Annotated in this window: 59 protein-coding genes (2 of these 59 cut by a window edge); 36 read left to right on the forward strand and 23 right to left on the reverse strand. The window is 69.6% G+C overall.

What is annotated here, in order from left to right; translation table 11 throughout:
• The 3 genes in view from GNX95_RS41620 to GNX95_RS41630 are tightly spaced (each overlapping or abutting the next) and all read left to right on the forward strand, a layout consistent with a single transcriptional unit that may run on beyond the window.
• A protein-coding gene (locus GNX95_RS41620) for a YhfC family glutamic-type intramembrane protease (RefSeq protein ID WP_163513654.1) crosses the window boundary here: on the forward strand, positions 1–29 show its 3' portion. It extends 724 nt beyond the left edge of the window; the window shows 29 of its 753 coding nt (coding positions 725–753); the start codon falls outside the window, past its left edge; its stop codon occupies positions 27–29.
• Positions 26–400: a hypothetical protein gene (locus tag GNX95_RS41625; RefSeq protein WP_163513655.1), complete on the forward strand. Its 375-nt coding sequence runs from the start codon at positions 26–28 to the stop codon at positions 398–400. Before GNX95_RS41620 ends, GNX95_RS41625 begins: the two co-directional genes overlap by 4 nt.
• The gene (locus GNX95_RS41630; RefSeq protein ID WP_163513656.1) at positions 397–585 is read left to right on the forward strand and encodes a helix-turn-helix transcriptional regulator; all 189 of its coding nucleotides are present in this window, start codon (positions 397–399) and stop codon (positions 583–585) included. Before GNX95_RS41625 ends, GNX95_RS41630 begins: the two co-directional genes overlap by 4 nt.
• Positions 586–599: 14 nt before the next feature.
• Here GNX95_RS41630 and GNX95_RS41635 read toward each other — a convergent pair whose 3' ends face one another.
• Positions 600–2,243 (reverse strand): serine/threonine-protein kinase, encoded by a 1,644-nt coding sequence (locus tag GNX95_RS41635; protein WP_163513657.1) that lies wholly within the window; start codon positions 2,241–2,243, stop codon positions 600–602.
• Between the two features lie 244 nt (positions 2,244–2,487).
• Here GNX95_RS41635 and GNX95_RS41640 point away from each other — a divergent pair, with 244 nt between their 5' ends.
• Both GNX95_RS41640 and lysA read left to right on the forward strand, forming a co-directional pair.
• Positions 2,488–2,805, forward strand: a complete 318-nt coding sequence (locus GNX95_RS41640; RefSeq protein ID WP_163513658.1) for an Lrp/AsnC ligand binding domain-containing protein — start codon at positions 2,488–2,490, stop codon at positions 2,803–2,805.
• A complete protein-coding gene (lysA, locus tag GNX95_RS41645) occupies positions 2,802–4,142 on the forward strand; it encodes a diaminopimelate decarboxylase (protein ID WP_163513659.1) in 1,341 nt (446 codons plus the stop codon). Before GNX95_RS41640 ends, lysA begins: the two co-directional genes overlap by 4 nt.
• Before the next feature lie 58 nt (positions 4,143–4,200).
• On the opposite strand, the gene GNX95_RS41650 is transcribed toward lysA, so the two are convergent.
• Entirely contained in the window at positions 4,201–4,965 is a 765-nt protein-coding gene (locus tag GNX95_RS41650; protein WP_163513660.1) for an IclR family transcriptional regulator, read from the reverse strand.
• Positions 4,966–5,060: 95 nt separating this feature from the next.
• Between GNX95_RS41650 and GNX95_RS41655 the strand changes: the two genes are divergently transcribed.
• The 6 genes from GNX95_RS41655 (at position 5,061) to GNX95_RS41680 (ending at position 12,140) form a co-directional block, all read left to right on the forward strand.
• Positions 5,061–5,420, forward strand: a complete 360-nt coding sequence (locus GNX95_RS41655; RefSeq protein WP_222854322.1) for a nuclear transport factor 2 family protein — start codon at positions 5,061–5,063, stop codon at positions 5,418–5,420.
• A 20-nt stretch (positions 5,421–5,440) separates the two neighbouring features.
• Entirely contained in the window at positions 5,441–6,127 is a 687-nt protein-coding gene (locus GNX95_RS41660; protein ID WP_163513661.1) for an alpha/beta fold hydrolase, read from the forward strand.
• Positions 6,128–6,371: 244 nt separating this feature from the next.
• A complete protein-coding gene (gene hutH / locus GNX95_RS41665; protein ID WP_163513662.1) occupies positions 6,372–7,910 on the forward strand; it encodes a histidine ammonia-lyase in 1,539 nt (512 codons plus the stop codon).
• A 9-nt stretch (positions 7,911–7,919) separates the two neighbouring features.
• Positions 7,920–9,575, forward strand: coding sequence for a urocanate hydratase (hutU, locus tag GNX95_RS41670; protein WP_163513663.1), 1,656 nt, complete (start codon positions 7,920–7,922; stop codon positions 9,573–9,575).
• Positions 9,572–10,762 (forward strand): imidazolonepropionase, encoded by a 1,191-nt coding sequence (gene hutI / locus GNX95_RS41675; RefSeq protein WP_163513664.1) that lies wholly within the window; start codon positions 9,572–9,574, stop codon positions 10,760–10,762. Before hutU ends, hutI begins: the two co-directional genes overlap by 4 nt.
• 49 nt (positions 10,763–10,811) lie before the next feature.
• Positions 10,812–12,140 carry a hypothetical protein gene (locus GNX95_RS41680; protein ID WP_163513665.1) on the forward strand — a complete coding sequence of 443 codons (1,329 nt, stop codon included), beginning with the start codon at positions 10,812–10,814 and terminating at the stop codon, positions 12,138–12,140.
• A 24-nt stretch (positions 12,141–12,164) separates the two neighbouring features.
• On the opposite strand, the gene GNX95_RS41685 is transcribed toward GNX95_RS41680, so the two are convergent.
• The 3 genes from GNX95_RS41685 to GNX95_RS41695 are packed head-to-tail and all read right to left on the reverse strand — an operon-like array spanning position 12,165 to position 15,173.
• Positions 12,165–13,019 (reverse strand): ABC transporter permease, encoded by an 855-nt coding sequence (locus GNX95_RS41685; protein WP_163513666.1) that lies wholly within the window; start codon positions 13,017–13,019, stop codon positions 12,165–12,167.
• Positions 13,006–13,995, reverse strand: coding sequence for an ABC transporter ATP-binding protein (locus GNX95_RS41690; RefSeq protein ID WP_163513667.1), 990 nt, complete (start codon positions 13,993–13,995; stop codon positions 13,006–13,008). The genes GNX95_RS41685 and GNX95_RS41690 overlap by 14 nt, the downstream gene beginning before the upstream one ends.
• Positions 13,992–15,173: a LolA family protein gene (locus GNX95_RS41695; RefSeq protein ID WP_222854323.1), complete on the reverse strand. Its 1,182-nt coding sequence runs from the start codon at positions 15,171–15,173 to the stop codon at positions 13,992–13,994. The genes GNX95_RS41690 and GNX95_RS41695 overlap by 4 nt, the downstream gene beginning before the upstream one ends.
• 97 nt (positions 15,174–15,270) lie before the next feature.
• Between GNX95_RS41695 and GNX95_RS41700 the strand changes: the two genes are divergently transcribed.
• Both GNX95_RS41700 and GNX95_RS41705 read left to right on the forward strand, forming a co-directional pair.
• Complete coding sequence (locus GNX95_RS41700) at positions 15,271–15,948, forward strand: response regulator transcription factor (protein WP_163513870.1); 678 nt, start codon at positions 15,271–15,273, stop codon at positions 15,946–15,948.
• The gene (locus GNX95_RS41705; protein ID WP_163513668.1) at positions 15,941–17,293 is read left to right on the forward strand and encodes a sensor histidine kinase; all 1,353 of its coding nucleotides are present in this window, start codon (positions 15,941–15,943) and stop codon (positions 17,291–17,293) included. Before GNX95_RS41700 ends, GNX95_RS41705 begins: the two co-directional genes overlap by 8 nt.
• Here the strand turns inward: GNX95_RS41705 and GNX95_RS41710 are convergent.
• From GNX95_RS41710 to GNX95_RS42305, 3 genes are all read right to left on the reverse strand, one after another.
• The gene (locus GNX95_RS41710) at positions 17,290–17,655 is read right to left on the reverse strand and encodes a hypothetical protein (protein WP_163513669.1); all 366 of its coding nucleotides are present in this window, start codon (positions 17,653–17,655) and stop codon (positions 17,290–17,292) included. The two genes, GNX95_RS41705 and GNX95_RS41710, sit on opposite strands and share 4 nt — an antisense overlap.
• 60 nt (positions 17,656–17,715) lie before the next feature.
• Positions 17,716–18,126, reverse strand: coding sequence for a hypothetical protein (locus tag GNX95_RS41715; RefSeq protein WP_163513670.1), 411 nt, complete (start codon positions 18,124–18,126; stop codon positions 17,716–17,718).
• A gap of 695 nt (positions 18,127–18,821) precedes the next feature.
• Positions 18,822–19,073 (reverse strand): hypothetical protein, encoded by a 252-nt coding sequence (locus GNX95_RS42305; protein WP_187369769.1) that lies wholly within the window; start codon positions 19,071–19,073, stop codon positions 18,822–18,824.
• 152 nt (positions 19,074–19,225) lie between these two features.
• Between GNX95_RS42305 and GNX95_RS41725 the strand changes: the two genes are divergently transcribed.
• The 3 genes from GNX95_RS41725 to GNX95_RS41735 are packed head-to-tail and all read left to right on the forward strand — an operon-like array spanning position 19,226 to position 21,762.
• On the forward strand, positions 19,226–20,131 hold the full coding sequence (locus GNX95_RS41725) for a Rossmann-like and DUF2520 domain-containing protein (RefSeq protein WP_163513671.1): 906 nt from the start codon (positions 19,226–19,228) through the stop codon (positions 20,129–20,131).
• Positions 20,128–20,997, forward strand: coding sequence for a pantoate--beta-alanine ligase (gene panC / locus GNX95_RS41730; RefSeq protein ID WP_246281939.1), 870 nt, complete (start codon positions 20,128–20,130; stop codon positions 20,995–20,997). Before GNX95_RS41725 ends, panC begins: the two co-directional genes overlap by 4 nt.
• Positions 20,998–21,762 (forward strand): type III pantothenate kinase, encoded by a 765-nt coding sequence (locus GNX95_RS41735; protein WP_163513672.1) that lies wholly within the window; start codon positions 20,998–21,000, stop codon positions 21,760–21,762.
• Between the two features lie 12 nt (positions 21,763–21,774).
• Here the strand turns inward: GNX95_RS41735 and GNX95_RS41740 are convergent, their stop codons facing one another.
• Positions 21,775–22,530, reverse strand: coding sequence for a class I SAM-dependent methyltransferase (locus GNX95_RS41740; protein WP_163513673.1), 756 nt, complete (start codon positions 22,528–22,530; stop codon positions 21,775–21,777).
• Between the two features lie 58 nt (positions 22,531–22,588).
• Here GNX95_RS41740 and lysS point away from each other — a divergent pair, with 58 nt between their 5' ends.
• From lysS to GNX95_RS41765, 5 genes are all read left to right on the forward strand, one after another.
• Positions 22,589–24,088 carry a lysine--tRNA ligase gene (gene lysS, locus GNX95_RS41745; protein WP_425483951.1) on the forward strand — a complete coding sequence of 500 codons (1,500 nt, stop codon included), beginning with the start codon at positions 22,589–22,591 and terminating at the stop codon, positions 24,086–24,088.
• A gap of 185 nt (positions 24,089–24,273) precedes the next feature.
• A complete protein-coding gene (locus GNX95_RS41750) occupies positions 24,274–24,813 on the forward strand; it encodes a hypothetical protein (protein WP_163513674.1) in 540 nt (179 codons plus the stop codon).
• Between the two features lie 274 nt (positions 24,814–25,087).
• Complete coding sequence (locus tag GNX95_RS41755) at positions 25,088–25,432, forward strand: histone-like nucleoid-structuring protein Lsr2 (protein WP_163513675.1); 345 nt, start codon at positions 25,088–25,090, stop codon at positions 25,430–25,432.
• 4 nt (positions 25,433–25,436) lie between these two features.
• Positions 25,437–26,633 carry a hypothetical protein gene (locus GNX95_RS41760; protein ID WP_163513676.1) on the forward strand — a complete coding sequence of 399 codons (1,197 nt, stop codon included), beginning with the start codon at positions 25,437–25,439 and terminating at the stop codon, positions 26,631–26,633.
• 270 nt (positions 26,634–26,903) lie between these two features.
• Positions 26,904–29,435 carry an ATP-dependent Clp protease ATP-binding subunit gene (locus GNX95_RS41765; protein WP_163513677.1) on the forward strand — a complete coding sequence of 844 codons (2,532 nt, stop codon included), beginning with the start codon at positions 26,904–26,906 and terminating at the stop codon, positions 29,433–29,435.
• Between the two features lie 75 nt (positions 29,436–29,510).
• On the opposite strand, the gene GNX95_RS41770 is transcribed toward GNX95_RS41765, so the two are convergent.
• From GNX95_RS41770 to GNX95_RS41780, 3 genes are all read right to left on the reverse strand, one after another.
• Positions 29,511–30,338, reverse strand: a complete 828-nt coding sequence (locus GNX95_RS41770) for a polysaccharide deacetylase family protein (protein WP_222854324.1) — start codon at positions 30,336–30,338, stop codon at positions 29,511–29,513.
• A gap of 96 nt (positions 30,339–30,434) precedes the next feature.
• Positions 30,435–31,367 carry a polysaccharide deacetylase family protein gene (locus GNX95_RS41775; RefSeq protein WP_163513678.1) on the reverse strand — a complete coding sequence of 311 codons (933 nt, stop codon included), beginning with the start codon at positions 31,365–31,367 and terminating at the stop codon, positions 30,435–30,437.
• The gene (locus tag GNX95_RS41780; protein WP_163513679.1) at positions 31,364–32,263 is read right to left on the reverse strand and encodes an HhH-GPD family protein; all 900 of its coding nucleotides are present in this window, start codon (positions 32,261–32,263) and stop codon (positions 31,364–31,366) included. The genes GNX95_RS41775 and GNX95_RS41780 overlap by 4 nt, the downstream gene beginning before the upstream one ends.
• A gap of 68 nt (positions 32,264–32,331) precedes the next feature.
• Here GNX95_RS41780 and GNX95_RS41785 point away from each other — a divergent pair, with 68 nt between their 5' ends.
• On the forward strand, positions 32,332–33,021 hold the full coding sequence (locus GNX95_RS41785; RefSeq protein WP_163513680.1) for a hypothetical protein: 690 nt from the start codon (positions 32,332–32,334) through the stop codon (positions 33,019–33,021).
• Between the two features lie 27 nt (positions 33,022–33,048).
• Here GNX95_RS41785 and disA read toward each other — a convergent pair whose 3' ends face one another.
• The 3 genes from disA to GNX95_RS41800 form a co-directional block, all read right to left on the reverse strand.
• Complete coding sequence (gene disA / locus GNX95_RS41790) at positions 33,049–34,125, reverse strand: DNA integrity scanning diadenylate cyclase DisA (protein WP_222854325.1); 1,077 nt, start codon at positions 34,123–34,125, stop codon at positions 33,049–33,051.
• A 129-nt stretch (positions 34,126–34,254) separates the two neighbouring features.
• Positions 34,255–35,643, reverse strand: coding sequence for a DNA repair protein RadA (radA, locus tag GNX95_RS41795; protein ID WP_163513682.1), 1,389 nt, complete (start codon positions 35,641–35,643; stop codon positions 34,255–34,257).
• Positions 35,644–35,923: 280 nt separating this feature from the next.
• Positions 35,924–36,706 carry a copper chaperone PCu(A)C domain-containing protein gene (locus GNX95_RS41800; RefSeq protein WP_163513683.1) on the reverse strand — a complete coding sequence of 261 codons (783 nt, stop codon included), beginning with the start codon at positions 36,704–36,706 and terminating at the stop codon, positions 35,924–35,926.
• A 126-nt stretch (positions 36,707–36,832) separates the two neighbouring features.
• Between GNX95_RS41800 and GNX95_RS41805 the strand changes: the two genes are divergently transcribed.
• A complete protein-coding gene (locus GNX95_RS41805) occupies positions 36,833–37,609 on the forward strand; it encodes a GntR family transcriptional regulator (protein WP_163513684.1) in 777 nt (258 codons plus the stop codon).
• A gap of 24 nt (positions 37,610–37,633) precedes the next feature.
• On the opposite strand, the gene GNX95_RS41810 is transcribed toward GNX95_RS41805, so the two are convergent.
• Positions 37,634–38,401: a hypothetical protein gene (locus GNX95_RS41810; protein ID WP_163513685.1), complete on the reverse strand. Its 768-nt coding sequence runs from the start codon at positions 38,399–38,401 to the stop codon at positions 37,634–37,636.
• A gap of 257 nt (positions 38,402–38,658) precedes the next feature.
• On the opposite strand from GNX95_RS41810, the gene GNX95_RS41815 reads away from it, so the two are divergent.
• Together GNX95_RS41815 and GNX95_RS41820 are read left to right on the forward strand one after the other, a co-directional pair.
• The gene (locus tag GNX95_RS41815; RefSeq protein ID WP_163513686.1) at positions 38,659–39,141 is read left to right on the forward strand and encodes a CarD family transcriptional regulator; all 483 of its coding nucleotides are present in this window, start codon (positions 38,659–38,661) and stop codon (positions 39,139–39,141) included.
• 21 nt (positions 39,142–39,162) lie between these two features.
• A complete protein-coding gene (locus tag GNX95_RS41820; protein ID WP_163513687.1) occupies positions 39,163–39,675 on the forward strand; it encodes a 2-C-methyl-D-erythritol 4-phosphate cytidylyltransferase in 513 nt (170 codons plus the stop codon).
• Here GNX95_RS41820 and GNX95_RS41825 read toward each other — a convergent pair.
• A complete protein-coding gene (locus tag GNX95_RS41825; protein WP_222854326.1) occupies positions 39,659–40,348 on the reverse strand; it encodes an IspD/TarI family cytidylyltransferase in 690 nt (229 codons plus the stop codon). The genes GNX95_RS41820 and GNX95_RS41825 overlap by 17 nt on opposite strands.
• A 46-nt stretch (positions 40,349–40,394) precedes the next feature.
• On the opposite strand from GNX95_RS41825, the gene ispF reads away from it, so the two are divergent.
• The 5 genes from ispF (at position 40,395) to GNX95_RS42865 (ending at position 44,393) form a co-directional block, all read left to right on the forward strand.
• Positions 40,395–40,874, forward strand: a complete 480-nt coding sequence (ispF, locus tag GNX95_RS41830; protein WP_222854327.1) for a 2-C-methyl-D-erythritol 2,4-cyclodiphosphate synthase — start codon at positions 40,395–40,397, stop codon at positions 40,872–40,874.
• A gap of 305 nt (positions 40,875–41,179) precedes the next feature.
• Positions 41,180–42,379 carry an ATP-binding protein gene (locus GNX95_RS41835; RefSeq protein WP_163513688.1) on the forward strand — a complete coding sequence of 400 codons (1,200 nt, stop codon included), beginning with the start codon at positions 41,180–41,182 and terminating at the stop codon, positions 42,377–42,379.
• A complete protein-coding gene (locus tag GNX95_RS41840) occupies positions 42,376–43,386 on the forward strand; it encodes a tetratricopeptide repeat protein (RefSeq protein WP_163513689.1) in 1,011 nt (336 codons plus the stop codon). The genes GNX95_RS41835 and GNX95_RS41840 overlap by 4 nt, the downstream gene beginning before the upstream one ends.
• Positions 43,383–43,904 (forward strand): YbaK/EbsC family protein, encoded by a 522-nt coding sequence (locus tag GNX95_RS41845; protein ID WP_187369785.1) that lies wholly within the window; start codon positions 43,383–43,385, stop codon positions 43,902–43,904. The genes GNX95_RS41840 and GNX95_RS41845 overlap by 4 nt, the downstream gene beginning before the upstream one ends.
• Before the next feature lie 294 nt (positions 43,905–44,198).
• Positions 44,199–44,393, forward strand: coding sequence for a hypothetical protein (locus GNX95_RS42865; protein WP_222854328.1), 195 nt, complete (start codon positions 44,199–44,201; stop codon positions 44,391–44,393).
• Positions 44,394–44,509: 116 nt separating this feature from the next.
• Here GNX95_RS42865 and GNX95_RS42870 read toward each other — a convergent pair whose 3' ends face one another.
• Positions 44,510–44,734: a carboxymuconolactone decarboxylase family protein gene (locus GNX95_RS42870; RefSeq protein ID WP_222854329.1), complete on the reverse strand. Its 225-nt coding sequence runs from the start codon at positions 44,732–44,734 to the stop codon at positions 44,510–44,512.
• A gap of 47 nt (positions 44,735–44,781) precedes the next feature.
• Between GNX95_RS42870 and pdxR the strand changes: the two genes are divergently transcribed.
• Positions 44,782–46,167, forward strand: a complete 1,386-nt coding sequence (gene pdxR / locus GNX95_RS41855; protein WP_163513691.1) for a MocR-like pyridoxine biosynthesis transcription factor PdxR — start codon at positions 44,782–44,784, stop codon at positions 46,165–46,167.
• 264 nt (positions 46,168–46,431) lie between these two features.
• Here the strand turns inward: pdxR and hisC are convergent, their stop codons facing one another.
• The 4 genes from hisC to GNX95_RS42875 all read right to left on the reverse strand — a co-directional run bounded on the left by hisC (position 46,432) and on the right by GNX95_RS42875 (position 49,552).
• Positions 46,432–47,508: a histidinol-phosphate transaminase gene (gene hisC / locus GNX95_RS41860; protein ID WP_163513692.1), complete on the reverse strand. Its 1,077-nt coding sequence runs from the start codon at positions 47,506–47,508 to the stop codon at positions 46,432–46,434.
• On the reverse strand, positions 47,505–48,401 hold the full coding sequence (locus GNX95_RS41865) for an RDD family protein (protein WP_163513876.1): 897 nt from the start codon (positions 48,399–48,401) through the stop codon (positions 47,505–47,507). The genes hisC and GNX95_RS41865 overlap by 4 nt, the downstream gene beginning before the upstream one ends.
• Positions 48,398–49,192, reverse strand: a complete 795-nt coding sequence (locus tag GNX95_RS41870; protein ID WP_163513693.1) for an RDD family protein — start codon at positions 49,190–49,192, stop codon at positions 48,398–48,400. The genes GNX95_RS41865 and GNX95_RS41870 overlap by 4 nt, the downstream gene beginning before the upstream one ends.
• Before the next feature lie 189 nt (positions 49,193–49,381).
• A complete protein-coding gene (locus tag GNX95_RS42875) occupies positions 49,382–49,552 on the reverse strand; it encodes a hypothetical protein (RefSeq protein WP_222854330.1) in 171 nt (56 codons plus the stop codon).
• 3 nt (positions 49,553–49,555) lie between these two features.
• On the opposite strand from GNX95_RS42875, the gene GNX95_RS41875 reads away from it, so the two are divergent.
• The 4 genes from GNX95_RS41875 (at position 49,556) to GNX95_RS41890 (ending at position 53,443) form a co-directional block, all read left to right on the forward strand.
• Positions 49,556–50,203, forward strand: coding sequence for a PadR family transcriptional regulator (locus GNX95_RS41875; RefSeq protein WP_222854331.1), 648 nt, complete (start codon positions 49,556–49,558; stop codon positions 50,201–50,203).
• Positions 50,204–50,531: 328 nt separating this feature from the next.
• Complete coding sequence (gene cysS, locus GNX95_RS41880) at positions 50,532–51,944, forward strand: cysteine--tRNA ligase (RefSeq protein ID WP_163513695.1); 1,413 nt, start codon at positions 50,532–50,534, stop codon at positions 51,942–51,944.
• 2 nt (positions 51,945–51,946) lie between these two features.
• Positions 51,947–52,930: a 23S rRNA (guanosine(2251)-2'-O)-methyltransferase RlmB gene (gene rlmB, locus GNX95_RS41885; RefSeq protein WP_163513696.1), complete on the forward strand. Its 984-nt coding sequence runs from the start codon at positions 51,947–51,949 to the stop codon at positions 52,928–52,930.
• A 69-nt stretch (positions 52,931–52,999) separates the two neighbouring features.
• The gene (locus tag GNX95_RS41890) at positions 53,000–53,443 is read left to right on the forward strand and encodes a guanyl-specific ribonuclease (RefSeq protein ID WP_163513697.1); all 444 of its coding nucleotides are present in this window, start codon (positions 53,000–53,002) and stop codon (positions 53,441–53,443) included.
• A gap of 85 nt (positions 53,444–53,528) precedes the next feature.
• Here the strand turns inward: GNX95_RS41890 and GNX95_RS41895 are convergent, their stop codons facing one another.
• Positions 53,529–54,647: an ABC transporter ATP-binding protein gene (locus GNX95_RS41895; RefSeq protein WP_163513698.1), complete on the reverse strand. Its 1,119-nt coding sequence runs from the start codon at positions 54,645–54,647 to the stop codon at positions 53,529–53,531.
• A gap of 397 nt (positions 54,648–55,044) precedes the next feature.
• Between GNX95_RS41895 and GNX95_RS41900 the strand changes: the two genes are divergently transcribed.
• Positions 55,045–55,383 carry the 5' end (the start) of a MinD/ParA family ATP-binding protein gene (locus GNX95_RS41900; protein ID WP_163513699.1) on the forward strand. 699 nt of this gene lie beyond the right edge of the window, so 339 of the gene's 1,038 nt are visible here — the first part of the coding sequence; it begins with the start codon at positions 55,045–55,047; the stop codon falls past the right edge of the window.

Here is a 55,383-nt window from a genome sequence, read left to right on the forward strand (position 1 = left end):
TTGGGGAGATCGCGAGGATAGGGTCATGAAATCACTGGCGTACGTCGTCCAGGTGCTGGTGCTGATGGTGGTCGTCTATCCGGCGTTGCTGCTGCTCGTGCTGTGGATCGCACCGCCTGGCGCGAGCATGCCGACCCGGTATGCGGTGTCGGTCCTGCCGGCGCTGCCGGTCGTCGGGGTGGCGCTGGTGCTGCTGCGCTGGCTGCGGCAGGCCGACGAGCTTGAGCGGCGCATCCAGCTGGATGCGCTGGCTTTCAGCGGCATCGTCACGATGCTCGGCGGCGGTGCGTACGTGATGCTCACCGGCCTGCCGGCGTACGTGCTGGTGACCGCGTTCTTCCTGCTCTGGGCCGTCGCGGTCGCGGTGCGCAGGATGTGGCTCGGGCGAGGCGGCGAATGAGAAACCGGCTGCGCGTGCTGCGAGCCGAGCGCGGCTGGTCGCAGGCCGAGCTCGCCAAACGCATCGAGGTCTCGCGGCAGACGGTCAACACGATCGAGAACGGCCGCTATGATCCGAGCCTGCCGTTGGCCTTCACCATTGCCAAGGTGTTCGGCCTCACCATCGAGGACATCTTCGAGCCCTAGGGTCGAAACAGACCCTAAGCCCAACATTCCCACGAGTCTTTGTCGTAGAAGTCCTGGAAGCGGCTGATCGCGCTGGAGTTGTGGTAGGTCAGCCGGCAGGCACTCTGCCCGTCGATTCCGTCAGATGCGTTGGCGCAATACCACCCGTACGCGTCGCGGCCCTGGACGTAGGTGGCGCCGGAATGGCCGGTTGCCCGGCAGTACGCGGAAAAGTCCAGCCGGCCGAGCTTGCCGTTGGCCTGCCAGCACTGCCAGCTGTGCGGGTCGCTGAAATCGGCGACCCGGTTGGTGAGGTGGCGGGAGTGGTAGGTCCACGCGCAGACCGCCTGGGCGTCGTCGCCAGTGCCGTTGTCGGTCGAGCAGCGCCAGCCGTACGCGTTGTTCGCGACCAGTTTGACCGCCCCCTGACCGGTGGCCCGGCAATAGCCGTCGAAATCCGGTGCGCCCAGCTGGACGACCGCGACCCGCGCGGGCGGGCTGGATGACGGCGGCGGCGAGGATGCGGTGAGGGCCTCGGCCATCGGCGACGGGCTGGCGCTCGGGGTTGGGGACGCGGGCGGTGTGGGGCTGACGGTCGCGCTGGGCGGCGGCGCGGAATGGCTGGCCGGGATGGGGTGCGGTCCGACGATCACCGCGGCGGTGCCGGCGACGATCAGCAGCGCCGCCGCGAGGCTCGCCATCAGGACCGCTCGCGGGCGCCAGTTTTTCCTGTCGGGGCTGGGAATCTCCGTGGTGTCCGCCGGTGGCTCGGCGGGCAGGACGGCGGCATACCGGACGGCGTCCTCGAGCGGTCCGGGCAGCCACTCGACCATCCCGCTCGGTGCGTACGCCGCGAGTGCCGGCACGATTTGTGCGGCGGCCGGCCGGGCGGCCGGATCCTTGCGCAGCCCGGCGGCGATCAGGCCGGCGACGGGGTTGTCGTCCAGCCGGCTCAGCGGGCCGAGATCCGGCTCGCCGTGTACGACGCGGTAGAGCACCGACTCGGGCCGGCCGTCGCCGAAGGGCGGCGTGCCGGTCCACGCGTAAGTGAGCACCGCGGCGAGCGCGAAGATGTCCGCCGGCGGCCCGACGCGGCCCGCGGTGGCCTGTTCCGGCGGCATGAACGCGGCGGTGCCCAGGTGCAGCCCGGTGGCGGTCAGCTGGGTGCCGTGCAGGACTTGGGCGATGCCGAAGTCGATCACCCGCGGGCCGTCCGCGCAGAGCAGGACGTTGGAGGGCTTGAGATCGCGGTGCACGATGCCGGCGTCGTGCAGCGCCGCGAGCGCCTCGGCGATGCCGGCGGCCAATGCGGCGACGGTGGCGGCCGGCAGCGGCCCGTACGTCCGCACCGCCTGTTCGAGCGTCACTCCCGGCACGTACTCGGTGGCCAGCCACGGTTGGCCGGCCTCCAGGTCGGCATCCACCAGCGGTGAGATCCGCGGGCTGGCGACCCGGCGCAGCGTGGCCAGCTCGCGGCCGAACCGGCGCCGGAACACCGGCACGTCGGCCAACTCCGGCCGGATCACCTTCACCGCGGCCACCGCCCCGGTGCCGACGTGCCGCCCCAGATACACCCGGCCCATGGCGCCGCTTCCCAGCCGGCCGAGCAGCGCGTACGGTCCGACCGCCGGTGGGTCGTCGTTGAGCAGTGGCATCGGTCCGAAGTCGGGCTGCCCCACGGGACACCTCCGAAGACAGGGGAGACGCGGTAACCGGCCGGGAACACATGGTAAGGGTGACCGGCAACCGTATGGATGGCGTCAAAAGTCGGCAAGGGTCGTTCAGAACGCGTTAGGACATCTTGGACAACGGCGGTGACAGCCGCACCATTCGAGGCATGGACGACACTTCGGAGCCGATCGGCTGGTTGGTCATCGGCGTCTTGCTGGCGCTGGTCGCCGGTGGTCTTTTCTGGATCGCGAGATGAGCGCGCCGGCACCGCTACCGCGACCGTCCACTGTGGACGCGATGGTCGGCGTACGGCTGGATCCCCGTTGCCGCTGGGACGACTTCGACGCGTTCCTGTGCACCGAGCCGGTCGTACGCGAGGCGTGGCACCTGGCCGGCGACGTCGACGTCGAGTTTCGGCTCAGCTGTGCGGACCTGCTGGCGCTGCGGGCATTCCTCGGCAGGCTGCGCGGTCAACGGGCGGTCGAGCATGTCGCGGTCGGCATGATCCTGCGCCCGGTCACCAGCCTCGGCCGGCCACGGCTGGTCGGCATCGCGGGCGGCCGGTCATGACGCTGAAGGAATTGTTGCCATCGCTGGGATTGTCGCTGCCGGATCGGCTGACACCGGTGGTCTGGCCGCGGACGACCAGGAAGGTCGCCGGAGACATCGAGATCGGCGGCGTGAGCCTGGCCGGGATCGCCGGCCGCTATGGCACGCCGGCGTACGTCCTGGACGAGCTCGACCTGCGCGAGCGCTGCCGCGAGTACATGCGTGCGTTCGCCGGCGAGGAGGTCGCCTATGCCGGCAAGGCGTTGCTGACCCGGGCGGTCGCGCGCTGGGTCGGCGAGGAAGGCCTGTCGCTGGACGTGTGCTCGGCCGGTGAGATGGCCGTCGCGCGAGCGATCGGTTTTCCGGCCGAGCGAGTGATTCTGCACGGCAACGCCAAAACTCCGGCGGATCTGGCGTACGCGCGCGACTATCGGGTGGGCCGGATCGTCATCGACTCGCTCGGCGAGGTCGCCCGGATCGCCGCCGAGGCGGAGCGGCCGCAGCGCGTGTTGCTGCGGATCGTGCCCGGTGTCGACGCGCACACGCACACGGCTCTGACCACCGGCACCGAGCACCAGAAGTTTGGTCTGTCGTTGGCGACCGGCGATGCCGCCGAGGCGGCTCGTCGCGTGCTCGGCCAGCGCGCGCTGCGGTTGTGCGGCGTACACGCACATATTGGCTCGCAGGTCAGCCGTTTCGGTGCGTACGAACAGGAGTTGCGGCAGTTGGTCGCGTTTTTGGCCGGACTGTATGCCGAGCACCGGATCACCGTGCCGGAGCTGAACATCGGCGGTGGACACGCGGTGGCCTATGTGGACGGTGACGACACCTTCGCACTCGACGACTTCGCGACACGGATCCGCCGCGTGCTGCGGTTCGAGTGCCAGGCCAACCGGCTGCCGGTGCCGCGGCTGACCGTCGAGCCCGGCCGTGCCATCGCCGCTCGCGCCGGTGTCGCGATTTACCATGTGGTGTCGGTGAAACGCGCTGGTGGCAGGCGTCTGGTCGCGGTCGACGGCGGCATGAGCGACAACCCGCGGCCGTCGCTGTATGGCGCGCACTACAGCGTGGTTTTGTTGGGACGCAAGGCAGACACGGCCCAGGAGCGGATGACGGTCGTCGGCCGGCACTGCGAGGCCGGTGACATCCTGGCCGAGGACGCGCCGCTGCCGGCGGACGTACGGCCCGGTGACCTGCTGGCCGTGCCGGCGTCCGGCGCGTACCACTTTCCGTTGGCCTCCAACTACAACCTGGTCGGCCGGCCGCCGCTGATCGCCGTGCGCGGTGGCCGTGCGCGCGTACTCGTCCGCCGCGAGACCATCAACGACATCCTGGCGCGCGACATCCGCGAGACCTAGCGAAGGGGCGCATGGCCACCATGCTTGCGTTGGACGCAAGCATGGTGGCCATGCGACCTCAGGGCGTGCCGCCGAGGCGACGGGTGAACGTGTCGGCGGTTTTCCTGACCAGCCGCGCGATCTGTGCTCGGCCGGCGTGGTCGAGCGATCCCGAGCGGAAGGTGGTGGCGACCGCCGCGGCCGGCCGGCCGGTGTGGTCGCGTACGGCCACCGCGACCGACGCATAGCCCTCGGTGACCTCGCCGTCCTCCTCGGCATATCCCTGTTTTCGTTCGGCGGTGAGCGTACGGCGGAGTGCGGTCAGCGTTCGCGGACCGACGCCGGTGCGGTCGACGAGCGTGTCAGCCGACGGAAAAAGCGCGCGCAGCTGGTTGGCCGGCAGTGCCGCCAGCATGGCCCGTCCTGAGGCGGTGAGTTGTGCCGGCAGGCGTACGCCGACATCGGTGACCAACGGCTCCGGCCGCGGCGGCCGTGCTTCTATGACGTACAACGTCTCACGGCCGTGCAGGACACCCAGATGCGCGGTGAAACCGATGTCGGCGACGAGTTTTGTCAGCAACGGCCGGCCAAGGCGTTCCAGCGGAGTGACGCGCAGGTAGGCGCTGCCGATCTCGAAGGCGGCCACGCCGAGCGAATAGCGGCGTTCCTCCGGAAGGTGTGTGACGAATCCCTGGTCGGCGAGCGCGTTGAGCAGGTGGTAGGTGCTGGACCGCGGCAGTCCGAGCTCGCGCGCGATCGTGCTGGCCGGCAACGGCGCCGGCCGCGCGGCCAGCAGCCGCAGCACCTCCAGCGCTCGTCGTACGGCCGGGATCTGCTCCTGCACGCGGCCAATCTATTACCTGACTGGTAATCGACGCGCGTTCGCCGTTCTGGCAGATTTCTGGAGTGTCACAGTCGTTGGAAACAAAGGAGAATCCGGTGAAGGACATCGCCGCTCGCTACATCGCCGTGTGGAACGAGAAAGACGCCGACGCGCGTGCCAAGGCGGTCGCCGACCTGTGGACCGAGGACGGCGGCTACACCGACCCGCTGGCCGCCGTGCGCGGACCGGAGGCCATCGCCGCCGTCATCGCCGGCGCGCGGGAACAGTTTGCCGGTTTCGAGTTCCGGCTCGTCGACAACGTCGACGCGCACCACGACACCGTACGGTTTGGCTGGCAGTTGCTGCCGGCCAGCGGGACCGAGTCGGTCGTCGACGGCTTCGACGTACTCGCGCTGACCGAGGATGGCCGCATCCGGGAGGCCTACGGTTTCCTGGACAAGGTCCCGGCCGCCTGAGGACACCGTATGGTCGGCGCATGACCAAACCGATCATCCTCGTCCCCGGATTCTGGCTCGGCGCGTGGGCCTGGGACGACGTGGCCGCCATCCTGCGCGACGACGGCCACGACGTCACCGCGCTCACGCTGCCGGGCCTGGAGTCCGCCGACGTGGACCGCTCGAAGGTGACGCTCTCCGACCATGTCGAGGCGATCGCCGACGCCGTACGCGCCGCGGACCAGCCGGTCGTGCTGGCCGTACACAGCGGCACCGGTTTCTCCGGCTATGCCGCGACCGACCTGGTCCCGGAGCGGATCGCCACGATGGTGTATGTGGACTCGGCGCCGGGCAAAGGTGCGCTGGAGCCCGGTTTCGACGGGGTGGAGCGGCCGCTGCCGTCGTGGGAGGAACTGGACGAGAACCTCGACGGCCTGACCGAGGAGCACCTGGAGACCTTCCGGCGGCGGTCCGTCCCGATCCCCGGTGCGCTTCTTCGCGAGAGCGCCGAGTTCACGAACGACCGCCGGTTGGACGTGCGGACCGTGATGATCTGCACCGGCATGCCGTCGGCGCAGCTCAGGGCGCACCTCACGGAGGGATGGGCGTGGCTGGCCGGACTGTCGGAGCTGCACGACGTCACGTACGAGGACCTGCCGACCAGCCACTGGCCGATGTGGTCGCGGCCCCGGGACCTCGCCACCCTCCTCGCCGAGGCCGCCGGATAAGACCTCTAAGTCCGAATGCCTCCTTCTTGACCTCCTGAATCGATCCGCGCGGTCAACAAAGTCGCATCCGGGTGCCGGATGGCGTGTCCGAATGGGACCGGTCGACATATTCGCGCAGGTCACGCGGCGTCGGACGACGCAATCGGAATCCGATTGCGTCGTCCGGCAGGTGTGTCTCGGATCTGAGACGCGTTTGCCCCGCCAGGAGCGGCGGAATGCGGCCGGAGCGGGTGGAATAGGCCTCATGAGTGAGGTGGTGCTGGTCGGCGTCGAGCCGGCGACGGCGGACGACGTGGTCAGGGTCGCGCGGCACGGCGCGAAGGTCGAGCTGACCGACGCGGCGGTCAAGGCGATGCGGGCGTCCCGCGACGTGATCGACGAGCTGGCCGGCGACGAAGGCACGCCGCATTACGGTGTGTCGACCGGCTTCGGCGCGCTCGCCACCACCTACATCCCGGCTGACCGCCGGGCCGCGCTGCAGCGGTCGCTCGTACGGTCACACGCGGCCAGCTCCGGTCCGGAGGTCGAGCGCGAGGTCGTACGCGCGTTGATGCTGCTGCGGCTGCGGACGCTGGCCAGCGGCCGGACGGGCGTCCGGCCGGAGACCGCGCGGCTGCTGGCCGACCTGCTCAATCACGGCATCACACCGGTCGTCGGTGAGTACGGCAGCCTCGGCTGTTCCGGCGACCTCGCACCGCTCTCGCACGTCGCGCTCGCGTTGACCGGCGAAGGTGACGTACGCGACGCGAACGGTGATCGCATGACCGCCGCGGCGGCTCTGCGCAAGGAAAACCTGCAACCGGTCGAGCTGGCGGCCAAGGAAGGCCTGGCGCTGATCAACGGCACCGACGGCATGCTCGGCATGCTCACGCTTGCCGCCGCAGACCTGGAAAAGCTGTTGCGACTCGCCGACGTGGCCGCCGCGATGAGCGTCGAGGCGTTGCTCGGCACCGACCGTGTCTTCGCCGCCGACCTGCAGGAGCTGCGGCCACAGCCGGGACAGGCGCTGGCCGCGGCGAACATGCGAAAACTCCTCGCTGACTCGAAAATCATGGAGAGCCACCGCGGTCCCGACTGCACTCGCGTCCAGGACGCGTATTCGCTGCGCTGCGCGCCGCAGGTCGCCGGCGCGGCTCGCGACACGCTCAACTACACCAACCTGGTGGCGCACCGCGAGCTGGCGTCCACAGTGGACAATCCGGCTGTGCTCGCAGATGGTCGGGTCGAGTCCAACGGCAACTTCCACGGCGCTCCGGTCGCGTACGCGCTGGACTTCCTGGCCATTCCGGTCGCCGACCTGGCCAGCATGTCGGAGCGGCGTACGGACCGGATGCTGGATGTCGCGCGATCGCACGGACTGCCGCCGTTCCTGGCGCACGAGGTCGGCGTCGACTCCGGCCACATGATCGCGCACTACACCCAGGCCGGCGTGGTTTCCGAGTTGAAACGACTGGCAAACCCGGCCAGCGTCGACTCGATCCCGACCTCCGCGATGCAGGAGGACCACGTGTCGATGGGATGGGCCGGCGGACGAAAGCTCCGCCGCTCCGTCGACGGGCTGCGTACGGTGCTGGCGATCGAGATCCTGACCGCCGCTCGCGCGCTCGACCTGCGCGCGCCGCTGATGCCAGCGCCAGCGACGAAAGCGGTCGTCGACGTGCTGAGGTCCACAGTGGACGGACCGGGTCCTGACCGCTATCTGGCGCCCGACATCGAGCGTACGGTCGCCGCGCTGGACGATCTGCTGCACGCCGCCGAATCCGTGACCGGACCTTTGGACTAGGAGAAAACGATGGTCAGCTCGCCGAGAGGCACGACGTTGACGGCGCGGTCGTGGCAGACCGAGGCGCCGCTGCGGATGCTGCAGAACAACCTCGACCCCGAGGTCGCCGAGCGGCCGGACGACCTGGTCGTCTACGGCGGCACCGGCAAGGCCGCGCGCGACTGGCCGAGTTTTCACGCGCTCGTACGAACCCTGACCGACCTGCGCGACGACGAGACCATGCTGGTCCAAAGTGGACGGCCGGTCGGTGTCATGCGTACGCACGAGTGGGCTCCCCGCGTGCTGATCGCCAACTCCAACCTGGTGCCCGACTGGGCCAGCTGGCCGGAGTTTCGCAAGCTCGAACACCTTGGCCTGACGATGTATGGCCAGATGACCGCCGGATCGTGGATCTACATTGGTACGCAAGGCATCCTGCAGGGGACCTACGAGACTTTCGCCGCGGTGGCGGAAAAACGCTTCAACGGTACGCTCGCCGGCACGCTGACCCTGACCGCCGGCTGCGGTGGCATGGGTGGCGCGCAGCCGCTCGCCGTCACCATGAACGGCGGCGCCGTTATTTGTATCGATGTCGACAAATCGCGGCTGCAAAGGCGTGTCGACCACCGCTATCTGGACGTCATCGCGTCCAATGTGGACGATGCGATCGAACAGGCGGTGACGGCCAAGCGCGAACGCCGTCCGATGTCGGTCGGCCTGGTCGGCAACGCGGCCACGCTGGTGCCGGAGCTGCTGCGCCGCGGTGTCGAGATCGACATCGTCACCGACCAAACGTCCGCGCACGACCCGCTCTCGTACGTGCCGGAAGGCATCGACCCCGGCGACGCTCCCGACTATGCGGCGAAAAAACCGGAGGAGTTCACCGATCGCGCCCGTGCGTCGATGGCCAAGCACGTGGAGGCGATGGTCGGTTTCCAGGACGCCGGCGCCGAGGTTTTCGACTACGGCAACTCGCTGCGTGGCGAGGCGCGGCTCGGCGGCTATGACCGCGCGTTCGACTATCCGGGTTTCGTGCCGGCCTACATCCGGCCGCTGTTCTGCCAGGGCAAGGGACCGTTCCGGTGGGCCGCGCTTTCCGGCGATCCCAAGGACATCGCGGTCACCGACCGGGCGATCCTCGATCTTTTCCCGGAAAACGAGTCGCTCAACCGGTGGATCCGGCTGGCCGGCGAGAAAGTCGCGTTCCAGGGACTGCCGGCGCGGATCTGCTGGCTCGGCTATGGCGAGCGGCACCTGGCCGGCCTGCGGTTCAACGAGCTGGTGCGAAGCGGCGAGATCAGCGCGCCGGTGGTGATCGGCCGCGACCACCTCGACTGCGGCAGCGTGGCCTCGCCGTATCGCGAGACCGAGAGCATGGCCGACGGCTCCGACGCGATCGCCGACTGGCCGCTGCTCAACGCGCTGGTCAACACAGCTTCCGGCGCGTCGTGGGTGTCGATCCACCACGGCGGGGGTGTCGGCATCGGCCGGTCGATCCACGCCGGCCAGGTGACCGTCGCCGATGGTACGGAGCTGGCCGCGCAGAAGCTCGAGCGCGTACTCACCAACGATCCCGGCATGGGGGTCATCCGGCACGTCGACGCCGGCTATCCGCTGGCGCGCGAGGTCGCCGAGGCGCACGACGTGCACGTCCCTATGGCACACAGCCCGATGGCGGCACAGTGACCTCGCTGGTCATCGATGACATCGGCCAGCTCGTCACCAACGATCCGGGGCTCGGCGAAGGACCGCTCGGCCTGCGTACGCACGCGGCGGTCGCCATCGACAACGGCGTGGTGACCTGGGTCGGAGACTCCGCCGCGGCACCACCCGCCGACGAGCGCATCGATGCCGCCGGAGCGTGTGTGATCCCGGGGTTCGTCGACAGCCACGCGCATCTGGTGTTCGCCGGCGACCGTACGGACGAGTTCGCCGCGCGGATGGCCGGCGAGCGATACACCGCCGGCGGCATCCGTACGACGGTGGCGGCAACGCGCGCGGCGACGGACGACCAGCTCAGAGCCAATGTCGCGCGGCTGACCGCGGAGATGCTGTGGCAGGGGACGACGACGGTCGAGATCAAGAGCGGTTACGGCTTGACCGTCGCCGACGAGCGGCGGTCACTGCGCATCGCTGGCGAGTTCACCACGGAGACGACCTACCTCGGTGCGCATGTGGTGCCCGCGGATGCCGAGGTCGCCGACTATGTGGAGCTGGTGACCGGCGACATGCTGGCCGCGTGCGCGCCATACGCGCGATGGGCCGACGTCTTCTGCGAGGAAGGTGCCTTCGGCGTCGACGCGGCTCGTACGATCCTGACGGCCGCACGGAAGGCGGGCCTGGCGCTGCGCGTACACGCCAACCAGCTGCGGCCTGGACCAGGCGTGCGACTGGCCGCCGAGCTTGGCGCGGCCAGTGCGGACCACTGCACGTACCTGTCGGATGCGGACGTCGACGCGCTTGGCCAGTCGGGCACGGTCGCGACGCTGCTGCCAGGTGTGGAGTTCTCCACACGGTCGCCGTTTCCGGACGGCCGGCGGCTGCTGGCGGCCGGCGTACGGGTCGCGATCGCCACGGACTGCAACCCGGGCACCTCGTACACGTCGAGCATGCCGTTCTGCGTCGCGCTCGCGGTGCGTGACATGGGTCTGACGTGCGCCGAGGCGCTAGCTGCGGCAACGGTCGGTGGCGCCGCGGCGTTGCGGCGCGACGACGTCGGACGGCTCACGCCGGGTAGTCGCGGCGACGCCGTCGTCCTCGACACGCCGCGTTACGAACATCTCGCATATCGGCCAGGGGTGCCGATTGTTCGCGCAGTTGTACGCGATGGTGCGAAAGTCGCCGAATCACTGGCCGTAACCGGCGAGGCCTGATTGGCCACCCGTGCGAAAACCGGGGCGAGTCGGCGCTAGCCTGTGGTGTATGTCTGCGCGCTCCCGCTCCGGCTTCATGGGGGCCGTGCGCGCTCGGTCGAGCTGGCTGCTCTGGTTCGGGGTGGCGCTCGCGCCGGTCGCGGCCCTGCTGCTGGCCTTCGGCCAGGGCACCAGCCCGCTCCGGATCGCCGCCGTGCTGGCGCTGGTCGCGGTGGTGCTGATCGGCCTGTCGGTGGTGCTGCGGCCGGAGCCGGCGGAGATCCGCGACGAGATCACCGACGACATGCAGCACGAGGTCGACCAGGTCCGTGACGAGGTGATCGTGCTCAAGCGCGACATCGAGCGGTCGATGCGCGCCGAGCTGGAGCGCGTACGCACCGAGCTCGCGCAGCGGCAGCCGGAGCCGATCGACCTGCGTACGCCGGGACGTGCCGCCGTGCCGGCCAAGCAGCGCAACATGCGGGAGACCGAACGGGTCGCACGCCAGGACCGCAACACGCGCGACACCGACCGGGTCGCCGTCAACGGCCGGCCACCGGCGCGTAATGCCAACGGCACGCCGGCCGGTTCGCGCGGGTCGGCGCAGGTCGCGGCCGCGCGCGCGTCGGTCAACGGCAACCGCCCGGAAGGCGACCGGCCGGCCAACCGGCCGATCAGCGGCAGCCCCATCTCGCCGGTCAGCGGTCAGACGCAGCCGATGCCGACGATCGACACGCCGCGGCGCGGCGGCGGCCGTGCGAGTGTCCCGCCGCCACCAGCTCCGCCAGCGGTCCCGGAGCCAGCCGCCGAGCCCCGGCGTAACGGCCGCGCGCACGTCGGCGGACCGGACGCCAACCTGGCCAGCCAGCTGGACAGCTGGCTCGACTCGCGCGACAAGGGGGCCCGGCAGTCGCCGCTGGCCCAGCCGTCGCCGCCGCGCCGCAAGCAGGAGCCGCCGGCCGCGCCGAAGTCCTCGTCGCGCTGGTCCTCATACCAGGTGGACAACGGCGCCGACGACCCACTGTTCGGCAGCATGCCGCCGGCCGAGCCGCAGCTCGACCGGCGCTCGTCCGGCAGCCGGCACGAGCGCGGCCAGATGCCGCCGGCCGCGCGCGCCGACAACGAGGTCTCGACCAGCTCCGAGGCCGACCCGTACGACCCGGAGGCGACGCAGCCGTACGACCCGCCGGGCCCGCGCCGCCGCCGGCGCGCGGCCGAGGAGCCGCCGGCCGAGGACACCGGCTATTCCGGCGGCCGCCGGTCCGCCGGCAGCCACTCGGGGTCGTCGTACGGCTCGGCGAGCGGCCGGTCGCGGTCGTCCCGCTCCGAGGTGCTCGGCCGCCACTCGCAGTCGCCGCCGGCCTCCGGCCGCCACTCCCGCGGCACCGACTCGTACTGACCAGAACCGTGCCGGGGTGACCTCTTAGCTGGAGACGTCCTTGCCGGCGAAGCGGGCCCAGGCCAGCGACCCGAAGATCGCGATGTAGACCAGCGCCGACACCACACCGGTCAGCGAGTCCTGCATGGTGATCGGGTCACGCAGGAAGTCGCCGAACGAGAACCACCAGTGCGTCGGCAGCCACGGCGCCAGGGCCGACAGTTGGGGGATCTGGTCCAGCACCTCGCTGGCCACCGCCAGGCCGGCGGTCGCCGCCATCGCCGCCACCGGATAGTCGGTCAGCGTCGAGATGAACATGCCGATCGCGGCCAGCGCCGACATGCACAGGCCCAGATACAGGCAGACGTACAGGATCCGCAGCATGGCCTCGGACAGCGGTGCGGTCGTGCCGGACAGCATCAGCACCGAGCCGCTCGGAAACAGGACCAGGCCGACGACCGCGCCGACCACGCCGACCAGAAGCGTTGCGGAAAAACAGAAAATCACCGCCGCCGCATACTTCGTGACCAGCAGGCGTACGCGATTCACCGGTACGGTCAGCAAATAGCGCAAGGTGCCCTGGTTGGCCTCGCCAGCGACCGCATCGCCGGAGACGACCGCGACCGCCAGCGGCAGGAACAGTGGCGTGATGGCAAAGAGGGCCGCGAGCGACACGAACAGGCCGTTTTGCGCGATGCTGTTGAAGAAAACCGGTCCCCGGCCGTCTGCGCTGTTGATTTTCACCGCGACGGCGATGAGGATCGGCACCACCGCGAGCACCGCCAGCACGGCCTGGTTGCGCCGCCGGCCGTAGACCAACCGCAGCTCCGACAACAACAACCGCGGGCTCACCGGACGCGGTGTCCACTGTGGACGCGCGAGCGTCTCAGCCGCTGACATCGAAACCCTCCCCGGTGAGCGACACGAACACGTCCTCCAGGTCGGCGCTGGTCAGCTGGTAACCGCTCACCGGTACGCCGTCGGACACCAGCTGCCGCAGGATGTCCTCGGCCGCGTTTTCGCCTGGTGAGGCGGAAACCTCGCCGTCGGCGACGGTGACCTCGGCGAGTCCGAGCCGTTTCAACGTCTCCACGGCGTCGGCCGTCGAGGTCGTGCTGACGCGTACGCGCGGCGCTGTCGACGCGCGCAGCTCGGCCAGCGTGCCGTTGGCGACCAGCTTGCCGACGTGCATGACGCCGACGTGCGTACAGACCTGCTCCACCTCGGACAGCAGGTGCGTCGACAGCAACACGGTCGTGCCGTCGGCGGCCAGCTCGCCGACCAGGTGGCGGATCTCGCGCGTCCCCTGCGGGTCGAGGCCGTTGGTCGGCTCGTCCAGCACCAGCAGCGAGCGCGGCTGCAGCAGCGCCGCGGCGATGCCGAGGCGCTGGCGCATGCCGAGTGAGTACGCGCGAAACTTCTTGCGTGCCGCCGCGGTCAGGCCGACCCGCTCCAGCGCGTGGCCGATCCTGGCGCGCGCGGTGGCCGGGTCGGCCGTACGGTCGGCGCAGTCGATCCGCCGCAGGTTGTCGGTGCCGCTCAGCTGCGGATGAAAGGCCGGGCCCTCCACCAGCGCGCCGACACGTGGCAACACCGCGCCGGCGTGCTTCGGCATCGCCAGGCCGAGCAGGCTGTGCGAGCCGGAGGTCGGCGCGATCAGGCCGAGCAGCATCCGGATCGTCGTGGTCTTGCCCGACCCGTTCGGCCCGAGGAAGCCGAAGACGCTGCCGGCCGGTACGGCCAGGTCGAGGTGGTCGACCGCGACCTGGCCGCCGCGAAACCGTTTGGTCAGTCCGTGCGTACGAATCGCGGTGTCGTCAGCTGGCACCCCGTCAGTCTCCTCGACCGACTGACCGGGCTCGGCCAGCGCGGTCATTTCTGCGCCGCTGCCGCGTAGAGCAGCTCCGGCTTCACCGCACCGACCAGCACGCGGCCGTCATCGGTGATCAGCGCGCTGAACAGCGACGACGAGAGCAGCCGGCCGCTGCCCCAGCTGCCGGAGACCTTCGGCAACGAGTTGAGAATGCCCTGTACGCTCTGCTGGCCCTCTCGCCGGTCACCCTGCGCCGGCTGGCCACTCAGCGCACCGGCCGGCAGTTTCGCGACCACGACAGAGGTCCAGCCGGTGCCGACGACGTTCGGCCGCTCGTTGGCCGGCAGCGACTGGATCTTCTTCTTCGGATCCGGCAGCTGCTTCTTCGGGGTGTTCTGCTGGTTGACCTTGGTGCCGGGCGGCGGCGTGAAGGTGAAGTTGTCCGCCGACGGCGCGGAGAAGTTGACCTGGCTGAAGCCGACCTTGATCGCCGGCTTGCCGGCGCCGGCCGCGAACACCTCGACCTGCAGCGGCAGCTTGGTGGCGCCGTCGATGGCGACCCGCACCTGGCCGACCAGCGATCGGTTGTCCTTCGGCTGGATCAGCAGCTCGTACGCCGGACGGCCGGCGACCGTCGAGCTGCCGGTGGTGGTGACCGTGGTGGTGGGGCCGATGGCCTTGAGCAGGTCGGCGGCGATCTCCTGCGGCGTCGCGTTGGCGAGCGGATGCTCCTTACCCGGCGACGGCGTGCCGGACGTACGCTTCCGCTCCGGCAACGTCGTGTGCGTCGCGGAGTGGTCGCTGCTCGACCAGACCCACAGGTCGTGGCTGTTCAGGATGACGTCCGACTCGCCGAGCTGGCCGAGCAGCGCGATCCGCGCCTTGTCCGGACCGGCGTACCAGACCCGCAGCGTGTGGCTGCCGGACACCATCGACGACAGCGACGAGCTGCCGCCGGTCGGGGCGCCGGTGCCGGTCAGCCCCGGCAGCTCGGGCAGACCCAGGTCGGAGGTCTGTACGACGGTGCCGGACAGGCCGTTGACCTTCGCGGTCTGGACGGCGGCGAGCAGTTGCTGCGCGGTCATCGGCGGCAGTGTCGGCGCCGGGTCGGCGTTGAGCACCGCACCGGACGCCGGCACGGCGATCGCGACGGCCGCAATGCCGGCCGGGACTCCCCAGCGGAGCATTCTGTTGCGACGGTTATGGGTTGGCGCCTGCGTCTCATCTGGATGTGCTGACATGCCGAAACCTCCTTGGCTTTCCCTCAGCTCATTCACATAGTCGCCAAGGCATGCTGTGAGCAGACTGAGTAAGGCATTGATGGGAAAGGCGCGTGACATGCGGTTATTGCTGGTCGACGACGAGGTGCGCTTCGCGCGTGCCTTGGCGGCCGGGCTGGTCGACGACGGGTTCGTGGTCGACCTCGCGCACGACGGGAACACCGGCCTGGCGATGGCCCGCAACGGGTCGTACGACGTGGTGGTCCTGGACATCATGCTGCCCGGCCTGTCCGGCTATCGGATCGTCCAGGCGCTGCGCGCCGACCGTAACTGGGTCCCCGTCCTGATGCTGTCGGCCAAGGACGGCGAGTACGACCAGGCCGACGGCCTGGACGTCGGCGCCGACGACTATCTGGTCAAGCCGTTCTCGTACGTGGTGCTGTTGGCGCGGTTGCGCGCGTTGCTGCGCCGAGGCGTACGCGCGCGACCGGTGAAGCTGAGCGTCGGCGACCTCACCTTGGATCCGGCAACCCGGCAGACGATGCGCGGCGACCAGGGGATCGACCTCACCGCGCGGGAGTTCGCGCTGCTGGAATACCTGATGCGCCGGCCGGGTGAGGTGGTGTCCAAGACCGAGTTGCTCGACCATGTGTGGGATGCGGCCGCCGACACCGATCCGAACGTCGTGGAGGTCTACGTCGGCTATCTGCGCCGCAAGATCGACGCACCGTTTGGCAGACAGACCTTGAGCACCGTACGCGGCGCCGGTTACCGGGTCGTCGACGACCGTGGCTAACAAGGCGTACCGGTGGATCTGGCGGCTCAGCCTGCGCGCGCGGCTGACGCTGCTGGCGACCGCTGTGCTCGCCATCGGCCTCGGCGCCGGCGGCACGCTGCTGGTCGGCACGGTCAGCGCGTCCCTGTATTCGAGCGTCGACACCGGCGTCACGCAGACCAGCGACAACATCGTCGCGCTGGTCAAGGCCAACCAGCTGCCGGTCGTGTTGCCGGCGGCGCCGTCGCAGTACGTCCAGGTGGTCAACGCTCGCGGCCAGGTGCTCGCCAACTCGACCACCGCTGACGCGATCGTCTCACTGTTGCCGGCCTCCAAGCTGGCCGCGGCGGCCGCCGAAGGCAAGCGGCTGAGCGTGGAGGAACACGAGCCGGGTCGCGACGGTCCGATGTGGGTGCAGGTGACCGCGGTCGGTTCCGGCGACGACCTGCGATACGTGATCGTCGCCGCGAGCATCAAGGACGCGATCGACGGCGGCAAGGTGGTGCGCAGCTCGGTCGGCATCGGCTTCCCGATCCTGCTGCTCGTACTCGCCGGACTCAGCTGGATGGTGGTCGGCGCGACGCTGCGGCCGGTCGAGTCGCTGCGCCGCGGCGCCGCCGAGATCACCGGCTCAGGTGGTGCGCGGCGGCTGCCGGTGCCGGACGCGCACGACGAGGTGCAGCGGCTCGCCGTGACGCTCAACGACATGCTGTCGCGGCTCGAGGCGGCACGCGACCGCCAACGCGCTTTCGTCGCAGACGCCGCTCATGAGCTTCGGAGCCCGCTCGCCAGCCTGCGTACGCAGCTGGAGATCGCCGCCCGGCGGTCGCCGGAGCTGAGCACCGAGGATCTGCTCGCCGAGATCGACCGGCTGTCCCGGCTGGTCGACGACCTGCTGCTGCTCGCGCGGATGGACGCCGGCATGGTCGCGCCGCCGCGTTCGGAGAAGGTCGACCTGGCCGAGGTGGCGCGGGGGATGGCCAAGCGCCACGACGGCGTCGCGGTGACCGCGCCGGACGACCTGCCGCTGGTCACCGGCGACCGTGACCAGCTCTCGCGCGTGGTGGCCAACCTGCTCGACAACGCCGTCCGGCACGCGCGTACGTCCGTCGGCGTCGCGGTGACCGCGGACGACCGCGAGGTGGTCGTGCGCGTGAGGGACGACGGTCCCGGCATTCCGGCCGGCGATCGCGACCGGGTCTTCGAGCGGTTCACGCGGCTCGACGACGCGCGCGCTCGTGACGACGGAGGCGTGGGGCTGGGGTTGGCGATCGTGGCAGACCTCGTACGCGCTCATGGCGGCACGGTGACGCTGGACGACGGCTCGCCCGGCCTGGTCGCGACCGTACGCCTGCCCGCTGCCTAGTGGGTGCTGCTGCCGCAACCGCTGCAGCTGCTGCCACATCCGCCACAACCGCTGTCATGTCCTCCGTCGCTGTGTCCTGCGTCGCTGTGGCCACTGTCGTGATGTCCAGCGCCGTGGTGTCCACCGCTGTGGCCGTCGCCGTGGTAGCCGCAGGTGTAGGCGCAGCTGCTGCTCGCGGTGAAGGTGCCACCTAAGCCGGCCGTACGACGACCCGGATAGTCGCGGTTGACGGCGAAGATGCTGACCGCGATCGCGACGATGGCCAGGACCACGCCGCCGCAGCACAACGTGCAGCACAAGCCGCCGACCAGGTTGTCGATGCGAGGGGTGGCGAAACACGGTCCGAGCAGGCTGGCGCGCATGGACCCTCCCCGTCTCCGGTGCCTCGACGGTAGGGCACCGACGCCACCGAGTGTGAGGCCTTAGTAGCTGCTCGAACTGCTGCCGCTGTCGAAGCCGCCGCCTCCGCCGCTGTCGAAGCTCGGGCTGGAGCCGCTGTCGACGCTCGAGCTGCTGCCGCTGTCGAAGCTCGGTGTGGAGCCGCCGCTGTCGTGGCCGCCGCTGTGGTGATGCCCGCCGGTGTCGTGGTGGCCATGGTGCTGGCTGCCGCCGTCGTCGTACGGCCCGGTGCTGTCGTACGGCGACGTGTTCACGTATTGGTCGCCAGCGGCGTTGATCGGATAGTCGATCCCGGCCGGCGGCACACCGAGGCCGCCACCGCCGCGGCGGCGGCCCCGTGACCCTCGGATGCCGGCCACGATCGCGGCCGAGACGAACGTACCGAGAAGCGCACAGGCGATCGTGAAGACGACGATCACAATCTGGGTCGACACGCTGGCCCCCTATCCCCGTAGGCCGTTCATGATGCCGACGGTAGTGCGCCACGGCAACAACGTCTGCACGCATGGCCACCATGCGTGCGTCCAACTTGAGTTTTAACTCTGGTTAGTACATGTAGCGCTAAATGTCTGTCTTGCGAGGTTTATCGAAGGCGTGAATGTCGAGTTACTGGCGCTAGACGCAAGAAAAACGGCTTTCACGTCTGCGTGCCTGCCAGCACCTGTGGTGGGTGTGACTGCCGAGGCCAGTAATGCTGTTGTGACCGCTCGCCGGGCCGGGGTCAATGTCGAGGCGTGCTAATTGCCCGGTTTGATGTCTTGTTAACCAAGTATTACCCGGTCAGGCCATCTCACCCGCAGCGGTTGGCAACAGCAGTCACACCAGCACCGCCCTAGCCGCCGCTGGATGTTCACAGACACTCCTTCGCGCGCCTAACCGGACCAACCCAAGCAACTCACCCCCGCCCGGGTCCGACGCGCGTTTGGCTACCTCCGACCGAAAATCACTCTCCCCGCCAGCGCCCCAAAACCACCGACCAGGCCGCCCACCAGGATCACCCCACACCCGACGCGCCCCACGACACACCCACTCAAGAACCGCAAAACAGACACAGCCCCAAAGCCCGCCAGAGCCAAACAGGTTGAAACTCAAGTCCAACGAGCGCATGGCCACCATGCGTGCATCGGGGCTACGAGCTGCTGCTTCCACATGAGCTGCCACCGCCGCAGGAGCTGCCGCTGCCGCACGAGCTGCTGCTGCCGCAGGAGCTGCCGCCGGAGTCGCCGCACGAGCTGCCGGTGTCCGAGCCGCCGCCGGGATAGCTTCGGCGGCCACGCCGGCTGCCGCCTGGCAGCCGCCGGATGGCCACCATCACCACGATCGCGAACAGTACGGCCAGGCCGAGGCAGACCGCGCTGGTACAGAAGGTGGACGCGTCCATCCGGCGACCGTAGAACGCCACGTCAACGCGGCCAAAAACACGATTTCCCGATCGGGCACGGCCGGGTGTGACCGCCAGCACGCGCGCCGACCGGAGAGCATCGCGCATACTGGCGGCTGACCGGTACCAGAGCGAACGGACTGGATCACGCTATGACCGCACCACCTCCTGACCGGGACCACCTGCGGATCGGCATCGTCGGCGCCGGCCGGGTCGGTGCCGCGCTCGGCGCGGCGCTCATCCGGGTCGGTCACACCGTGGTCGCCGCGTCCGGCGTCTCCGACGCGTCGCGGCAACGCGCCGAGCGGTTCCTGCCCGGCGTGCCGCTGTTGCCGGTGCCGGAGGTCGTCGCCGACGTCGACCTCGCGCTGCTGACCGTGCCCGATGACGCACTGCCCGCCCTGGTCAGCGGCCTGGCCGAGACCGGCGGCTGGCAGCCCGGCCGGCTGGTCGCGCACACGTCCGGAGCGCACGGCCTCGGCGTACTCGCGCCGGCGACCCGCGCCGGCGCGCTGCCGATGGCGCTGCATCCGGCGATGACCTTCGTCGGCCGGCCGGAGGACGTCGACAAGATCGACGGCGTCGCCTTCGGCGTGACCGCGCCGGAGCCGGTGTTGCCGGTGGCCGAGGCGCTGGTCATGGAGATCGGCGGTGAGCCGGTCCTGGTCGCCGACCAGATGCGGCCGCTCTATCACGCGGCGCTGTCCACCGGCGCCAACCACCTGGTCACGCTGGTCGCCGAGGCGGCCGACCTGCTCCGTCAGGCCGGCGTCGACCAGCCCGACCGGCTGCTCGGACCACTGCTCGGCGCCGCGCTGGACAACGGCCTGCGGCTCGGCGACGCCGGCCTGACCGGGCCGGTGTCGCGCGGTGACGCCGAGACCGTACGCGCACACCTCGACACGCTCGCGCGGCACGCGCCGGACACGCTGGCCGCGTACGTGGCGATGGCGCGGCGCACGGCCGACCGCGCGATCGCGTCCGGCCGGCTCGCTCCGGAGGACGCCGAGCCGTTGCTCGACGTGCTGTCGGCGCGGTCCAACGGAGCGCGCGCGTGATCGGCGCGCCGGAGATCCGCCCGCGCACACCGGAGGTCGTACGCGACCGGGACGCGCTTTCGGCGATCCGCGACCGGATGCCGGGACCGGTCGCCGTCGTCATGACGATGGGGGCTTTGCACGACGGCCACGCGGCCTTGCTGCGGCAGGCGCGGGCCCGCGCCGCCTCGGTCATCGCGACGATTTTCGTCAATCCACTGCAGTTCGGGCCGGCCGAGGACCTCGGCCGCTATCCGCGTACGCTGCCGGCCGACCTCGACGTGTGCGCGCGCGAGCAGGTCGACCTGGTGTTCGCGCCGACGGTCGAGGCGATGTATCCGACCGGGCAACCGGAGGTGCGCGTACAACCCGGTCCGCGCGGCGAGATCCTGGAAGGCGCTTTTCGGCCCGGATTCTTCAGCGGCGTCCTGACGGTCGTGTCCAAGCTGCTGCACCTGACGCGGCCCGACGTCACGTTTTTCGGCGAGAAGGACTATCAACAGCTGATGATGGTCCGGCAGATGGTCACCGATCTGAGCATGGACGTCGAAGTGGTCGGCGTGCCGATCGTCCGCGAGCCGGACGGTTTGGCTCTGTCGAGCCGAAACGCGTACCTTTCCGCGGACGAAAGAAAAGTCGCGCTGGCGTTGTCGGCGGCGCTGAAAGCCGGCGTACGCGCCGGATCCGCCGGTGGCGACGCGGTCCTGGCAGCCGCGCGGAAGGTGTTGGCCGACGTGTCCACTGTGGACGTCGACTACTGCGAGCTGACCGATCCGGCACTCGGACCGCCGCCGCAGTCCGGGCCGGCAAGGCTTCTGATCGCCGCGAAAGTCGGCTCGACCAGGCTGATCGACAACATGGCCGTGACGCTCGGTCCGGAGCGTTAGGTGCTGCTGTGCATCGACGTCGGTAACACGCAGGTCGTGCTGGCGACATTCGACGGAGACCGGCTGGTCGACTCGTGGCGGATGCGTACGGACGCGCGGCTGACCGCCGACGAGCTCGCGCTGACCTTCCGCGGCTTTCTGGCCGCCGACGACGTGAAAATCACCGGCATCAGCGCGTGTTCCACGGTGCCGGCGCTGCATCGCGAGCTGACCGTGATGCTTCGCCGCTATTACCAGGGAATTCCGACGCTGGTGGTGGAGCCGGGCGTACGCACCGGCGTGGCGTTGAACGTCGACAATCCACGCGAGGTCGGCACCGACCGGGTCGTGAACACGCTCGCCGCGCACACGCTCTATTCCGGTCCGGCGATCGTCGTGGACTTCGGCACGTCCACCAATTTCGACGTGGTCGGCCGAAAAGGCGAGTTTCTCGGCGGCGCGCTTGCGCCCGGCATCGAGATTTCGTTGGACGCACTGGCATCCCGCGCCGCGCAGCTGCTGAAGGTGCCGCTCGTGCCGCCGCGCGGTGTGATCGGCAAGAACACCGTCGAGGCACTGCAGTCGGGGATGCTCTACGGCTTCGCCGGTCAGGTCGACGGGATCGTACGACGGATCGTCACCGAGTTCGGCGCGCCGATCCCGACCGTCGTGGCGACCGGCGGCCTCGCGCCACTGGTCATCTCCGAGTCCGAGACCATCACCCACCACGAGCCGGCGCTGACGCTGATCGGCCTCCGCCTGGTCTTCGACCGCAACCACCCCTGACTTTGCCGCAAATCAGCGGCGGGTGGCGCGGTAGGTGGAGGCCACGTACGGCAGGGCCAGCACCTGATGGCCGTCGACCGGGGCGTTACGCAGCACCAATGTCTCGACGCGCCGCAGCAGGGTGTCCCGCTCAGGAGTCTCCAGCGTCGCCACGTACGAGCGCGACCGTACGAGGTCGAGCAGGTCGGTGACGGTCAGCCGCTGCACGTGCCGGAAGTCGGCCTGCTCGGCCGGCCGGAACGCGGCACCGAGCTCGTCGGCGACCGACCGGCCGGACAGCGAGCTGTTCCGGTCCAGCGCGTCCAGCTCCTGGCCGAGCAGGGCGACCCAGCCGGTGCGTTCGTCCAGCACGTTCCACACCAGGCCGAGCGTGCCGCCGGTGCGCAGGACGCGAGCCATCTCCGGGTTGGCGAGCTCCGGGTCGAACCAGTGGTAGGCCTGACCGACCACGATCCCGTCCACCGAGCCGTCCGGCAGCGGGATCTCCTCCGCGGAGCCCTCCAGCACGCGAGCGTCGCGTACGGCCGCCGACAGCGCCTCGCGCATCGGCGCGCTCGGCTCGACCGCCACCACCTGGAAGCCGTCGGCGAGCAGCGCGCGGGTCAGTTTGCCGGTGCCGGCTCCGAGGTCGAGCACGGTGCCACCGGGTCGTACGCCGGACAGCATCCAGGCGACCGCCTCGGCCGGGTAGCCCGGCCGGGTCCGCTCGTACAACTGGGCCACTGCTCCGAAGGACACTCGTCGGCGATCCCAGGTCTGGCGGTCCATGCACAACACAATAGGCCGGTGACGAGCGCGGGGAGGCCCGCTCGCTACCCTCGAGGACGTGACTGAGCAGCCGGCTTCCGACGTTGACGACCTCCCCGAGCAGATGCGGGTGCGGCGCGACAAGCGTGAGCGGATGCTGGCCGACGGCGTGCCGCCGTATCCGGTCAACTTCGAGCGCACGGCGAGCCTGGCCGAGCTGCGCGAGAAGTACGCCGAGCTGCCGACCGACACCGCCACCGGCGACAACGTGGCGATCGCCGGCCGGGTGATCTTCTTCCGCAACACCGGCAAGCTGTGCTTCGCGACCCTGCGCGCCGGCGACGGCACCGAGCTGCAGGTGATGATCTCGCTGGCCAAGGTCGGCGAGCAGGCACTGGCCGACTGGAAGTCGCTGGTCGACATCGGTGACCACGTCGGCGTCGAAGGCGAGGTCATCACCTCGCGGCGCGGCGAGCTGAGCGTGCTCGCCGACCGTTGGGTCATCACCTCCAAGGCGTTGCGGCCGCTGCCGGTGGCGCACAAGCCGCTGTCCGAGGACACCAGGATCCGGCAGCGCTACGTGGACCTCATCGTCCGGCCGGAGGCCAGGAAGATGATGCAGATCCGCGCCGCCGCCGTGCGAGCGCTGCGCGACGCGCTGCACCGGCGTGGCTTCACCGAGGTGGAGACGCCGCTGCTGCAAAACGTGCACGGCGGCGCGACAGCGCGTCCGTTCATGACGCATTTCAACGCCTTCGACACCGACGTATATCTGCGCATCGCGCTGGAGCTGTTTCTCAAGCGCTGCACGGTCGGCGGCGTCGACAAGGTCTTCGAGGTCGGCAAGGTGCTGCGCAACGAGGGGTCCGACTCGACCCACTCGCCGGAGTTCACCATGCTGGAGGTCTACCAGGCCTACACCGACTATCGCGGCATCGGCCGGCTCACCCAGGAGCTCTACCAGGAGACCGCGCAGGCCATCTACGGCTCCACCACGGTGACCAGGATGGACGGCGGCGAGCTGGACCTCGGCGGCGACTGGCCGTGGGTCTCGCTGTACGAGCTGGTGTCGGCCGCCGTGCAGGCCGAGATCACCCCGGAGACCAGCGTCGAGACGCTTCGCGCGTACGCGGAGAAGTTCGAGGTGCCGATTCCGCCGCACGCCACCCACGGCAAGCTGGTCGAGGAGCTGCTGGAGGCGCTCTGCGAGGAGCAGCTGGCCGGCCCGGTCTTCGTCTGCGACTACCCGGTGGACACCTCGCCGCTCACCCGCGAGCACCGCAGCAAGTCCGGCGTGACCGAGAAGTGGGACCTCTACATCGGCGGCGTCGAGCGCGGCACCGGCTATTCCGAGCTGGTCGACCCGGTCATCCAGCGCGAGCGGCTGGTCGCGCAGTCGCTGGCCGCGGCCGGCGGCGACCCAGAGGCCATGCAGCTGGACGAGGACTTCGTCCGCGCGCTGGAATACGGCATGCCACCGACCGGCGGCATGGGGATGGGGATCGACCGGATGCTCCAGGTCTTCACCGGCTGGGGGATCCGCGAGACCATCCTGTTCCCGTACGTCCGGCCTGAGTAAAGGTGTTACCGCGCGTCCCCCTAATGCCTGCTTGACCGTTTTAGGGACGCACGGCACCTAGCTACCCATTTAATGGCTCTTCGTTCGATTATGACGAAAGTCCTTTACAACGTTTGTCCGATTCGGGTAGGAAGTTCCCGCCGCGGTGTTCCGGATTTCCCCCACACCCGAGAGGAACGTCCCACATGAGCAGGAAAACGATCGTCCGTACGGCCGTCGCAGCCGCCGCGCTCGGTGCGGCCCTCATGTCACCGCTTGCCGCGCAGGCGGCCACCAGTCCACTCGCGCCAGGAAGCCACGTACCGTCGACGGTGGTGACACCGAAGGACTGTCCGTCCATTCCGGCGAACGCGGACGACAACGTGCTGCGCATCCTGCGTGACGTGAGCAACCAGCGGGGCGTCGACGACCGCGTCCGGCTGTCGGTCTTCGAGACCGCCTGGGTCGAGTCCCATGCCAACAACCTGCCGTGCGGTGACGGCGAGTCGATCGGCGTCTTCCAGCAGATCCCGCGGTTCTGGTGCCCGGAGGACCGCAACCTGTGCATGGACGTGGCGCACGCCGCCAACAAGTATCTCGACCAGGCCATCCCGAACGCCGCCAACAATCCCGGCTGGAGCGCCGGCCAGGTGGCGCAGAGCGTCCAGCGGTCGGCCTTCCCGGACCGCTACGACCAGGCGCAGGGGACCGCGCAAGACCTCATCAACCGCTCCAACGGGCTCTAGCCCGGACGGTCGCATGGCCCCCATGCGTGCGTTCGACGCACGCGTGGGGGCCATGCGTGCGTTGACCGCAAACCGTCGCCGGACCGTCGCTGCCGGTGGCCGGGACGGCAGCGGGTATGCTCCGTCGGCGAGGCGGGCCTGGGTCGTACGGGACCGCTCCGCCGCGATCGGAGGAGTCGGAAACCGACGAACCGCCGACGAGAATGTCGGACCCGACCGGCATGCTGGAGGCAAGGCAACACGGGGACGTTCCTGCGGGAAGGACAGCAACGCGGTGGTGCAGCGGACAGAGATCATCCTGATTGACGACCTCGACGGCGGGAAGGCCGACGAGACCATCCGGTTCGCACTCGACGGGGTCGCGTACGAGATCGACCTGTCCGCCAAGAACGCGGCCAAGCTGCGCGACCAGCTGGCCGTCTACACCGAGAAGGCCCGGCGGGCCGGCAAGGCACCGACCCGGCCGGCGGTGCGGCCGCCGCAGCCGGCCGCGACCGTCGGCGCCGACCGCGAGCAGAACCAGGCGATCCGCGCGTGGGCCCGCAAGCGCGGCCTGCCAGTGAGCGACCGAGGCCGGATCCCGGCCGACATCATCGAGCAATATCACGCGCAGTCGTAAGAGGATGAGCTGGTGGGGCCTGCGGCCGTTCTGGTGGTTCGTGCTGGCCGCCGGCCTCGCGTTGGCCTGGGCCAGCACATACGCGCACTCTCTGCTGATCACCCCGGACACCGGCTCGTACCTGTGGCACAGCCTCTACTACGGCGGCACCAGCCAGCCTGACGCGCTCTGCCAGGCGCACCACTTCCTGCAGCAGCAGGGCGCCATCAAGCCGGCGCCGTGTCCGACCGCGCCGGACCCGTTCAACGAGTCGTTCCAGCGCTCGCGGCTGCTCTATCCGCTGCTGTCGGTGCCGTTCGTGTGGCTGTTCGGGCCGGCCGGCATCCTCGCGGTGCCGCTGCTGGCCTCGGTCGTCGCGGTCGTCGGACTGACCGTGTTGCTGGTCCGGTGGGTCCCCGAGCCGGTCGCCGTGTGCCTGTCCCTGGCCGCGTACGCGCTGCCGCCGCTGGTCACCTTCACGCTGTCCGGCCTCACCGAGGGGCCGGTGCTGGCATTGGAGGTGGCCGTCCTGCTGCTCCTGCCGCTGACCGCCGCCGACGAGCGCGCCGACGCGCCGGAGCCGGCCAGCCGCGCGACGATCGTCCGCTGGGTCGCGATCGCGGCGCTGGTGACCGCCATCGGCCTGACCCGCCAGGCGACACCGGTGATCGGCGGCATCGTGGCGCTCGGCTGGCTCTCGGCGCTCATCCAGCACCGCCGGCGGCACGGCGGGTGGACGATGCGCACCGGTTGGACTGGTCCACTGCTGGCGACCATCGCCGGCAATCTGATCTCGCTCGGCTGGCTCGCCGTGAACGGCGCCTCGCAGACCGTGCTCGCTTTCCGCGCCACCGGCGTGAGCTCCTGGCCGGAGGCCCTGCAGCGCTATCCCGGCCTGCTGCACTCGATCGCCAGGGCCGAGCTGCTGACCGCCTGGAAATATCCGTTGGTGCTGCTGGCGTTGCTGCTCGCGGCGGTCTGGTTCGTACGGCGTCCGCTGTCGCGGCCGTCGATGATGCTGGCCGGTGCGGCGCTCGGCGTGATCGTGCTGCAGGTCGCCAGTCCGTACGCGACCTTCCTGCGGATCGAGTCGGCCGCGGTGCCGGTGATCCTGATCGCGGTGGCGCACCTGTTCCGGCAGTGGACCGACCGGCGGTCCGATACGCCAACCGAGAGCGCGTCGGAGGCGGGTTTCGCTGACGGCGTACAGGTATCAGGATGACGACCGGCAGTTGTGGTGTTATCCGTGGTGAGAGGGCCCGGAAGGCCCGGCTGAACGGCTGGTTGTCGGCCACATTCGACTGTTCTGACGAGTTTGCGATCCAACCCCCGACTAGAGTGTGGAGGACGGACGCCATCAGGCGACCGGCGGCCACACGGTGCCGAAGCAGCGCACCCTCGACCCACCGGTCGAGAGGTGCCGGTAGGGGTACGAAGTGCCGACAGGCACGACAGGCACAAGGTGCCGGCTGGCATGTGAGGAGCACGAGGGATGTTCGAGAGATTTACCGACCGCGCGCGTCGGGTTGTCGTCCTGGCACAGGAAGAAGCCAGGATGCTCAACCACAACTACATCGGGACCGAACACATCCTGCTCGGGCTCATCCACGAGGGTGAGGGGGTCGCCGCCAAGGCGCTGGAGTCCCTCGGCATCTCGCTGGAAGGCGTACGCCAGCAGGTGGAGGAGATCATCGGCCAGGGCCAGCAGGCCCCGTCCGGTCACATCCCGTTCACCCCGCGCGCCAAGAAGGTGCTGGAGCTGAGCCTGCGCGAGGCGCTGCAGCTCGGCCACAACTACATCGGCACCGAGCACATCCTGCTCGGCCTGATCCGTGAGGGTGAGGGTGTCGCGGCGCAGGTGCTGGTCAAGCTCGGCGCCGACCTCAACCGGGTGCGGCAGCAGGTCATCCAGCTGCTGTCCGGCTACCAGGGTGGCAAGGAGTCCAGCGGCGGCCCGGCCTCCGAGGGCACTCCGTCCACCTCGCTGGTGCTCGACCAGTTCGGCCGCAACTACACCCAGGCCGCGCGGGAGAACAAGCTCGACCCGGTGATCGGCCGGGAGAAGGAGATCGAGCGCCTGATGCAGGTGCTCTCCCGGCGGACCAAGAACAACCCGGTGCTGATCGGCGAGCCCGGCGTCGGCAAGACCGCCGTCGTCGAGGGCCTCGCGCAGGCGATCGTCAAGGGCGACGTGCCGGAGACGCTGAAGGACAAGCAGCTCTACACGCTCGACCTCGGCGCGCTGGTCGCCGGCTCGCGCTATCGCGGTGACTTCGAGGAACGGCTCAAGAAGGTCCTCAAGGAGATCCGTACGCGCGGCGACATCATCCTGTTCATCGACGAGATCCACACCCTGGTGGGTGCGGGTGCCGCCGAGGGCGCGATCGACGCCGCCAGCATCCTCAAGCCGATGCTGGCCCGCGGCGAGCTGCAGACCATCGGCGCCACCACGCTGGACGAATACCGGAAATACCTGGAGAAGGACGCCGCGCTGGAGCGCCGGTTCCAGCCGATCCAGGTGGGTGAGCCGACGCTGGCGCACACCATCGAGATCCTGAAGGGCCTGCGCGACCGGTACGAGGCGCACCACCGCGTCTCGATCACCGACGGTGCGCTCGTACAGGCGGCGACCCTGGCCGACCGCTACATCTCCGACCGGTTCCTGCCGGACAAGGCGATCGACCTGATCGACGAGGCCGGTGCCCGGATGCGGATCCGCCGGATGACCGCGCCGCCGGACCTGCGCGAGTTCGACGAGAAGATCGCCGACGTACGCCGGCAGAAGGAGTCCGCGATCGACTCGCAGGACTTCGAGAAGGCGGCCAGCCTGCGCGACAAGGAAAAGACCCTGCTCAACCAGAAGTCGCAGCGGGAGAAGGAGTGGAAGTCCGGCGACCTCGACGTGGTCAGCGAGGTCGACGAGGAGCAGATCGCCGAGGTGCTGGCCAACTGGACCGGCATTCCGGTGTTCAAGCTCACCGAGGAGGAGACCTCCCGGCTGCTGCGCATGGAGGACGAGCTGCACAAGCGGGTCGTCGGCCAGCAGGAGGCGATCAAGTCGGTGTCGCAGGCCATCCGGCGTACCCGCGCCGGCCTGAAGGACCCGAAGCGTCCCGGTGGCTCGTTCATCTTCGCCGGCCCGTCCGGTGTCGGTAAGACCGAGCTGTCCAAGGCGCTGGCGGAGTTCCTGTTCGGCGACGATGACGCGCTGATCCAGCTGGACATGTCCGAGTTCCACGACCGCTACACGGTGTCTCGCCTGGTCGGTGCCCCTCCCGGTTACGTCGGTTACGACGAGGGTGGCCAGCTGACCGAGAAGGTGCGCCGCAAGCCGTTCAGCGTGGTGCTGTTCGACGAGGTGGAGAAGGCCCACTCGGACGTCTTCAACACGCTGCTGCAGGTGCTGGAGGACGGCCGGCTGACCGACGGTCAGGGTCGGATCGTGGACTTCAAGAACACGGTGCTGATCATGACCACCAACCTCGGCACGCGGGACGTGTCCAAGGCGGTCAGCCTGGGCTTCCAGGCCGGCAACGACGCGGCCAGCAGCTACGAGCGGATGAAGCAGAAGGTCCAGGACGAGCTCAAGCAGCACTTCCGGCCGGAGTTCCTCAACCGGATCGACGACATCGTCGTGTTCCACCAGCTCACCGAGGAAGAGATCATCCAGATCGTGGACATCATGATCGCCAGGGTGGCCTCGCAGCTGAAGAACCGCGACATGACGCTGAGCCTGACCAAGAAGGCCCGCACCCTGCTGGCCAAGAAGGGCTTCGACCCCGTGCTCGGCGCGCGGCCACTGCGCCGCACGATCCAGCGCGAGATCGAGGACACGCTCAGCGAGAAGATCCTGTTCGGCGAGATCCAGCCCGGCACCAACATCACCATCGATGTCGACGGTGACCCGGCGGATGTCGACCAGGCGCGCCTGGTCTTCAAGACCGGCGTGAAGACCGAGAAGGAGCTGGTCAGCGCCGAGAAGGACGCACCGGCGGTGACGGTCGCCAAGAACGGCACCGAGTAACGGCACACCGAAAGGGCCGGTTCCTCCGCGGAGGGACCGGCCCTTTCTGCTTGCCAATTACTCGGCGTGGGGTGGTCAGGCGGCCTTGGCGGGGAGGTAGTCCTGCAGCACGGCCGGCGTCAGACCGGCGTTCTTGATCGCCCACAGAACCGCCGCGAAGTCGCGTACGAACGCCGGCCGGAAGTGCATCAGGACGATGTCGCCGGCGTGCACCTTCTTGTCCGGACGCTGGTAGAAGACCTTGCCGTTGTCGGTGGTCTCGCGCCACAGCACGATGTAGCTCAGCTTGCACGCGGCGACCATCTTCTTGGTCGTGGTGTTGTAGCTGCCGTACGGCGGCCGGAACAGCGTCGGCCGGTTGCCGAACAGCTTCTGGTATTTGTCCGCGGTCGAACAGATCTCCTTCTTCTGCTGGTCGGCGGACAGGCCCGGCATCTCGCGGTGCGTCTGCGTGTGGTCCTCGATCTTCGCGCCGGCCGCCTGCAGGCCGCGGAAGTAGTCAGGCGCCGGGTCGACGTCGTTGCCGAGCAGGAAGAGCGTCACCGGTACGCCGGCCTTCTTGAACAGCGCGGCGGCCTTCGGGTCGCGCTTGGCGCCGTCGTCGATGGTGATGAAGGCGACCGGCTGGGTCGTCTTGATCTCGTGCACGACCGGCACCTCGCCGGGTTTCGCGGTCAGCGTCGGCGGCTGGGCCTGCGGCGGCGGGTCGAAGGCCGGCACCGCCGGCAGGCCGTCGGCCGTCGAGCTCGGATCGGGCCGGTCCGGGCTCTGACTCGTCGTGGGTTGGGTGGCCGGCGACCCTGAGGTGCTGTCGGACGGTGTCGTCTTCGGCGAGCCGCCGCAGCCGGCCAGCAGTGCGACTATGGCGATCAGGGCGGTCACGGTGACGCGATGTCGGTTCACGGATCCCAATCCAGCAGTCGGTCGTACGCCTTTCCTGTGAAGACGTCCGAAGGCTTCTCCCCGTTGAGTCTCCGGTGGATCGTGACCCAACTAACGCTATTTAACGTAGTCGCTCAGATTTCCGACCGAATATCCGGAGGCGGCGATGGTCGCCAACAACACGCGATAGTCGGCGTTGAACCGCGGCGTGAAGTGCATGAGCAGGATCATGCCCGGCTTGAGCGGGTTCTTCGGTCCGACCTCGTGACCGCCGATGTAGAGCGCGCCGCCGATCATCGACCCCTCCCACAGCACCACCGCGCGATATTGGCAGTCGTGCGCGACCTTCAGCGTGGTCTCGTCGTAGGAGCCGTACGGCGGCCGGAACAGCGTCGGACGCTTGCCGTAGGCGCCGGCGAGCTGCCGCGCGGCGCCGCACAGCTGGCCGTGCTGGAACGTCTCCGACCGGCCGGCGAGCTTGGGGTGGGTCAGCGTGTGCGACTCGATGGTGCCGCCGTGCGCGACCAGGTCGCGGAAGTATGCCTTGTGGCCGATCGTGGTGTGGCTGATCAGGAACAGCGTGGCCGGCAGCCGGCTCTGCCGGAACAGTGTGCGCGCGGAGGGGTCCTGGAAGCTGCCGTCGTCCATCGTGACGAAGACGACCTTCCGGTTGGTCGGGATCCGGGTGACCACCGGCGCGTACGGTCCGGCCTCGTCCAGCTTCAGCGAGGCGGCTGGCGGAGCGGCGACGGAGATCCTCGGCAGCGGCCCGGTGGTCGGCACGCTGGCCGCGTGCGGCGTGATCCACAGGCCGGGATCCTCGCCGTCCGGCGGTTTGACGTGGGTGGCGACCTTGCCGCTGGTCGGCCGCGCCAGGTCGTACGTGCCACTGGCCGGCACCACCGCGAACAGCACGCCTCCGACCGCGACGAGCGCGGCGATCACGGAGGCGAACAGGATGCCGTGCCGGCCGACCCGGCGGCGCAGCGTACGGAAGTCGGCGGGGATCGCGTTGAGGATCCGGTCGACAAGGCTCACGCTCTTGGTCACTTCGCCGCCATGCCTGGCAGCGCGAAGCGACCGTCCGGGAGCGGGTCGACCAGTCCGTCGGCGACCAGCCCGTCGAGCGCGCGAGCGCGCTGCGCCGGCTTCGGCCAGACGGTGTCGAGCCGCTCGGCCGGCACCGGCGCCGCCGACTCGCGCAGCACCGCCATCAGCAGGCCGCGCACCTGCCGGTCGGTGCCGGCGAAGGCCTGCGGTCGCCGCGCCGGCGCGGCGTTGTCCGGACAGCCGGCCGACCGCCACCGGCAGTCGGCCGCCACCGGACAGTCGGCGCACCGCGGCGTACGCGCGACACAGATCAGCGCTCCGAGTTCCATCACAGACACAGACGCGCGAGCGGCCCGTTCCGGTTGTCGGGGCAGGAGGGATTCCAGCCGTGCCAGGTCCGAACCGCTGACATTTCTGGCCGAATCGGCCACGCCGTCCAGAAACCGGGCCAGCACGCGCCGGACGTTGGTGTCGATGACCGGCACGCGCTGCCGGTATGCGAAAGCGGCCACCGCGTGTGCGGTGTATGTCCCGATGCCTGGCAGCGCGAGCAAATCCTCGACCGTGCACGGCACCTCACCGCCGTGCCGCTCGACGATGACGCCGGCGCATTCGTGCAGCCGCAGGGCTCGCCGCGGATAGCCGAGCCGGCCCCACTCGCGGATCGCCTCGCCGGACGGTGCGGCGGCCAGGTCCGCCGGCGCCGGCCAGCGGGCCAGCCACGACTCGTACACTGGCAGCACGCGGTTGACCGGCGTCTGCTGCAGCATGATCTCGCTGACCAGCACGGCCCACGGCGACGCGTCCGGCGCACGCCACGGCAGGTCACGGGCTTTCTCGTCGTACCAGGCCAAAAGTGCGCCGACAGGCAGTCGCGCGGCGGCGGAGGAATTCATCGCGATCATCGTCGCACGGCGCGTCCTGCCGCCGTCGGAGGGCACGGCGGGTTACCGTGCAAACCACCATGAAACTGACGGTTGGTCCGCTGCCACCCGCCGTCTACTGGCGGCGGAGAGCGTTGGTGGGTGCCGTCCTGCTGGTCGCGCTCATCACGCTGGCCACCTGTGCTTTCCGCGGCTCGCCGGAAAAACAGACGGCGGCCGTGACCACGCCGACGAAGAAGCCGAGCGCGAGCCCGTCGCCGTCAGCGTCCCCGACACCGTCGTTGTTGCCGACTCTGTCGGCCACTGCGTCCGCGCCGCCGGTCTCGCCATCGGTACCGCCGTCGCTGCCGCCGTCGCAGATCGCCGCGCCGGCCGCCTGCTCGGCCGCGGTCGTCCAGGTCAGCGCCGGCCTGGAAACGACCAGGTGGACGGTCGGCAGCAGTCCGCGGCTCAAGCTGACCGTTGTCAACCACGGCACGGTCGCCTGCCAGGGTGATCTCGGGCCGTCACAGCGCGAATACCGGGTGATGGGTGGCCGCAACTGGGTCTGGTCGTCGGCCGACTGCAAACCCGACACCGGCACGCAGCCTTCCTTGCTGCAGCCCGGAAAGTCCTACTCGTACGCGTTGACCTGGTCGGGTCTCACGTCCAACCGCAACTGCGCCGGGCAGCGCACCCGCGTCGGACCCGGCACCTACCAGTTGGTGACGCGGTGGTCGGCGATCCTCAGTCAGCCGGTGACCTTCACCATCGCGGCCAAGAGCTCCTAAGACACGCCTCAGTTCCCCAACAGTCTCTTAGACGTACCGTTCCAGGATCGACGACTCGGCGAGTCGCGACAGGCCTTCGCGTACGCTGCGCGCCCGCGCGTCGCCGACGCCGTCGACGGCCTGCAGGTGGTCGACGGTGGCGCCGAGAAGCCGTTGCAGGCCACCGAAATGCTCCACCAGCCGGTCGATGACGGTGCCGGGCAGCCGCGGCACCTTGGCCAGCAGCCGATAGCCACGCGGGCTCACCGCCGCCTCCAGCGCGTCCTGAGTCGGCGGAAAGCCGCAGCAGCGCGCCACCAGGGTCAGGTCGAGCAGGTCGAGGCTGGAGAGCTCGTCGAGGTCGCCGAGCACGTCCTCCGGCTGGCGGGCGCGCCGGCCGGTCGGCACGTAGTCGCGGACGATCAGCGTGCGGTCCTCGTCGACGCCGGCCATCAGCTCGTCGAGCTGAAGGGCCAGCAGCCGGCCGTCGATGCCGAGCTCGATCACGTAGCCGGAGATCTCGTCGGCGATCCGCCGGACCATCTCCAGCCGCTGCACGACGGCCATCGCGTCGCGCACGGTCACCAGATCCTCGATCTCCAGCGCGGACAGTGTGCCGGCGACCTCGTCGAGGCGCAGCTTGTAACGCTCGAGGGTGGCCAGCGCCTGGTTGGCGCGGGACAGGATCGCCGCCGACTCGTCCAGCACGTATCGCATGCCGGCCACGTACAGGCTGATGATCCGCATCGACTGGCTGACCGACAGCACCGGAAATCCGGTCTGCCGGGCGACCCGCTCGGCCGTGCGGTGGCGGGTGCCGGACTCCTCGGTCGGGATCGTCGGGTCGGGGACCAGGTGGACGGCGGCGCGTACGATCCGGGTGCCGTCGGTGGACAGCACGACCGCGCCGTCCATCTTGGCGAGCTCGCGCAGCCGGGTGGCGGCGAACTCGACGTCCATCGGAAATCCGCCCGTGCAAAGGGATTCGACGACCTTGTCGTAACCGAGCACGATCAGTCCGCCGGTGTTGCCGCGGAGGATCCGCTCCAAACCGTCTCGCAGATCCGTGCCTGGCGCGACGAGACCCAGGGTGGACCGAAGGCGGTCCTCGCGGTCCGGCGGCACACGACCTCCCCGAGGTGTCGGCGTTGACTGCAAGCATTGTACGTGGTTACGGCGGGGCTGCCCGCTGAGCTGCCGGCCCCTTGGCGAGGCCGGCACTTTCCGCGCCGGTGGTGGCGGATCGGCGCCGTTTCAGCCGGCCCTGACAGGCGCCAGCGGACGCCGGGCCTCCAGTTTCATCGACTTGACCGCCGCCATCGCCGCTCTCAGGTCGGCGACCGGATAGACGTTCATCTTCGGTGGCAGGTCATCGCAGTCGGCCGGCACCAGAGCATGCCGGAAACCCAGCCGGTGGGCCTCGGCGAGCCGGCGGCCGGTGCCGCTGACCCGGCGCAGCTCACCGGACAGCCCGACCTCGCCGACCGCGACCAGGTCGGCCGGCAGCAGGCTCTCGAAGACCGAGGACATCACCGCCATCGCGACCGCGAGGTCCGCCGCCGGCTCGGTGATCCGGTGGCCGCCGACGGTCGCGGTGAACACGTCTTTCGAGCCCAGTTTGCAGTTGGCGTGGCGCTCGACGACCGCCAACGTCATCGCCGTACGCGCGTGGTCGAGGCCGCTCACCGCGCGCCGCGGATTGGGCATGGCCGACTCGGCCGCCAGCGCCTGCACCTCGGCCAGCAGCGGCCGGCGGCCTTCCATGGTGACCGTCACGCAGGTGCCGATGACCGGCTCGTTGTGGCGGTTGAGGAACAGGCCGGAGGGATCGGGCAGGCCGCGGATGCCGGCGTCGTGCATCTCGAAACAGCCGACCTCGTCGGCCGGGCCGAACCGGTTTTTGACGGCACGTACCAGGCGCAGCGGTGAATGTTGCTCGCCGGTGAACTGCAGGACGACGTCGACGATGTGCTCGAGCACGCGCGGCCCGGCGATGTTGCCGTCTTTCGTGACGTGGCCGACCAGAACGACCGCGATGCCGCGGGTCTTGGCGACGGTCGTGAGTGCGCTGGCCACCGCACGCACCTGCGTGACGCCGCCGGCCGCCGCGTCGACGCCGGGCGCCGCCACGGTCTGCACCGAGTCGAGGATCAGCAGGCCCGGCTGCACCTCGTCGAGGTGGGTCAGCACCGCGGAGAGGTCGGTCTCGGCGGCCAGATAGAGATCGGGGGACAGCGCGCCGGTGCGCTCGGCGCGCAGCCGCACCTGCGCCGCCGACTCCTCGCCGGTCACCACCAGCGAACGGCCGCTGCCGGCCGCCGCGTACGCCTGAGCGACCTCCAGCAGCAGCGTCGACTTGCCGACACCCGGCTCGCCGGCCAGCAGGATCACCGCGCCGGGCACCAGGCCGCTGCCGAGCACACGGTCCAGCTCGCCGACCCCGGTCGGCCTGGCCTTGGCCTCCTCGACGGCGATCTCGGCGATCGGCCGGGCCGGCGCCGAGACCGGGCCGGCGTTGGGCGTACGCGTCGGCACGGACTCGGTGACCGAGCCCCACGCGCCGCAGTCGGGACAGCGGCCGACCCACTTCGGGACGCTGAAGCCGCACTGCTCGCAGTGGAACGCCGGACGCTCTTTCACCATGTCCGTGACGTTAGCCAGTCCGTACGACAGTCCCGTCCCCGGCACGCTGACGCCACCCCGGCGCGATGCCCGCATGGCCACCATGCGTGCGTCCGCGCGATTATCTGCTACGGCGCGAAACTGTCGTACGTACCCACCAAAATGGCCCCCACCCAGTCCAGGGTGGGGGGTGGGTCCGCGCGGAAGTTACATAAGTAGCAAAGTTGATCTTGGTCGCCGCAACCGACGAACAAGCGCGCGACGCCGGCGTACGGACCGCGGCGTCACGCGCGAGAGGGCCTCAGCCTTCGGCCGGGTGGAAGTCGGAGATCGGAGCGCGCGGCAGCGGCGTCGCCGGGCTGACGAACGGCAGCTTGAACGACGCGTCGGTGGCGCCGGCGTTCTTGAACGTCAGCGTGACCGGGATCAGCTGTCCGGCGGCGATCTCCTTCTTCAGGCCGGAGAGCACCAGGTGCTGGCAGCCGGCGACCAGCTGTACGGCGCTGGACGGTGGCACCGGCAGGTCGGCGACCGGCGGACCTGCCGGCTCCGCGGCGGCGGACCCGGATGCCGAGGCCGAGCCGGACGGCGATGCCGAGCCGCGCGGCGACGCGGATCCGGACGGCTTCGCCGATCCGGACGGCTTCGCCGAAGCCGAACCCGAAGCCGATGGCGACGCGCTGGTCAATGCCGAGGCGGTGGCGACACAGCCGACCCCCGGCGGCGTGGCACCGGGTCGCGCCGGCGCCACCGTGACCGAGTCGGCCAGCGGCGAGCTCGCCGACACCAGGCTGTCCGCGGCGTCGGCCGAGTTCACCACCACCATGGTCAGCGGCGCGTTGCCGCCGGCCGGATACGACATGACACCGGCCGCGGAGTCGGCCGGGAAGTCGACGGCGGCGTCGCGGATGGCGAGCGCGCCGAGGGTGATGTTCAACCCGTCGATGGCCTCGCGCTGGTCGGCGGTCTGGGAGACCTTGCCGGAGCTGCAGCCGGCCAGTCCGGCGGTCACCGCGAGCAGGCCGGCCGCGGCCATCAGGCCGGCCCGGCTGCCGGCTCGCATGGGCCCAGAACCAACGGTCACGACAACAGTCCTCCCGACTCACCTGCGCCAATCGGGGTCAGACTAATGCGGCCGCCGACCGCCGGCCGCGTTGGGTGGGACTGATGTGACCCCGGCGGGTACGTCCAACCGGTAGGATTACACACCGTGACCACGGAGAGTTTCGTCGTCGGGGACGAGTTCCACCCCCGTCCGGACTCCGCCGTGCCGATGCACGTACAGATCGAGCAGTGGCTCGGCGGCGAGATCGTCGCCGGTCATCTCACGCCCGGTGACCGGCTGCCACCCGAGCGCCAGCTGGCCGCCTCGCTCCAGGTCAGCCGGATGACGCTGCGCCAGGCGTTGGCCGCGCTGGAGCGGCGCGAGCTGCTGGTGCGTACGGGTGGCCGCAGCGGCGGCACCTTCGTGGCGCAGCCGAAGGTGGAGTGCGATCTCACCGGACTGACCGGATTCACCGAACAGTTGCGCCGCAGCAACCTGGAGCCAGGCGCTCGGGTCCTCACCGCCGAACGGCTGCCGGCCACCGCGGTCGTCGCGTCGGCGCTGAATCTCGACGAGGGCGCCGATGTCTTCGAGATCATCCGCGTACGGCTGGCCAACCGCCGCCCGCTCGCGTTGGAATGCTCGTATTTCCCTGCCGCGGTGTGTCCCGACATGCTGTCGCAGCCACTGACCGGTTCGCTTTATGCGCTTTTGACGACGGTGTACGGACAACAGCCAACGCGCGCGTTCGAAGCACTCTCACCGGTGATCGCGTCGGCCAACGATGCCGAGGCGTTGGAGATCGAACCGGGTCAGCCGCTGATGATGATCGAGCGCACCGCGTACGCGCGTTCCGGTCTCGCGCTCGAATACGCGCGCGATCTTTTTCGTGGTGACAGAACGAAAATCACCGTCTGGAGCGGCGGCGAGCCGACCGACTAGTGTCCCGAGTTCTGACTCGGGACACTAGGCGAGTGCCGTGATGTCGTCGTGCAGCGCGCTGGCGTCCGTGGCGTCAATGACGATCCGTGCGATGACGCCGGTGTCGCGTACCAACACGGACGTCGGCTGGCCGGGATGTGAATGCACCGGAAGCGCGCGCGTCAGTGCTGCGGCCGGGTCGGTGAGACCGACGATCCGGCTCATCGCCAGCTCCGGTACGGCCGGCCGGCGGTGTTCGCCGACGACCAGCAGCTCCAGCCGCGGAGCGGCGGTGGCGTCGATGTATGCCTCGATCACGGACTGGCAGTCGCACGCGTCGGCCACCAGCAGCACGACCGCCGGCCGGATGCCGCGCAGTGCCACCGCGGAGCCGTCGACCCGGTGCAGTTGCACGTCCGGCAACAGGCCGCCGGGCAGGCCAGGCGAGGTCGCCGGACGTGCCAGTGGTGCCGCCTGTGGCACGCGCGGCGCGGTCGTCGGCAGCACCGCGATCAGAAGGGCGGCGATCGACGACACGACGACGAGTACGAGGATCACCAGCGGCCCGGACATTCCGTACCGTTCCCAGCGCCGGCCGCGCAACACCTTCTCCCACCGCCGGCGGCGGCGCTCGGCCCGGAGCTCGGCACGCACCTGTTCGGCCTCGGCGGCCAGCGCGCTGGCGTCGTCCGGCACCACCAGATCCGACCACTCCGGCGGCAGCTCCGGCAGCTCGCCGTCCGGCGCGTGCGGGTCGGGCCGGTTGTCTCCGGCCGTGGGGCCGGATTCGTCGTCCGGCCGCTGCGAATCCATTGGCTAGACACTCCCGGGCACTTGGGATCGGGGCTCATCAAGGCTCATCGTCTACTGTGCGCCGGTCGCGCTCACAAAGCCATAGGCCGCACCGACCGAACGTGGTCCGGACCCACCTGAGTAGCGTCCCAGCCGGTTTGTCAACCCCTGCGGCACCTAACTTATGGCCTCTGACCTGCGGTGATGCCCTCCACTCGAGTCCCGCCCCACGGTGCGGGCGTGGTATCCTTGTCAAAGCGAAAGGGGTTCTTAGGCCAATGACTTTCACTGTTGGTGAGACCGTCGTCTATCCGCACCACGGAGCAGCTCTCATCGAGGCCATTGAGACTCGCGTCATCAAAGGCGAAGAGCGTCAATACCTCGTTCTCAAAGTTGCTCAAGGAGATCTAACCGTCCGCGTCCCCGCCGAGAACGCCGAATATGTCGGAGTTCGCGAGGTGGTCGGCGAAGAGGGACTCGAGCGCGTGTTCCAGGTGCTGCGTGCCCCGCACACCGAGGAGCCGACCAACTGGTCTCGCCGCTATAAGGCCAATCTGGAGAAGCTCGCCAGCGGCGACGTGAACAAGGTCGCCGAGGTGGTACGCGATTTGTGGCGCCGCGACAAGGAACGTGGCCTGTCGGCCGGGGAAAAGCGCATGCTGTCCAAGGCGCGCGAAATCCTGGTCGGCGAATTGGCATTGGCCGAGGGGACCGACAAGGAAAAGGCCGGCGTGTTGCTGGACGAGGTCCTCGAGTCCTGATTTTCCGTGCGATCAAAGAAAGTGGCGGCCATTCTGTGGGCCGCCACTTTTTCTGTGTCCGGCGGGTTTCCGGCCGCCAGGAGTTTTCCGCGTTTTGTCGACGACGTGATCGTCCTCGTACGGTCGAGTGACCGGCCGGTTTCGCAGCGCGACGGCGGTGTGAGAATTATCCCGATACCGCAAGGCATTTCGCTCGCCGACGCCCTCGCCATCGGAGTGGGCGCGTTGCCTGACGACGTCGACCAGGTGCTGCTCTATGACGGCGAGGAGCCGTCGGCGGACGCTCTCGAAGTGCTCGATGGTGTCGGCGACGGTTGGTGTGTGGCGCTGGCCGACATGACCGAGACGGTGAAGATCGTCGACGCGGGTTTGGTCACCGGCACGCTCGACCGCGACACCGTCCTGCGCGTACGCACGCCGCAGGCCGCCACCCGAGCGGCCCTGGCAGCGGTGATCGCGGACGCCGGTTTTTCTTTTTCCGCAATGCCTTCGCGTGCCGCGCGGCTCGGCATCCCGGTCACGACCGTGCGCTGAGCAGTTTCTCCGCGACCGGCAGGTCGGCCGGATAGGTGACCTTGAGATTGGCCGGATCGCCGGCCACGCAGGCGATCGCCAGGTCGGTGAACGTCTCGACACATGCCGACGTGTCCGTGCCGGCGAAACCGGCGGCGTCGGCTCGTTCGTACGCGTCGAGAAGCTCGGCGGCGCGAAATGCCTGCGGCGTCTGGACGCGTACGAGAGTGTGCTCCTTCCCGGCCGGTGCCAGGGTTTCGCGGTCGACCAGATCGGTCACCGGGATCCCGGGGATCGCGCCACCGGTGTCAGCGGCGGCGGTGAGGATCCGGTCGATCAGGTCACGACTCACCAGCGGCCGAGCGCCGTCGTGGATCGCGACGACATCGATCTCGCCGCCGGCGATCGCCGGTGCGAGGTGGCGCAGGCCGGACAGCTCGCTGGCGTGCCGCGTGGCACCACCGATGGCCAGCTCCACGTCGATGTCCGGCAGCTCGCCGAGGACGGTGCGCACGTGGTCGTCGTCGGTGGCGCGGGCCACCAGCACGAGCCGCTTGACCGCGGGCGTACGCGCGAACGCGAGCAATGAGTGCGAGATCACGCTCCGGCCGGCGAGCGGCAGGTAGACCTTGTTGGTCGGCGCGCCGAGCCGCGTACCGCTGCCGCCGGCCAACACCAGCACCCCTGCCTCCACGGTGCCGACCTTAGTGCTCTGATCGGTTGATGCTTTGATCGGTTTCGTGACTTCACCGCTGCCACGGGTCGGCGTCGGCACCGACGTACACGCCTTCGGCGACGGCCGGCCGTGCTGGGTCGCCGGCCTGCTGTGGGACGGCGTGCCGGGGCTCGCCGGTCACTCCGACGGTGACGTCGTCGCGCACGCCGCCTGCAACGCGCTGCTGTCCGCAGCGGGTCTGGGTGACCTCGGGGCGATCTTCGGTACGGGACGGCCGGAGTGGTCCGGTGCCAGCGGTGTCAGCCTGCTCGCCGAGGCCGCGCGCCAGGTGCGTGCCGCCGGCTTCGGGATCGGCAACGTCGCCGTACAGTTGGTCGGCAACACCCCCAAGATCGGCACTCGCCGGGCCGAGGCCGAGCGTGTGCTGTCGGAAGCCGCCGGCGGTCCGGTCAGTGTCTCCGGCGCGACCACCGACCACCTCGGCTTCCTCGGCCGCGGCGACGGCCTGGCCGCGGTCGCGACCGCGCTGGTGGTCCCGCTCTAGCCCGATTACCTGCTACGGCGCGAAACTGTCGCACCCCCCTGTCAATCTGGGCCCCCACCCAAACGGGCGGGGGGTGGGTTCGCGTGGCAACTTACATAAGTAGAAAAGTTGATCTTCGCTGGTGGCGATGCACGCATGGTGGCCATGCGGCCGTCGTACGCACGCATGGTGGCCATGCGTGCATCCCGCGGACGTGTCCTCGTGCGCATTCAGCGGGCGCAGGGGGTCATCGCGTGCATTCAACGAAAAGCGCCGTCCAGGGTGGTGCGCCCGGCGGCTAGGGTTGGTGGACGGGAGGACCGCCGATGACCGATGACCCGTTGCTGACCAGCCTGCGCGCGGCGGTGGCCGCCGCGCCCGACGACGTGCCGCTGCGGCTGCACCTGGCCGGCCTGCTCGCCGAGCGCGACGACGCCGCCGGCGCGCTCGCGGAGTGTTCGCAGGTGCTCCAGCGCGAACCCGCCAACGCCGAGGCGATCGCACTGCTCAATCGGGTCTCCGCGGCGCTTTCCGGAGAAGAGAAGCCGAAGCAGGAGACGCCCTTCGACTGGTCGGCCGCCGAGGAGCAACTCGGCGACATCGCGCAGCCGGCGTTCGTCAACGACGGCGAGCCGGTCGGCCTCGACGAGGAGGTGCAGGCCGCCGGCGTACGCCTGGACGACGTCGGCGGCATGGACGAGGTCAAGCAGCGGCTGGAGATCGCCTTCCTCGGTCCGATGCGCAACCCCGAGCTGGCCAGGACCTTCCGCAAGAGCCTGTCCGGCGGGCTGATGCTCTACGGCCCTCCCGGCTGCGGCAAGACGTTCATCGCGCGCGCGGTCGCCGGCGAGATGGGGGCTCGGTTCTATCCGGTCGGCATCGCCGAGGTGCTCGACATGTACATCGGCAACAGCGAGCGCGCGGTCAAGGAGCTCTTCGACGTGGCTCGCCGCAACGCGCCGTGCGTGCTGTTCTTCGACGAGCTCGACGCGCTCGGCCAGAAGCGCTCGCACCTGCGCAACAACAGCTGGCTGCGTACGCTGGTCAACACGCTGCTGACCGAGATGGACTCGGTCTCCGGCCGCAACGAAGGCGTTTTCGTGCTGGCCGCGACCAACCACCCGTGGGACGTGGACACCGCTCTGCGCCGGCCCGGCCGCTTCGACCGGATGCTGCTGGTCCTGCCGCCGGACGCGCCGGCCAGGGCGGCCATCCTGCGCTATCACCTGGATGGCCGCCCGCTGGCCGGCATCGATGTCGACAAGCTGGTACGCGCCACCGAGGACTTCTCCGGAGCCGACATCGCACATGCCTGCGAGTCCGCCGCCGAGCTGGCGCTGGCCGACTCGGTGCGTACGGGCAAGGTGCGGCCGGTGACGATGGACGACTTCAGGGCCGCGCTCAAGCAGATCAAGCCGAGCACCGGTCCGTGGTTCGCGGCCGCGCGCAACGTGGCGACCTTCGCCAACACCGACGGCGAGTACGACGACCTGTTGGCGTACATGAAAAAGCGGCGCATGGTGTGAGCGGCGCCCGGCTGCGCAGGGCACAGGCTCTGGTCGACCTCGGTCGGATGCGCGAGGCCGAGGCCGCGCTGCGTACGCTGCTGGCCGCCGAGCCGGCCGACGCCGAGGCCTTGATGATGCTCGCGCACCTGCAGCTGGTCGACCGGCGGTTCGACGGCACGCTGCACGCCGCCGACGCGGCGATCGGCGCACAACCGCTCGCCGAGCGTGCGTATCGGCTGCGCGCGCTCGCGTTGTCCGGCCTCGGCCGTCACGACGAGGCGGTCGTCGCCGCCGAACACGCCGTACGCCTCGATCCGTACGCGTCGATCGTGCTGCGCTGCTATGCGATCGTGCTGCACGCGGCCGGCCGGTCGGAGCAGGGCCTGGAGATGGCGCGCCGGGCCGTCGACCTCGACCCGCTCGACCCGGAGGCGCACTTCCGGGTCGGTGACATCGCGTCCGACCGCGGCGACCGGGCCACGGCTCGGCGCGCGTACGAGGAAACCCTGCGGCTCAAGCCGGACCACGTGGCGGCGCGGCACGACCTGGCCGTGCTGGATTTCCGTCGCCGGCGGATCTTCCGTGCGCTGCGCGGCCTGCTCGACACCGCGGCGGCGGCGCCGGACGAGGCGGTGGCCAGCCACAACATCGTCGGCGTACTCGCCTGGTGCGTCGGCCTGGTCGGATCTGTTGAGCTGCTGACCGCGCTGGCGTGTACGCAGCTGGTCGACGCCGGTGGCCTCGCGTCGCGGCTGATCGACGGCGTGGTCAACCTGGCCATCGCGACCGGCGCGGTCGTGTTCGTGCTGCGGATGCCGCGCCGGCTGGCGCCGGCGATGCCGTTGCTCGCGCGCCGGTATCGGAGCCTCGCATGTGCCACCGGTCTGGTCGTGGTCGGCTTCGGCCTGTCGGTCGGCTACGCGTCGACCGGCCTGGAGTGGATGCTGCAGGCCGGCATCGCGGTGGTGTGCGCGAGCATGATCTGGTTCCGGCTCGCGCTGATGATCATGCGGAGGAAGATGTGACCGTGGACAGGGTGCCGGCGCTGGACCGTCCCGATCTGCTGGCCGAGCCGGTGGCGGCCGCGATCGCCGCGCTGCCCGACCCGGCTGCCGTGACGGTCGCCGAGATCGACCCTGAGCTGGCCGACACGGCGGCTTTCTGCGAGCGCTATGGCGTACGGCTGGACGAGTCGGCCAACTGTGTCGTCGTGACCGGCAGGCGCGGCGGCGAGGAGCGGTTTGCCGCGTGCATGGTGCTGGCGACCACGCGTGCGGACGTCAACAACGTCGTGCGCAAGCGTCTGGACGTACGCAAGGCGTCCTTCGCGCCGATGGACGTGGCGACGGGCTTGACCGGAATGGAGTATGGCGGGATCACGCCGCTCGGTCTGCCTGGCTGGCCGGTGCTGGTGGACGCCGCGGTGGCGGCGGCGGGGGAGGTGGTGATCGGCAGTGGCGTACGCCGGTCGAAGCTGTGGCTGCCGGGGTCGGTGTTGGCCAAGCTGCCGGCCGCCGAGGTCGTCGACGGCCTGGCCAGGTGACCAAGATCGTTTTGCTACTTAGTTGAGTTTCCACGCGAACCCACCCCCCACCCGATCTGGGTGGGGGTCAAATTTCGCACGGGGGTACGACAGTTTCGCGCCGTAGCGGGTATTGGCTGGCGGACGTCCGCGCGGCCTTGGCGGGACCAACGGGTAAACGCGGAATGTCTTGTGGGGCAACGGTTTTGTGACCGCCGTAACGTGCGGACCATCACGTCTGAATCCATTAAGCAATCGGCTTCTGAACCGGTACCGTGGAAGACGGAAAACGAAGGGTCTCAAAGAGGAGAAGTCGTGAACCTGGCTAGCGGCGAGGCCGTTGCCCTGTCCAGCACTCGTTCGAAGCGTCGGGCTCAGTCGGCGTGGGGTCGGATGGTCGACCTGCACGGTGAGCGTGGCGCCTTCCGTCACCTGTCCGCTCAGGTGGGTGGCTCCGACGCGGCGCACCGGACGCTGCGCAAGCACAGCATCGGCACCGACCTGATCTGAGCCGTCACATAACCGAAAGGCGAGTTTCCCGCGACGGGAGACTCGCCTTTTTCTCGCGCGGCTTGCAGCGCCTCGGCGGTCACACGCGCGCCGGTGGGACCAATGCCAGGTGGCGATCAGGTTGATCCGTCGGGAGTCGTCGATCTTCGGCGCATCCCGCGCGTGCTGTCGACACAGAAGGCGCAGCCGTTGATCTGCGACGCGCGGATCTTCACCAGCTCGGCGATCTTCGGCTCGACGCCGTCGTTGGCCTCTCGCGCGAACCCGAGCATGGCCAGATATGCCTCAGGTGCTTCCTTCTTGGCGTTCAGCCGGGTGGTCGGGACGACATAGTCGCTCATGGCTTCGAATCTAGACCGCGGCTGGTCCGGTCGTACGATCCAGTTTCATGGTGGAGCGATGGACCAGATCGACCTCACTGCATCTGGAGCTGGACCGGTCGGCCGGCCGGCGTCGAGCGCTGGAACAGGCATTGCGCGCCGCCATCAGCAGCGGCCAGCTGGCCGCCGGCACGGCGCTGCCGTCGTCGCGACTGCTGGCCGCGGACATCGGTGTCGGCCGCGGCACGGTCGTCGAGGCGTACGCGCAGCTGGTCGCGGAAGGCTATCTGGTCAGCCATCCGCGGGCCGGCACGCGGGTCGCCGCGGCCGTACGCGCGTCGGCGGATGTGGTCGCCGCCAAGGAGAAAACACGCGAGCCGGAGTTTGACCTGCGGCCGTGGTCGTCGGACGTGAGCGCTTTTCCGCGCGCCGCCTGGGCTTCGGCCGTGCGGCAGGTGATGCGCGACCTGCCGGATCGCGACCTGCGTTACGGCGATCCGCGCGGCCACGAGCTGCTGCGCCAGGAGCTGGCCGGCTATCTGGGCCGGGTCCGTGGCGTACGCGTCGGCGCTGACCAGGTCATGGTGTGCTCCGGTTTCTCCCACGCCCTGGCGCTTTTGTCTCAGTATCTGCGCCGGTCCGGCCGCCGCCGGCTCGCGCTGGAGGATCCGTGCCTGGCAGCCAACCGGGAAACCGCGGTGTTCCACGGACTGTCCACTGTGGACGTTCCGGTGGACCGCGGCGGCATGGACGTGTCCCGGCTGCGCGATGTCGACGCCGTGCTGGTGACGCCGGCGCATCAGTTTCCGTACGGCGTACCGCTCGCGGCGCCGCGGCGTACCGAGCTGCTCGCGGTGGCCGAGCGGATGCTGGTGATCGAGGACGACTACGACGGCGAGTTTCGCTATGACCGGCAGCCGGTCGGCGCGCTGCAGGGCCTGGCGCCGGACCGGGTCGTCTACGTTGGCACGACGAGCAAGTCGCTGGCGCCGGCGATGCGGCTGGCGTGGATGGCCGTGCCGGCGCCGCTGATGCCGGAGCTGGTCAGGATCCGCGAGCTCACCGACCGGCACTGCCCGGTCATCGATCAACTGGCCCTGGCGCATCTGATCGGCACCGGCTCGCTGGATCGCCATCTCCGCCGCGTACGCGGCCGCTATCGCGCGCGCCGAGACGCGCTGATGTCGGCGCTGACCGCCGTGCCCTCCGTACGCGCGCTCGGAGTCGCCGCCGGCTACTACGCCACTCTGCTGCTGCCACCTGGCGTCTCGGACACGGATGTCAGCCGCCGGCTCGCCGAACGCGGCGTACACGTCGACACGCTCAGCCGCCACCGCGGCTCCGCCTCCACCATCGACTCAGGCCTGGTCGTCGGCTATGGCACACCACCGCAGCACCAGTTTGCCGCCGCCCTGGAGGCCTTCATCGCCGCACTCCACGCCAGCGGCCTGTAGGCGATGAACTACCTGCTACGGCGCGAAACTGTCGTACCCTCCCGCCAATCTGGGCCCCCACCCAGATCGGGCGGGGGGTGGGTTCGCGTGGAAACTTACATACATCAAAATTCAGCCTCGAGCACCGCTATAGCGCTAAACGCCCCCTTTGTCGCATCAGTTCACGGTCGCATGGCCACCATGCGTGCGCCTGACGCACGCATGGTGGCCATGCGACCATCCGGCCGACCGGGGGGTACCACAGTTTCGCGCTGTAGCAGGCAATCAGACGGCGTCGGCGAGGGCCGCGAGGAAGCGGTCGTTTTCCTCCGGAGTGCCGATCGTGACACGGATGCCTTCCGTGCCGAAGCCGCGGACGATGACGCCGTGGCGGTCGCAGGTGGCGACGATCGCCGGCGTGGCCTCGCCGGACGGCAGCCAGACGAAGTTGGCCTGCGTGTCCGGGGCGTCGAAGCCGAGCTTGCGCACTCCTTCGAGCACGCGCGGCCGCTCGGCGATGACGAGGTCGCAGCGGCGGCGCATCTCGGCGGTCTGGTCGAGCGCCGCCAGGGCCGCGGCCTGTGCGAGCGACGACACCGAGAAGGTCGTGATGACCTTGCGGATCGCCTCGGTCACCTCCGGCGTGCCGGCCAGCCAGCCAACCCGCAGCCCGGCCATGCCCCAGGCCTTCGACAGCGTACGCAGCACGACGACATGCTCGCGTCCAGGCAGCAACTCCAGGCCATCCGGCACGTCGGCGTCGGTCACGAACTCGCGATAGGCCTCGTCGATCACCACCAACACACCTGACGGCAGCGAGTCGACGAAGTCGACCAGCTCGTCGCGGTGCAGCGCGGTGCCGGTCGGGTTGTTCGGGTTGCAGACGAAGACCAGCCGCGTCCGGTCGGTCACCGCCGCGCGCATGGCAGCCAGGTCGTGAGCGTACGACGGCGTGTTCGGCACCCGGACCGGCGTGGCACTGTGGCTGCCGACGACGATCGGGTAGGCCTCGAACGACCGCCAGGAGAAGACGACCTCGTCACCGGTCAGCGCGGTGGCCCTGACCAGGTGCTCGGCCAGTGCCACCGACCCGCAGCCGGTCGCGACCTGCGAGATGTCCAGGCCGTGGAGGCCGGCCAGCCGCTCGCGCAGCGCCATGCAACCGGCATCGGGATAGCGATGTGCGTCCGCGGCCGCCTCGGCGATCGCCTCCGGTACGCCGGGCAGGGGACCGTACGGCACCTCGTTGCTGGCCAGCCGCGCCGGCGGCAGCGGATGGCCGGCGGCGTCCAGCACGTCGGCCGGCTTGCGGCCCGGCACGTACGCCGGCAGGTTCACCAGGTCGGGCCTCACCAGGGTCATCTCGCCTCACCTTCGTCCGGCCGTCTGGCGTCCTTGCGGACCACGATGGTGGCCACCGCCTTGTCGTGCAGGCACTGCCGGCGCGGCCGGTCGCCGAGACACCACAGCGCGTCGACCAGGCCAATGATCGGACCGACGATCGAGCAGATCAGCGTCAGCGCCTGGACCCACCAGCGCACCATCGAGATGCGGAAGGTCATCTGCTGGCCGAGGAGGAACTGCACGCGGATCCCCATGATCCGCTTGCCGAGCGTCTGGCCGCTGTTCCACACCGCCGGCACCTCGTACGCGAACCACAGGCCAAGCGCGATCAGCGTGATGATCAGGTTGAGCCACGACGTGTCGCTGGTGGCGCGTTCGGCGCTGCTCGGCAGTCCGCTCATGTCGCCGGTCTCCAACGCGCGCACGTAGGCCTGGTAGAGCGGCGTGATCTGCTGCGCGTACTGGTAGATGAACCAGCCGTTCACCACGACGTTGAGCAGCGCGACGAACAGGATGTCGAGCAGCCGCGCGGCCAGCCGCGTGCCGAGGCCGGCCAGTTGCTCGGCCGGTACGTCGCCAGGCAGTGTCCCCAGTGGCGGGTTCGGACCGGCCGGCGGATAGCCGGGAGTCACCGGATAGCCGGGCCGCCGCTCCGTGTCCTCCGGCCGCGCACCCCAGCCGCCCCCGGTCGCGCCGCCCCAACCGGGGAACGGTGCGTCGGTCTCGACGACCGGCTTGGACAGGTCGACCTTGGTCGCCGTGTCCCCGCCATAGCGCGGCGTGCCGTCCTTCGGCGGATCGGTCGGCACGGGTGCGTCGGCCGGTACCCCGTCGCCGATCCACTGTTCACCGTCCCAGTAGCGCCGTACGTCCGGCTCAGCTGGGTCCCGGTACCAGCCCGGTGTGGTCACTCGGCCACCTTGATCACCACGGTCTTCGCGTACTTGTCGTGCAGGCACTGCTGGTACGGCTTGTCCCAGAGGCACCACAGGAAGTTCAGGTAGTTGTAGAAGCTGGCGATGGACCCGACGATCCAGCCGAGCACCGGGATGACCAGCGCCATCGACACGCAGTACTCGGCGAGGAACCGTTTCTGCAGCGCACGCGTGCCGGCCGGCGCGCCGGTCTCCAGCTCAAGGATCTTGATCCGCATCTTGAGCTTGCCGAAGGTCTGGCCCTTCTGCTTCTGGTAGATCACCTCGTAGTAGTAGACCACGAGGAGGTTGAGCAGCAGCGACACGCTGAAGCCGGCGACGAACGCCACGACGTACCAGACGGGCTGCTCGACCCGGGTCAGGACCATGACGACGATCGGTACGACCAGCACGATCAGCGAGATGACGAAGTTGGGCACGTACGTGATCGCGACGTCGATCAACCGAGCCAGCAGCCGGTCGGTCTGCGGAGCGAGCGGATAGCCGCCGACCGTGGTCACCGGAAAGCCGGCTCCGGCCGGATATGGCGGCGGCTGGGCGGCATAGTCACTGCCGCTGCTCAGCACCGTGCCATAGCCCGCGCCCGGCGCGCTCCAGGCGCCGCCGTACGCGGGGCTCGCCGGTTGCTGGGGCTCGGCTGGCTTCTGCAGGCTCGGCGGCTGTGTTTCCGGCTGTGTTTCCGGCTGTGTCTCCGGTTGCGGTGGCGGTTGCGGGACCTGCCGGGTCTCCGGCTGCTCGTTGGCCGGCGGGTCGGTCGGGGAAGTCACACCCGGCCTCCTCTGCTCGCCGTCGAGGCTGGCCGGTACGTGCACGTCATGCCTCCATCCTGCCGCATCGATGCCGCCTCTGGCGCCGACCCTGTGACTCGGGACTTGCCATGAAGGCTATCGCGATATATCGTTAAGCCATCGAGACACATAGACGACAGATTGAGGAGCTTTCAGATGTCAGCGATATCAGCAGAAGGTGGATTCGGACCGGCGGCCTGGGGCGGCCGCGACCCGCGCGCGGCGCTGGGTCAGGCCTTCGGTCGGGTACGCGGCGGCTGGCGTGGCGGTCACCATGGCCGGCGCGGTCACCACGGTCATCACGACGAGCAACACCATCAGCAACACCATGAGGAGCACCAGATGCACCACGGCTTCGGCGGTCCGGGTTTCGGCCGGCACGGCGGTTTCGGTCCCGGCGGCTTCGGCCCGGGCGCCGGTCGTGAGTTCTGGCGCGACTTCGGCGGCCCAGGTTTTGGTCCCGGCTTCGGTCGTGGCCCGCGCGGCCGCGGTCGTGGCCGGCGGTCCCGCGGCGACGTACGCACCGCTGTGCTGGCGTTGCTGCTCGAGCAGCCGATGCACGGTTACCAGATCATCCAGGAGATCACCGAGCGCAGCGGCGGCGCCTGGAAGCCGAGCCCCGGCTCGGTCTATCCGGCCCTGCAGTTGCTGGAGGACGAGGGCCTGGTCCGCACCGAAAACGCGGACGGACGGCGGGTCGTCCAGCTCACCGACGCCGGCCGTGAGTACGCCGAGGCGCGCCGCGAGGAGCTGGCCGCCGCGTTCGACGCGCTCACCGACGGCCCCGGCGACGACGTGCTGGAGGTCCGCAACCTGGTCGGCCAGGTGATGATGGCGTTCAGCCAGGTGATGTTCGCCGGCACGCCGGCGCAGATCGCCGAGGCGAAGAAGGTGCTGACGCAGGCACGCAAGTCGCTCTACGTCATCCTCGCCCAGGACGACGACACCACGGACGCCACTGGCGCCGACACCGACGAGCCGACCGACTGACGGTTCGTCCGGCATAGAAGGACGGCCCCCTGGACCACGCATCCAGGGGGCCGTTCGCCGTCCTCTGTCCGCATGGCCACCATGCGTGCGTCCAGGGTCCGCATGGCCCCCATGCTTGCGTTGGATGCACGCATGGTGGCCATGCGACCAAGATCAACTCTATGTATGTAAGAAGCCACGCGAACCCACCCCCCACCCGATCTGGGTGGGGGCCCAGATTGGCAGGGGGGTACGACAGTTTCGCGCCGTAGCGGGTAAGTCGCCGACCGAACGGTCGAGGCGACCCAGCGACGTACGGGCGGATGGCCGGTCGAATACCCTTGTGCAGGTGAGCTTGCGTCTGTACGACTCGTTGTCACGGTCCGTCCGCGACTTCAACCCGGTCACCGAGGGCCGGGTCGGGATGTACCTGTGTGGCATGACCGTCGACGCCGCTCCGCACATCGGCCACCTGCGCGGCGGCCTCAACTTCGACGTCCTGTTGCGCTGGCTGCGGCACAGTGGCTATGAGGTCACGTACGTCCGCAACGTCACCGACATCGACGACAAGATCCTGCGTCGCTCAGCGGAAGCCGGCGAGGACTGGTGGGCCCGCGCGTCCCGGATCGAGGGGATCCTGCGGGAAAACTACGCCCTGCTCGGCTGCCTGCCGCCGACCATCGAGCCGCGCGCGACCGGCCACGTCCCGGAGATGATCGCGATGATCGGCCGGCTGATCGCGGCCGGTCACGCGTACGCGGCCGACGGCGACGTGTATTTCGACGTGGCGTCCTGGCCGGCGTACGGCGAGCTGTCCGGCCAGCAGGTCGAGGCGATGCAGCAGGGCGAGTCGGCGGCCACCGGCAAGCGCAGCGCGGTCGACTTCACGCTGTGGAAAGGCACCAAGGAAGGTGAGCCGCCGACTGCCTCCTGGGACACCCCCTGGGGTCCGGGACGGCCCGGCTGGCACCTGGAGTGCTCGGCGATGGCCGGCAAATACCTCGGCGCCGCGTTCGACATCCACGGCGGCGGGATCGACCTGGTCTTTCCGCACCACGAAAACGAGATCGCCCAGTCGCGTGCCGACGGCCAGCAATTCGCGCGGTTCTGGCTGCACAACGCCTGGGTCACGCTCGCCGGCGAGAAGATGAGCAAGTCGCTGGGCAACGTGCTCTCGATCGAGTCGGTGAGCAGGATCGCGCGGCCGGTCGAGCTGCGCTACTACCTGGCCACGCCGCATTACCGCTCGACGATCGCCTACAGCGAAGACGCGTTGCGCGAGGCGGTCACCGCCTATCGCCGGATCGAGGACTTCGTCGTACGCGCGACGGAGCGGGTCGGCGAGGTCGAGATCGACAAGGCCGAGCTGCCGGCCGAGTTCGTCGAGGCGATGGACGACGACCTCGGCGTGCCGCGTGCCGTCGCGGTGATCCACGAGACGCTGCGCGTCGGCAACACCGCGCTGCAGGGGACCGATGACGATGCCGTACGGACGGCTCTGCGAGACGTACGCGCGATGCTGGACATCCTCGGTCTCGACCCGCACGATCCGCGGTGGACCGCCGGCGGCGGCTCCGACCGGCAGGCCGACCGGCTGCGGCAGGTGGTCGACGCGCTGGTCGCCGGCGTGCTGACCGCGCGCCAGGACGCCCGCAAGCGCAAGGATTTCGCCACCGCTGACGCGTTGCGCGATCAGCTCAAGACGGCCGGTGTCGTGGTTGAGGACAGCCCATCCGGTCCACGATGGACTCTGGAGAGCTAACCGTGCCTGGCAACTCGCAACCCCGCAACCGGCGCAGTTCCAACAAGAAGGGCGCCACCAAGGGCACCGGCGGACACAGCCGGAAAAAGCTGGAAGGCAAGGGCCCGACCCCCAAGGCCGTGGACCGTACGGGACATCCGGCCAGGCGGAAAGCCAACGCCGCCAAGCGCGCCGCCGCGTCCAGGGCCGGGCAGCCGGCCAGGCCGCGGACGGCGCCGGGCCGCCGCTCGGCCTCCGCGGCGGACGCGCCGGAGCTGCTCGTGGGCCGCAACCCGGTGGCCGAGGCGCTGGCCGCGCGCATTCCGGCGACCGCGCTGTACGTGGCGCTCGGCATCGACAGCGACGAACGGGTCACCACCGCGATCCAGCTGGCCGCCGACCGCGGCCTGTCGATCCTGGAGATCTCCCGCGCCGAGCTCGACCGGATGACCGGCGGCGTGCTGCACCAGGGGATCGGCCTGCAGGTGCCGCCGTTCCAGTACGCCGAGCTCGACGACGTGCTGGCCGCGGTCGACGCCGATCCGCTGGCCGGCCTGCTGGTCGCGCTCGACGGTGTCACCGACCCGCGCAACCTCGGTGCGGTGATCCGCTCCGCCGGTGCCTTCGGCGCGCACGGCCTCGTGCTGCCGGCGCGGCGGTCGGCCGGCGTGACGGCGACCGCGTGGCGTACGTCCGCCGGCGCCGCCGCCCGGCTGCCGGTCGCCAAGGTGACCAACCTGGTACGCGCGCTCAACGCCTGCAAGGAGGCCGGCTTCACGGTCGTCGGCCTCGACGCCGCCGGCGAGGTCGACCTGGACCACTTCGCCGCCGGGGTCGACCCGGTCGTGGTGGTGGTCGGCTCCGAGGGCAAGGGCCTGTCGCGGCTCGTCTCGGAGACCTGTGACCTGCGGATCTCCATCCCGATGGCGTCCGGTTCCGAGTCGCTCAACGCCTCGATCGCCGCCGCCGTCACGCTCGCCGAGATCGCCCGTCAGCGCCGTGTCTAGCCGGTAAATAATGTGCAAAATCATCTGACGACCGGCTAATAACTGGCGAACCGCCCCTATCGTGCGGAGATGACCCCACACAGCGGCTCCACCTCACGTGTACGTGTCCGTCCGGCGGTCCTGCTCGCTCTGGTCGCCCTGATCTCCGCTCTGTTCGTCGGCCTGGTCAGCCCGGCGGCGGTGTCGGCCCAACCGGTCGCGCTGAAGGCCAAGGCGCTGCCGACCGTCGCGCTGTCCAGCCTGCCGTCGCAGGCGACCGACACCGTACGGCTCGTGCAGAAAGGCGGTCCGTTCCCGTACCGGCAGGACGGCACGGTGTTCTCCAACCGTGAAGGCCTGCTGCCGCAACAGTCCAGCGGTTACTACCACGAGTACACGGTGAAGACGCCGGGCTCGCCCGACCGTGGCGCCCGGCGGATCATCACCGGTGGCGGCTCGCTGACCAACCCGGCGCACTGGTACTACACCGCCGACCACTACGCCAGCTTCTCCAACGTCGACATCACCCGCTGACCTTCCGTACGCGCCAAATGCCGCAACGCCTCGTTGCTGTCACCTCAGGACAGCAACGAGGCGTTGCGGCGTTTCGTACGAGAGGTCAGACCTCGATGCGCTCGCCGGTCTCGGCGTGGAACACGTGCTCGTGGCCCTTCTTGATGGCGATCGACACCCGGTCACCCATCTGCGGGGGCGTACGGCCCTCGGTACGCACGACGATCCGCTCCTGGTCGCCGCCGATCTCGGCGATGCCGTAGACGTACGCGTCCGAGCCGAGCTCCTCGACCAGCTCCACGTTGATCGCGAAGCCGGCGTCGTCCTTCTCCTTGTCCAGCGACTTGCCGTTGCCGGCGATGTCCAGGTCCTCCGGCCGGAAGCCGATGGTCACCGTCTTGGCGCCGCCCTCGCCGGCCGCGGCGACCTGCTCACGGGTCAGCGGTACGACGATGCCGCCGAGCTGGGCGCCGCCGTCGACCAGCGGCACGGTCTTGAGGTTCATCGCCGGCGAGCCGATGAAGCCGGCGACGAAGGCGTTGATCGGCTTGTCGTAGAGCGCGCGCGGCGTGTCGACCTGCTGCAGGAAGCCGTCCTTGAGCACCGCGACCCGGTGGCCCATCGTCATGGCCTCGACCTGGTCGTGCGTGACGTACACGGTGGTGGTGCCGAGCCGGGCCTGCAGCGAGGCGATCTGCGAACGGGTCTGCACCCGCAGCTTGGCGTCCAGGTTGGACAGCGGCTCGTCCATCAGGAAGACCTGCGGCTCACGTACGATCGCGCGGCCCATGGCGACGCGCTGGCGCTGACCGCCGGAGAGTGCCTTCGGCTTGCGGTCCAGGTAGGCCTCCAGGTCGAGCATCTTGGCCGCGTCGGCGACGCGCTTCTTGATCTCGGCCTTGGGGGTCTTCTTCAGCTTGAGCGCGAAGCCCATGTTGTCGAAGACGGTCATGTGCGGGTAGAGCGCGTAGTTCTGGAAGACCATCGCGATGTCGCGGGCCTTCGGCGGCAGGTTGGACACGTCGCGGTCGTTGATCTTGATCGCGCCCTCGTCGACGTCCTCAAGACCGGCCAGCATCCGCAGCGACGTGGACTTGCCGCAGCCGGACGGACCGACCAGGACCAGGAACTCGCCGTCCCCGATCTCCAGGTTGAGCTTGTTGACCGCGGGGGTCGTGGTGCCGGGATAGATCCGGCTCGCCCCCTCGTACGTGACAGTAGCCATCGTGCTTCCTTCCACCGGCAGGAACGTGCCGGACGATCCGAGTGGAGGGAGCGGGTGGCGCACAGTGACGTGCCCGCCGTCCGGAGTGCTGCCTTCGAAGATCGACTACCCGACCGCCAAAAGGCATATTTCCGATTCGACCCACCTAACCCTCGGGCTCCCACCTGGGAGCCCGCAGTCAACCTACATTTCGAAGGTGACGCGAGCCACCCCGTTCGCTGAGAAAACGAGCAGAATCTCGGCCGTACGTGGCCATTAACTAAGCGTAATCGGCCCCGGTGGCCGGTGTAGGCAACCCGGCCCCCGGCCGTAGGCTTCCAGGCGCGCAGTCCGACAATGGTGGAGGGGTTCCGGCCGTGTCTGGTGGCGGCCGGGTTCACATGGAGGGGAGCGGCTGGTGACCGAGCGACCGCCGACCATGTGGTCACCCGGCAATCAGTCGGCTCCGCAGCCGCCGCAGCGGCATTCGCAGGTGTACGGCAGCGCGGCGCGCCAGCAGGTGCCGCCGGACCAGCCGCCGTCGGGCTGGCGCCGGCTGTTCAACCGCCGCCGCGCCGAGGACGGCCAGGAGGTCAGCCGCCGCCCGCAGGCTCCTCTCGCCGACCCGCTGCACCTGAGTCCGTATCCCGATCCCCAGGTCGCCCGGCTGATCGACACCGTACGGATGCAGATCCCCGGTCCGCGGGTGATCGCGTTCATCAACCCCAAGGGCGGTGCGCACAAGACCACCGCGTCG

Source organism: Fodinicola acaciae (assembly GCF_010993745.1).
GTDB classification, from domain to species: domain Bacteria; phylum Actinomycetota; class Actinomycetes; order Mycobacteriales; family HKI-0501; genus Fodinicola; species Fodinicola acaciae.

What these genes read in the sequence shown, in the direction of transcription:
- GNX95_RS41625 (WP_163513655.1), top strand. Translation starts at nt 26, where the DNA reads ATGAAATCACTGGCGTACGTCGTCCAGGTGCTGGTGCTGATGGTGGTC.
- GNX95_RS41630 (WP_163513656.1), top strand. Translation starts at nt 397, where the DNA reads ATGAGAAACCGGCTGCGCGTGCTGCGAGCCGAGCGCGGCTGGTCGCAG.
- GNX95_RS41640 (WP_163513658.1), top strand. Translation starts at nt 2,488, where the DNA reads ATGAGCGCGCCGGCACCGCTACCGCGACCGTCCACTGTGGACGCGATG.
- lysA (WP_163513659.1), top strand. Translation starts at nt 2,802, where the DNA reads ATGACGCTGAAGGAATTGTTGCCATCGCTGGGATTGTCGCTGCCGGAT.
- GNX95_RS41660 (WP_163513661.1), top strand. Translation starts at nt 5,441, where the DNA reads ATGACCAAACCGATCATCCTCGTCCCCGGATTCTGGCTCGGCGCGTGG.
- hutH (WP_163513662.1), top strand. Translation starts at nt 6,372, where the DNA reads ATGAGTGAGGTGGTGCTGGTCGGCGTCGAGCCGGCGACGGCGGACGAC.
- hutU (WP_163513663.1), top strand. Translation starts at nt 7,920, where the DNA reads ATGGTCAGCTCGCCGAGAGGCACGACGTTGACGGCGCGGTCGTGGCAG.
- GNX95_RS41680 (WP_163513665.1), top strand. Translation starts at nt 10,812, where the DNA reads ATGTCTGCGCGCTCCCGCTCCGGCTTCATGGGGGCCGTGCGCGCTCGG.
- GNX95_RS41685 (WP_163513666.1), bottom strand. Translation starts at nt 13,019, where the DNA reads ATGTCAGCGGCTGAGACGCTCGCGCGTCCACAGTGGACACCGCGTCCG.
- GNX95_RS41690 (WP_163513667.1), bottom strand. Translation starts at nt 13,995, where the DNA reads ATGACCGCGCTGGCCGAGCCCGGTCAGTCGGTCGAGGAGACTGACGGG.
- GNX95_RS41695 (WP_222854323.1), bottom strand. Translation starts at nt 15,173, where the DNA reads ATGTCAGCACATCCAGATGAGACGCAGGCGCCAACCCATAACCGTCGC.
- GNX95_RS41700 (WP_163513870.1), top strand. Translation starts at nt 15,271, where the DNA reads ATGCGGTTATTGCTGGTCGACGACGAGGTGCGCTTCGCGCGTGCCTTG.
- GNX95_RS41710 (WP_163513669.1), bottom strand. Translation starts at nt 17,655, where the DNA reads ATGCGCGCCAGCCTGCTCGGACCGTGTTTCGCCACCCCTCGCATCGAC.
- GNX95_RS42305 (WP_187369769.1), bottom strand. Translation starts at nt 19,073, where the DNA reads ATGGACGCGTCCACCTTCTGTACCAGCGCGGTCTGCCTCGGCCTGGCC.
- GNX95_RS41725 (WP_163513671.1), top strand. Translation starts at nt 19,226, where the DNA reads ATGACCGCACCACCTCCTGACCGGGACCACCTGCGGATCGGCATCGTC.
- GNX95_RS41740 (WP_163513673.1), bottom strand. Translation starts at nt 22,530, where the DNA reads ATGGACCGCCAGACCTGGGATCGCCGACGAGTGTCCTTCGGAGCAGTG.
- GNX95_RS41750 (WP_163513674.1), top strand. Translation starts at nt 24,274, where the DNA reads ATGAGCAGGAAAACGATCGTCCGTACGGCCGTCGCAGCCGCCGCGCTC.
- GNX95_RS41760 (WP_163513676.1), top strand. Translation starts at nt 25,437, where the DNA reads ATGAGCTGGTGGGGCCTGCGGCCGTTCTGGTGGTTCGTGCTGGCCGCC.
- GNX95_RS41765 (WP_163513677.1), top strand. Translation starts at nt 26,904, where the DNA reads ATGTTCGAGAGATTTACCGACCGCGCGCGTCGGGTTGTCGTCCTGGCA.
- GNX95_RS41780 (WP_163513679.1), bottom strand. Translation starts at nt 32,263, where the DNA reads ATGAATTCCTCCGCCGCCGCGCGACTGCCTGTCGGCGCACTTTTGGCC.
- GNX95_RS41785 (WP_163513680.1), top strand. Translation starts at nt 32,332, where the DNA reads ATGAAACTGACGGTTGGTCCGCTGCCACCCGCCGTCTACTGGCGGCGG.
- radA (WP_163513682.1), bottom strand. Translation starts at nt 35,643, where the DNA reads ATGGTGAAAGAGCGTCCGGCGTTCCACTGCGAGCAGTGCGGCTTCAGC.
- GNX95_RS41810 (WP_163513685.1), bottom strand. Translation starts at nt 38,401, where the DNA reads ATGGATTCGCAGCGGCCGGACGACGAATCCGGCCCCACGGCCGGAGAC.
- GNX95_RS41815 (WP_163513686.1), top strand. Translation starts at nt 38,659, where the DNA reads ATGACTTTCACTGTTGGTGAGACCGTCGTCTATCCGCACCACGGAGCA.
- GNX95_RS41835 (WP_163513688.1), top strand. Translation starts at nt 41,180, where the DNA reads ATGACCGATGACCCGTTGCTGACCAGCCTGCGCGCGGCGGTGGCCGCC.
- GNX95_RS42870 (WP_222854329.1), bottom strand. Translation starts at nt 44,734, where the DNA reads ATGAGCGACTATGTCGTCCCGACCACCCGGCTGAACGCCAAGAAGGAA.
- pdxR (WP_163513691.1), top strand. Translation starts at nt 44,782, where the DNA reads ATGGTGGAGCGATGGACCAGATCGACCTCACTGCATCTGGAGCTGGAC.
- hisC (WP_163513692.1), bottom strand. Translation starts at nt 47,508, where the DNA reads ATGACCCTGGTGAGGCCCGACCTGGTGAACCTGCCGGCGTACGTGCCG.
- GNX95_RS41875 (WP_222854331.1), top strand. Translation starts at nt 49,556, where the DNA reads ATGCACCACGGCTTCGGCGGTCCGGGTTTCGGCCGGCACGGCGGTTTC.
- GNX95_RS41890 (WP_163513697.1), top strand. Translation starts at nt 53,000, where the DNA reads ATGACCCCACACAGCGGCTCCACCTCACGTGTACGTGTCCGTCCGGCG.
- GNX95_RS41895 (WP_163513698.1), bottom strand. Translation starts at nt 54,647, where the DNA reads ATGGCTACTGTCACGTACGAGGGGGCGAGCCGGATCTATCCCGGCACC.